Consider the following 56,254-nt stretch of genomic DNA (forward strand, 5'->3'; position numbering starts at 1 on the left):
CAAGAAGGAGGAACCGAAGAAGGACGACAAGAAGGAGGAACCGAAGAAGGAGGACAAGAAGCCCGACCCCAAGCCCAAGCCCAACCCTGAGCGTGACGACGACCCCGCGCCTGTCCCGAAGAACCCTGTCGAGCCGGACCCTTTTGACCCCGGAACCGACCCGGAGCCTGTCGACCCCGCGCCTGTCCCGAACAACCCTGACGACCCCGGAACCGACCCGGACCCTTTTGACCCCGGAACCGACCCGGAGCCTGTCGACCCCGCGCCTGTCCCGAACAACCCTGACGACAACCCTGCGCCTGTCCCGGACCCCATTCCCGCACCCAACGTCCCCGCGCCGTAGCCTGCGGCCGAGTCGCCCGCGACCAGCCCCGCCCTCGCCGCGGTAATGGGTTGACCTTCTCCTCCACATACGCGCTGACCGGAGCACGCCGGTCAGCGCGTCCATGTTCTGGGCACCACTTCGCGCATCCCACCGCGGTAGCGAACCAGTACCGCCAACTCCTCCGCCTGCGCGACTTCAAGCCTTCTTGCAGCGAGGACAGGCCGCACCCGGCCCTCGGTCGGGCCGTGCCGCCGTACGCGTCCTCCGCACGCGCTGCCCGATTCCGCCTGTACCACCGCCTCGGCTCCTCATGGGTCCACACGTGCCCGGGGGGCGGTTCCGCGAGCTTTTACCTGGCCCTCCAGCCATCTGTCAAGTCACGACTTATCAGGACATGACGCGGGCTTCTCCGATCGGGCCTACTTGAAGCACGGCCTCACCGGAAAGAGGCGGGGCCGGACGGTAAGGCGGAAATCCTCATCGAGGATTCTCACCTCTCACCGAACCGCCGGTTGTCCCGGCATTGCGGTCCGGGTCGGAAACCCGATCCGCCGACCATATCGCCCCGAACTCTCGGGGCGCATAAATCCCCTCTGTAAGGAGAAAACTCATGTCCCGTGACATTCACACCCAGAGCAACACCCGTTCCCGGCGTCGGGGACTCCGCCTGGCGACGGTCCTCGCCTCGGCCACTCTGATCACCGGGGGCATCGGCCTCTCCGCATCCGCCGCTATGGCGGCCCCGACGTCGACCGTGGGCTACGTCGCCGCAGGCGGCGCCGGCGGCGACGGCGGTGAGGGCGGCAGCAGCGTCTTCGGTCCCGCCGGAGGCGGCGGCTCCGGCGGCTCCGGCGGCGGCAGCGTCTTCGGCGACGGCGGTAAGGGCGGCACCGGCGGCAAGGGCGGCAGCAGCGTCTTCGGCGGTGGCGGCGGCGGTGGCGGCGGCGGTGGCGGCGGCGAATCCGTCTTCGGCAAGGGCGGCGGCGGCGGTGACGGCGGCGCCGGCGGCAACAGCGTCTTCAGCGACGGCGGCGGCGGCGGCAACGCCGGTGGGGGCGGCGGCAGCGTCTTCGGTCCCGGCGGCAAGGGCGGTAACGGAGGTAAGGGCGGCAACACCGTCTTCGGTGACGGCGGCAAGGGCGGTAAGGGCGGGGCCGGTGGCTCCAGCATCTTCGGCCCGGGCGGCCTCGGCGGAATCGGTGGCGCCGGAGGCATCAGCATCTTCTGACCACCACACGTCGGCGGCCCGGACGGACCGTGACGTCCGGGCCGCGAAGGCTCACGTTCTACGGGGCGGGGGTCTCCAGGACCCCCGCTCCTCCCCCCATCAGTCAGCGCGAGCGGCCTAGAGGTCGCCCAGCGCGGTGTCCGGGGCGCAACGCCCGCAGATGACACCTATGAGAAAGACGGAGAAACCCCCATGGCCGGAACTCTCTGGCAGCGTCCATTCATCGTGGCGGTGGCCGCACTGGCTCTCACCACCGGCACCGCGTGCGCCGCACAGGCGTCGCAGGGCCCCCCGGCAGGCACAAGTATTTCCGCCCTCGGCACCGCCGGCTGCGGCAAGGGCGGCGAAGGCGGCAAGGGCGGTGAGCCCGGTCAGCCGGGTGAGCCAGGCCAGCCCGGCCAGTCCGGATGCTTCCAGTTCGACGACGTGGAGGACCTGCCGGACAAGCCGGAGTCGAAGCTCTCTGACGTGGACAAGCTGCGCATCGTGATGGCGGTGATGACCGGGCACGTGACGGAGGCCGAGGTCGCCAAGAAGTACAAGGTCTCGGAAAGCGAGGTGGACGACTGGAAGCGGGATTATCTCGAAGGCGACTGGTCCGCAATGTTCGAAGACAGCTTCCCCTTCCGCCCGTGAACGACCGCGGGCGGAGGACCGGAACCTGAAGACCGAACTCGAGGAGGCACACATCCAGCGGTGGAGGAATCCGCCGTAAACCGTTCGGCCGCCTCGGCACTGCGCCGAGGCGGCCGATCCATGTTCCGCGGCGTCCCGGCTCGATTCGGGCAGGCACCGCCAATCGGCGCCGCCCCGGCCCTCCGCAGGATGAGGGCTGCTCTTATCGGTGTTCCCGTCGCTTGTCAAGTCCCGAACTGTCGGAGCATGACGACCCGGCCTCCGAACGGGCTTACTTAATACGCGCAGGGCGTCGCCCGACAGCCCTTATCGCCTCTTCCATATCGACTTCGCTCAGCGAAGCGGAAAGCGATCAGCGGAATCCATCTCACGAAATTCGCGTATCGGAAAAGGGAGAATTCAATGCGCAGTCTCTTCTCGAAGCGCCGTCTCGGTTTCGCGGTCTCGACCGCTCTGATTGCCGGGGCCGCAATGGTGCCGGCCACCGCGATGGCAGCGCCGATGCCGCAGGGCAACGTGGCGCAGGTGAATGCCGCTCAGCAGCTTCCCGCCGACCGCTCCGGCGACGCCCTCGGCGGGCTCAAGGTGGGCAAGAACGGCAGCGTCCAGGTCGGCGACCGGGTGTGTGCGGGCAACTGCAATGGGACCGCCAACGGCAGCAGCGGCTCCAACGGCGGGGTCTGCGCCGGAATCTGCAACGGCAGCGCCAACGGCGGCGCAGGCACCCAGGGCGCGCCTGGCCAGAACGGCGGCAACGGCGGCCGCGGGGGGATCTGCGCCGGGGTGTGCCACGGCAGCGTCAACGGCGGCGCCGGTGGCAACGGCGGCAACGCCCTCCCTGGCGGTGACGGTGGCAACGGCGGTAAGGGCGGCAAGGGCGGAATCTGCGTCGGCCTCGGCTGCCAGACCAGTGGTCAGGGGGGCCGCGGTGGCGACGGCGGCAACGGCTGACGTACCGAAGCGAACGCCGACCGCACTGGAGACACGATGTTCCACGTAACAGGGGGCCTGGCGACCCGCCGTCCCCGACTCGTCCTTCTCGCCGCGCTTGCGTTCCTGGTGCTGTCCGTCGTGTTCGGTGCGGAAGCGACCGGTCGGCTGAAGACGCAGGGATACGACGATCCGCGATCCGAGTCCAGCCGCGCCGCGGCCGTCGCGGTCGAGCGCCCCGGAGCATCCCCCAACCTGGTCGTCGTCGCAGAGGCCCGCAGCGGTTCCGTCGACGGCCCGGCCGCTCGGAACGCGGGCGAGGGCCTGACCGGACGCCTCGCTGCCCAGCCGCACGTGAGTGCCGTGACCTCGTACTGGACCGGCGGCGCGGCGGAGCTGCGCAGCCGGGACGGCCACGCGGCCATGCTGGTCGCGCACGTGGACGGCAAGGGGGAGGAGCTCGGAGCGCGGGTCAAGCAGCTGAGGGAGGAGCTGACCACCCCGACCGCTTCCGGGACGGCCCTGACCGTGCATGTGGGAGGGACGGCGCTCATCGACGCCGAGCTCCAGGACATCTCGGAGTCCGACCTCAAGAGGGCCGAGTCCGTCGTCCTGCCGGGAACCCTGATCCTGCTGGTCCTGGTGTTCGGCAGTGTGGTGGCCGCGGCGCTGCCCCTGCTGATCGGGATTCTGGCCATCGCCGGGACGCTGCTCGTCCTGAGCGTTCTCGGCAGTGTCACCGACGTGTCGGTGTTCGCGCTGAACCTCACCACGGCGCTCGGCCTGGGGCTGGGCATCGACTACGGGCTGCTGGTCGTCTCGCGGTTCCGTGAGGAGCTCGCCGGCGGACACAGTCCGCGCAGCGCCGCCGTGCGGACCGTGCGCACCGCGGGCCACACGATCGTCTTCAGTGCCGCGACGGTCTCTGCCGCGCTCGCGACGCTGCTGGTGTTCCCGCCGTACTTCCTTCGCTCCTTCGCCTACGCGGGCATCGTCGTGGTGGCGATCGCGGCGGTGAGCGCCGTGACCGTACTGCCGGCACTGCTCACGCTGCTCGGAAGGCGGGTGAACGCCTGGCCCGTGCCCTGGCGCCGCCGGGTCCACGCCGGCTCACGGTCCCGCCTGTGGGAGGGGCTGGCGCGGTTCGTCGTACGCCGCCCGCTGATCGCGGCGCTGCCGGTGATCGGCCTGCTGGTGGTGCTCGCCGGGCCGTTCGCGCACGCCGGTTTCGCCACCCCCGACGACCGGGCGCTACCTGTAAGCGCGTCCAGTCGTCAGACCGGGGACCTGGTGCGCGGCGGATTCGACATGAAGGGCGCCGGCGCGCTCACGGTCGTCACCACGGGTACGGCGTCCCCCGCGGCGCAGGAGGATTACGCCCGGCGGCTGTCCGCTCTCCCGCAAGTCGCCCAGGTTGTGGGGCCCGACGGCAGCTTCCGGCACGGTGAGAAGGCAACGGTCTCCGGCTCTGCGGGCCTGGCCGGGCCCGTCGGTGACGGCCCGGCTCGGCTCTCCGTGGTGCCGTTGGCCGACCCCCAGTCGCGCGCTGCGCAGCAGCTCGTGCACGACATCCGAGCGACTCCCGCACCGGCGGGCTCCGACGTCCTCGTCGGCGGACCGAGCGCGGTACTGGTGGACGCCAAGGACGCGGTGGGAGACCGCGTTCCCCTGGCGCTCGCGTTGATCACCCTCACCACGTTCGTGCTGCTGCTCGGCTTCACGCGCAGCCTGCTCCTGCCGCTGAAGGCCATCGCGCTCAACGCCCTGAGCCTCGCGGCCGTCCTCGGCGCCATGGTGTGGATCTTCCAGATGGGTCATCTGCACGACCTGCTCGACTTCACGCCCGGACCACTCAGCACGACCATGCCGGTGCTGCTGTTCTGCATCGTCTTCGGGCTCTCGGTGGACTACGAGGTGTTCGTCCTCGCGCGCATCAAGGAGGCGCACGACGCCGGGCAGGACAACGCCGGCTCCATCATCTCCGGCATCGCCCGCACGGGCGGCATCGTCACGACCGCCGGTGCCCTGCTCGCTTTCACCCTCCTGAGCTTCGGCACGTCCCAGGTCTCCCTCCTGCAGTTCTTCGGGATCGGCGCCGGGCTCGGCGTTCTCCTCGACGCCACGCTCGTGCGGGGCGTTCTCGTACCGGCGCTCATGCGCCTGGCGGGTGGCCTGAACTGGTGGGCGCCGTGGCCGCTGAGGCGCAAAGTCCCGCAGCCGGCGTCCCACCCTCCTCCGGCCACCGGCGGGAGGTGCCCCACGTCGGTACTGCTTTCCGGACCCCCGCCCACCCCCGCCCCCGCGCGCCGCTGACCACCAGGGCGCACACCCTCGATCCCCGCCGCCCCGGTCGCTGTCCGCCCAAGGGCACAACGACAAGGAAGACCCCTCATGACTGACATCGCCATCACCGGTCTCGGCTGCCGCTTTCCCGGTGCCCCGGACATCCGCGCCTACTGGAACCTCCTGATGAGCGGAGAGCGGCAGTTCTCCGCCGTTCCGGGGGAGCGCTGGAACCACGAGACCTTCCACGCACCGGGCAACCGGTCGGCCCCCCATGCCGCATATACCGACCAGGTCGCCTTCCTGGACGACGTCGACCGCTTCGCCGCCCTGCACTACGGGGTGCCGCCCGCTCGGGCCCGGGCCATGGACCCGCAGCACCGGCTGATGCTCGACGTCACCCGCGAGGCCCTCGACGACGCGGGGCTGGGCCGCGGCGACTTCGACCGGGAGAACACCGGGGTCTTCTTCGGAATATCGGTGTCCAACTACAAGGACCTCATGACGGCCCCCCTCCGGGCCATCGCCCTGGCCGACGAGGCGCGAGGGGCCGCGGCGGACCACGACGGCGTCCTCGACGCCGCCAAGGAGCAGGCCGGGCGGCTCGGCGCCGTCCACGCCTTCACCCTGCCCGGGAGCCTGCTCAACATGGCGGCCGGCACCGTCAGCCGGCAGTTCGACCTCGGCGGCCCCAGCTTCGCCGTCGACGCAGCCTGCTCCGGCTCCCTGGTCGCTCTGGACCAGGCAATGGCCCACCTGCGCCAAGGCACCTCCCGGATCGCCGTCGTCGGAGGTGTGTACCTCAACCTCACCCCCGACAGCCTGGTCGGCTTCTCCAGGCTCCGCGCGCTGTCTGCCACCGGGGTGTGCCGTCCGTTCGACGAGGGGGCCGACGGCTTCGTCCTCGGCGAGGGCGCCGGCGCCGTCGTCATACGGCCGCTTTCCGACGCGCTCGCCGACGGCGACCGTGTCTACGCAGTGATCAAGGGCATCGGCTCGGCCAACGACGGCGCGTCCCCCGGACCGCTGGTTCCCACCGCCGAGGGCCAGCTGCGCGCCATGCGCCGTGCCTATGACGACGCGGGGGTTCCCCCGTCTTCCGTGGGTTTCCTCGAAGCCCACGGCACCGGCACCGCCGCCGGCGACCGCGCCGAAGCGGAGGCGCTGCGCAGGCTGCGCACCGAGTACCCCGACGAGGACCCCGGCCTGTGCTACCTGGCCGCGGGCAAGGCCCTCATCGGGCACTCTCTGTCTGCGGCGGGCATCGCCGGGCTGATCAAGACGGCCCTGGTCGTCCACCACCGCACGATCGTGCCGCAGCCGAAGACCACCCCTCATCCGGACCTGGGCATCTCCGCCGCGGGCCTGCGCTTCGCCGACACCGCACGGCCCTGGCCGAGCGCGCGCACCCCGCTGCGGGCCGCCGTCAGTTCGTTCGGTTTCGGCGGCACCAACGTCCATGTGGTTCTGCAGGAGCAGCCCGCCCCGGATCTCAGCCGCCCCTCGGTACGCACCGGAGCCACCGGCCCTCAGCTGGTCCTGCTCTCAGCCGGCAACACTGCGCTGCTGGACCAGCACATCGGCGACGTACTCGACACGGTGGACCACGCGCCGCGCACGCCGATCACGGCACTGGCCCACACCCTGGGCGCCCGTGAACCGCTGACAGCCCGACTGGCGATCGTGGCCTCCGACACGGACGAATTCGCCCGGCGGCTGCGCCGTGCCCGCCGCCGGCTCGCCGACGGCGCCCGGGGCGACCTGGGCGACGGCGCCTACGCCGCCGACGCCCCCCTGCCGGCCGCCCAGCGCCGCATCGCCTTCCTCTTCCCCGGTCAGGGCAGTCAGCGGCCGGGCATGATGCGGGACCTCTACGAGAGGTTCGCCGGCTTCCGGGCGGCCGTCGACACCCTGGGCGCCGTGGCCCGACGGGAAACCGGCTTCGACCTCACCGGTCTGCTGTACGGCGAGGCCGCGACCACCCGTCGCGAAGCCGAGGAGCTCAGGCAGCGGCTCGCCGCCACCGATGTGTGCCAGCCGCTGCTCGGTACCGTCCAGCTGGCCGCCACCCGTCTTCTCGCCGACTGCGGCATCCAGCCCGACCTCGCCCTCGGCCACAGCCTCGGGGAGTTCGCCGCGGCCGCGGCGGCCGGCGCCCTCACCGACGAGGAAACCGTCCGGCTGCTGGTCCACCGGGGCGCGGTCCTGCGGCAGGCCGAGACCGGCCTGCGGGGCGGGATGCTCGCCGTACAGAGCGACAAGGAGACCTGCCGCCGGCTGATCGACGGCATCGACGACGTGTGGCTCGCCTGCTTCAACCAGCCGCGGCAGGTCGTGGTCAGCGGCACGCCACGAGGGCTCGTGGCCATGCGGCGGGTCTGCGCCGAGGCGGGGGTCGTCACGGTGACGCTCGAGGTGTCCAACTCGTTCCACTCCCCGCGGCTGGCCGGCACCGAGGAGACGATGCGCGCGGACCTGGCCGACCGCACCGTCAGCAGCCCCGTCCTGCCGTTCGTCTCGTCGGTGGACGCGGCGGTCTGCACCGACCCCGGGCGACTGCGCGAGCTGTGGGCCCGTCACGCGTCCGCGCCGGTCCACTTCGCCGATGCCGTCCGCACCGCCTACGACCAGGGGGCCCGCGTCTTCCTCCAGGTCGGCGGCGGCAGCTCGCTCCTCACCTCGGTCCGACGCAACCTCACCGGCCACGGCGACGTTCACGTCGTCCCCGCCACGGGGGAGGCGCCGGACAGCGGACGTGGCTTCGTCCGGGCCCTCGCCCGGCTCGCGGTCCTGGGCGTCCCCGTCGACCCACGCGCCCTGGTTCCCGAGGAGGACCGACGTCTGCTGGACCTGCCGGTGGCGAGGCTCGACACGCAGTCGTACTGGGTGCCGGGCGGGCGCCCCGCGCAGCAGGACGCCCTCTCCGCCTCCCTCCCGCCCCAGCCCGCACCTTCCCAGGAGACCTCGATGAACGACCCGATGCACGCACTGCTCCAGCTGATTCAGCAGCAGGTGACGCTGCTCACCCGCCTCACCGAGGCGCTCCCCGTGCAGAACCCCGCACCGGTCCCCGCCGCACAGGTCACCGCCCCGTCGACGGCCGGGGCCGTATCAGCGCCCGCCTCCCAGGCCATCCGCCCCGTGGCGCCGCCGGGCGTACCCGGCATCGAAGAGGTCACCGACGCCGTGCTCGCGCACGTAGCCCGGATCAGTGCGTTCCCGGTGAGTCATCTGCGCAACGACCAGCTGCTGATCGACGATCTCGGTTTCGACTCGCTCATGCTGACCGACCTGTTCACCTCCCTCAAGCGGCAGTGGCCGCGCTGGACGTTCGACGAAGGGGCTGCTGACCGGCCGACCGTCGGGAGGCTTGCCGCGATGATCGCGAGCCGCTCGCCGGACGCCGCACCGGCAGCCGTCCCCGTGCAACGCGCCGGCCACGGTGACGAAGCCCCGCCGTCGCCGGCCGCCGGCCTGCCCGCGGCCCCACCCCCCGCCGACCCGCTCGCGGACCAGTCCGCGCCGGCCGCCTCCTCCGCCGCCCAGCTGCCCGAGGAGCACACGCGGATCGAGTGCTTCCCGGAGGTCACCGCCCACAGCGAGCGCATCGCCACGCTCGCCCGGATGGGGCTGCCCAATCCGTACTTCCTGGTCCACGAAGGCGGCATGACGGACAGGACCGTCGTCGACGGCCGGGAACTCCTGTCCTTCTCCAGCTACAACTACCTGGGCATGGCAACGCACCCTCAGGTGAACGAGGCGGCCAAGGAGGCGATCGAACGCTGCGGCACATCCGTGTCCGCGAGCCGGCTGCTGTCCGGCAGCCGTCCTCTCCACCTGGAACTCGAAACGGAGCTCGCCGACCGGCTCGGTTGCGAAGCCGCGATCACTCTGGCCAACGGGCATGCCACCAACGTCACCGTGATCGGGCACCTCGTCGGGCCCGGGGACCTCGTCGTCCACGACTCCCTCGCCCACGACAGCATCCTGCAGGGATGCAAGCTCTCCGGCGCGACCCGGCGGCCGTTCCCCCACAACGACGCCTCCGCCCTCGACGCCATCCTCACCCAGGTCCGCCACCAGTACCGGCGGGTGCTCGTCGTCATCGAGGGCGTGTACAGCATGGACGGCGACATCGCCGACCTGCCGGCCCTCGTCCAGGTCAAGCGCCGGCACGGCGCGCTGCTGATGATCGACGAGGCGCACAGCATCGGGACGATCGGCGCGACGGGGCGCGGCGTCGGCGAGTACTTCGGCATCGACCGCTCAGCCGTCGAACTGTGGTCGGGCACGCTGTCCAAGGCACTGGCCGGCTGCGGTGGTTACGTCGCCGGGAGCCGCTCGATCGTCGAGTACCTGCGCTACACCGTTCCGGGCTTCGTCTACAGCGCCGGCATGACCCCGGCCGACACCGCCGCGTCCCTGGCCGCCCTGCGGCTGTTGCGTGCCGAGCCGCAGCGGGTGGCACGTCTTTCTGAGAACGCCGCACTGTTCGCCCGCCTCGCGCGTGATGCTGGCATCAACATCGGGGACAGTCACGACACGCCGATCGTCCCGTGCATCGTCGGGGACTCGCTGAAGACCCTGCGACTCTCGGAGGCCCTGTTCCAGCAGGGCATCAGTGTGAACCCCATCCTGCACCCGGCCGTACCCGAGGAGTCGGCCCGGCTGCGCTTCTTCATCACCTGCGACCACACGCCCGACCAGATCCGTCACGCCGTGTCCGCGGTGGAGCAGGAGCTGCGGCACCCGGCCACGGCTCGCGCCGCCTGACCCCCGCCGCCATGCACACCACCTTCTCGTCGATCGCGCCGGGCCGCGTCCACCGGTGGGGCGGAGCCGCCCTCGTCGTGGCCCGGCGCCCCGACCTCCACCGGGCACCGCTCCTCTCACCGGCCGAACAGTGCGTGGTCCGCGCGCTGCCGGCCTGGCGGCAGGCCGAGTGGCTGGCCGGCCGTCTGCTCGCCAAGCGCCTGGTCAGCGAAGTCCTTGCCGCGCCGACGAACAACGTGGAGATCCTCCCGCGTGACGACGGCAGCCCCTACGTCGTCGTCAGTGGCAGTCCGATGCCGGCCGTCAACGTCTCCATCAGCCACACCGCACACCACATCGCCGCAGCCCTCGCACCGGAACCGGTCGGAGTGGACCTGTGCGAGACCGTTTCGGCCGCCGCGGTGCGCCGTGTCGCGGACCACATCCTCTCGCCCGGGGAACGCTCCGTGTTCGATACGGATGTGGGTGCGGACCGGCCCGAGGCCATGGCCGCCGCCTGGGCGCTGAAGGAAGCCGCGGTCAAGGCCGACAGGAGCGGCCTCTTCGGCTCCGCGCCGCGCCGCATGGTGATCCTCGGCCTCCGGCCGCCCGTCCTCAGCGGACGGCGCCGCGCGATGGTGTGGCAGGCGGGAGACGCGGTCCTCGCCCTTGTCCTCGCGTACCCGTGTCATGCCGCCACACAGCCCCGCACCTCCCGGATGCCCTTGTGACAGCACTGCGGTGGTGCTCCTCGGTCCGCCGGATCATGCTTGTAGTGGAGTCCTTTGCCGTGCCGGTTCCCGTGGGGGACAGCGGGGAAAGGAACTAGCGACGGCGAGATGAGCGGCGATGGAACGACTTCCCATCTCTCCCGGAGAGCGGCCGGAGGAGACGGACGCCTCCCGTGAGTCGGCAGACACGGCCACGGCCACCATCAACGAGCAGGGCATCGTGACCGGGTGGAGTGAAGGTGCCCGTCGACTGCTCGGCTACGTGGCCTCCGAGGTCACAGGGCTGCCGGCCGCTCGTCTGCTCGCTGATGCCGACAGCGATGCGGCATGGAGAGCCCCGCCCGGGCTGGAGCGGTGGAGCGGCACCGTGGGGCTGCGGCACCGGGACGGCCACCGGCTGGACGTGGCACTGCTCGCGCACCGCTGGACGTCCGCCGGCGGGGCCGGCGAATGGCTCTTGGTGTCCCCCATGGTGTACAGGTCACCTACGCCCTGGGACGAACCGATGAGGGAATGGGCGTTCACGCAGTCGCCCTGCCTCATGGCGATCTTCGATGCGGAACTGCGACTGGTGCGGGCGAATGCCGGCATGGAGCGCGCGCTTTCCCTCCCAGAGGCCGTGATCCGCGGGTTGCGTCTGCCGGACATCGCGCCGGATCCCGTGAGCGACGAGACCGAACGGAGGATGCGCCTGGCGCTGGAGACCGGTGAGCCGCAGCATGTGGCGGCCTTCGTTCGCCCCACGGGTGCGACTGCTGGGCACGACTGGGCGACCTCACTGGCGCCCTTGCGGGCCCCGGACGGCAAGGTGCGAGCCGTGTGCCTGGCCGCGCACGACAGGACCGGACTTGACAGGACCCGGCAGCAGACGTCCCTGCTGAAGGACGCCGACGCCCGCATCGGCACCACCACGGACAGCACCCGCACCGCGCAGGAACTGTCCGACGTCACCGTCCCCCGGCTTGCGGACTTCGTAGCCGTCGACCTGCTCGTTCCCGCCCCACGCGGCGACGAGCCGCCTTCGGGCCCAGCGGCGGGACCGGTCACCGTGCGCCGTACCGCTGTGCGGTCGGTCCTGGAAGGAAGCCCGGAGTTCCCGTTCGGGGTCGGAGGGACGACCGTCCATCCGCTGCTGTCACCTCCCGCCGAGTGTCTGGCCGCAGGCCGTGGCGCTGTTTACGGGACGAACGACCCGGACGTCGCCCGATGGGTGGCCCAGGACCCCGGGGCCGCCTGGATCCGCCAGTACGGGACCCACTCCATGATGGTGGTGCCGCTGCGTGCAGGCGGTATCGCTATCGGCATGGCCATCTTCGGCCGTCACCAGCGCCGGGAGCCCTTCGAGCCGGAAGACCTGTGGCTGGCCGAGGAACTCGCCACCCGGGCTGCCGTCAGTATCCACAAGGCGCGCCGCCACACCCGGGAGCGCACCAACACCATGACGCTGCAGCGCAGCCTGCTCCCGCAGACGCTCCCCGATCAGGCGGCACTCGAGATCGCCTCCCGCTACCTGCCCGCCAGTACAGAGTCCGGCGTGGGCGGCGACTGGTTCGACGTGATCCCGCTGTCCGGAGCACGGGTGGCCCTCGTCGTCGGTGATGTCGTCGGCCACGGCATGCGTGCCGCCGCCACCATGGGCCGACTGCGCACCGCGGTACGCACCCTGGCCGACGTCGACCTGCCACCCGACGAGCTGCTCACCCACCTCGACGACCTCATCATCCATTTGTCCGCCGACGAGGCCGGCACGGAAGGCGCGGGGGAAGCGGCCGGGGGCATCGGCACCACCTGCCTGTACGTGGTCTACGACCCGGTCTCCTGCCGCTGCACGCTCGCCCGGGCCGGCCACCCCCCGCCCGCCGTGGTCTCGCCCGAGGGCGCCGTGTACCTCCTCGACGTCCCGGTCGGGCCGCCGCTGGGCCTGGGGGGCCTGCCCTTCGAGACCATCGAGACCGAACTTCCCGAAGGCAGCATCCTCGCCCTTTACACCGATGGTCTGCTTCAAGTGCGTGATCGCGATATCGACGACGCCCTGGACGGGCTGCTGGCAGCCCTCTCCCGCCCCGCCTCCACGCTGGATACCGTCTGCGACCGTGTACTGACGGGTCTGTTGACCCGCCGTCCGGATGACGACGTCGCCCTGCTCGTCGCCCGCACCAGGGCCCTCCATGCCGACCGGGTCGCCGTCTGGGACCTGCCGCCAGAACCATCCGTCGTGGCCGAGGCCCGTCGGCGTACCACCGACCAGCTGACCGACTGGCGGCTCGATGAGGCCGCGTTCGTCACCGAGCTCGTGGTCAGCGAACTGGTCACCAATGCCATCCGCTACGGCCGGCCCCCCATCCAGCTGCGGCTGATCCACGAGAACAGCACCCTGATCTGCGAAGTCTCCGACTCGAGCAATACCGCCCCGCATCTGAGGCGTGCCCGGACCTTCGACGAGGGAGGACGCGGCCTGCTGCTGGTCGCCCAGCTCGCCCAGCGCTGGGGCACCCGGCACGCTCGCATCGGCAAGACCATCTGGGCCGAGCAGTCCCTCGCCGGGTACTGAGGACGCCGAGCGCAGCAGCTGGTCCCCGCGCGCGTGGCGCGACATGCGGACGGTCCTCTGTGACACGCCTGTGACGGTCCGCGGACACCGCTAAGAAGTCGCGCGGGCAGGCTTTTGGACAAGAGGACAAATTGCGACATTCCGCCTTATGTCCCCCCTTGCTCCCGAGGCTGTGAGCAGGAACGACCGAGCCCGTCCCCCTCGGGAGACAAACCATGAGCCTTACCCTCACCACGCCGCACGCCGAGCCTCCCGCAACCGCGCTGGCCCCGCGCGAGCAGGAGACCCTGCGACACATCGCCGCAGGACGCACCTACCTGCAGACGGCCCGCCACATGGGGCTCTCCAAGCACACGGTCGACGCCTACCTCCGCCGCATCCGGGCCAAGCTGGGCATCAACAGCACGGCGGAACTGACCCGACTGGCCATCTCCCTGGGTCTGTGACACCTGGCCACCTGGTGCGGCAGCAACCGGCGACACCAGAGCCGGGAGCGGTCTACGGCCCGCCGCGCGGGCCGCGGAAGACCGCCCGGGCCCAGGCCGGAGGCTCTGGTGGCGGCCCGACGTCCCCCGAGACGCCGGGAGGCCGGGGATCCACCGGGGACGGTGAACGAGCGTGCTCGCCGACGCCGGTCCCGGTGGCGACGCGCAGGGCCGCCACGAATTCCAGGCAGGAGCCGTACCGGTCCTCGGGAATCTTCGCCAGGGCCTTTGCCATGACGTCGGCGGCGGCGGGCGCGATCTCGGGGCGCCTCTCGGTCAGGGGAGGCGGCTGGTCGTACTGGTGCGCCCACAGCAGCGCCACGTCCTCGTCACGCTGGAAGGGCGGTCCGCCGGTGAGGCATTCGTAGACCGCACAGGCGAGGCTGTAGAGATCGCACCTGCCGTCCACCGGCCGGCCGGAGATCTGTTCCGGCGCCATGTAGTCGAGTGTGCCGACGAACTCGCCCGCCGTGGTGAAGCCAGTGAGCGACTGCGTCTTCTTCGTCAGTCCGAAGTCCGTGAGATAGACGTGTTCGGGGTGGTCGCTGTCGGTGCCCGCGGTGACCAGGATGTTGCCGGGCTTGACATCCCGGTGCACCAGATCGTGCTTGTGGGCCGCGTCGAGTGCCGATGCCACCTGGGCGGCGATGCGCAGGGCGGTCGCGACGGGGAGCGGGCCGTCCCGGTCCAGCATGGCCCGCAGGTCCAGACCGGATACATAACGCATGGCGATGTACAGGACACCGTTGGTCTCACCGGCTTCGAAGATCGGCACGATGTGCGGGTGATCGATCGCCGCGGCCACACGTGACTCGTGGGTGAAGCGGCGCCGGAAGGTGTCGTCGCGGGCGCGCTCCGGGGCGATCAGCTTGAGCGCCACCGTACGGTCCAGGCGCAGATCCTTCGCACGGTAGACGACGGCCATGCCACCGCGGCCGATCACGCTCTCGACCTGGTAGCCCGCGATCCGCGCCCCGATCAGCTCGGAGGGCCGAACCGTGTACAGGCTCATGTCATTCGGTGCCATCCCCATCAGGCGCCCCCTCACGGGGCCGACCGGCGACGGCTCCGCACTGTTGCGGTGCGCTGCTCTTCCTGCCTCTCATTCTATTCGCCGCAAGCCAGACCCGACATGGCGCCGAGCACGTGAGGCTGTGGTCGCTCTGGAGGAGCTCGGTCGGGCCCCGCCGCGAAGCTGAGAGCCCGTATTGCCACGTAGACAGTTGTGGCCAGCAGAGCAATGAACGGTCGATATTCGCTTCGTGCCGTGTGGGGGAGGCGCCTTACTGTGGCGCGGTGACGACTCGGATGATCATTCTCAACGGTGGTTCCAGCTCGGGGAAGTCCGGGATCGTACGGTGCCTGCAGGCCGTACTGCCGGATCCCTGGCTGGCGTTCGGGTGCGACTCGTTCGTGGACGCCATGCCCGCGAAGATGCAGGCGTCGGACGGGGGCATCGTGTTCGCGGCCGATGGCGGGGTGAGCGTCGGGGAGGACTTCCGGGTGCTTGAGGCGGCCTGGAGGGAGGGCGTCGTGGCGATGGCCCGTGCAGGCGCCAGGGTCATCATCGATGACGTCTTCCTCGGCGGTGCGGAGTCCCAGCAGCGGTGGCAGAAGGCTCTGGGCGGGCTGGGCGTGCTGTGGGTGGGTGTCAGATGTGAGAGTGAGGTCGCCGCAGGGCGTGAGGTCGCACGAGGAGATCGCATCCAGGGGATGGCCGCATCTCAGGCGGATGTGGTTCATGAGGGGGTGCGCTATGACCTGGAGGTGGACACGACGCATACCGAGTCCCTGGTGTGTGCGCAAACCATCGCGGCCCTCGTCGGCTGATCGCCGGATCAGCTCCCGGGCGCCCGGGCCGCCAGCCGGTCACCCGTATGCCGTACAGCTGGGGGAGCGGCTCGGCGGGTCGTGGTACGCGTCTTCGGCCGGGCGGACCAGGCCCGTTCGGCTCGCCGGGGGGCTCGATTAGCCGGTGACCCGGCCTCGTGGGAACGTGAGGAATCAGTGCCCGGAGCCGATGGTCATGTACGCCTGCGACGAGGAGCGGCCATTATGCGAGAGCGGATCCAACGCGTCATCCAGGACATCGGGGGCCTCACGGCGCTCGACGGCATCTGCGACAAGGCTGCCGGCCGAGTGCAGTGGGTGACCCGTCCCACGGCGGTCAAGAATGCGCTGTCGGGCACCTGGCTGGGCCACCCGGTGCATCCCGCGTTGACGGACCTGCCCATCGGCGCGTGGACCACGGCTTTCTTCCTGGACCTCACCGCGGGCAGGGCCTCGGCCTCCTCGGCACGCCGCCTTGTCGGCCTGGGGCTGATCGCGGCGGTACCTACCGCGGCGTCAGGGGCGTCCGACTGGTCGGACACCTACGGCCCCACACGGCGGATCGGCCTGGTGCACGCCCTGGGCAACTCGGCGGGAACCCTGCTGCAGGCCGCGTCCTGGGTTGCCCGGCGACGGGGACGGCACCGCTTGGGGATGGCGCTGAGCGGCGTGGGGCTCGGGTTCACCGTGTGCACCGCTTATTTGGGCGGCCACTTGTCGTTCGCCCTCGGCAACGGGGTCAATCACACCGCGTTCCAGCCGACCGTCAGCGACTGGACCGATGTCGCTGACCTGTCCGAGCTGGGCGAGGGCCAACTCGTCCGGGTCACTCCGGGCGGAGTGCCGGTGGTGCTCGTCCAACACGAGGGGACGGTGTTCGCGCTCTCGGCCACCTGCGTCCATGCGGGAGGCCCGCTCGACGAGGGCAAGATCGTCGAGGACGGATGCATCCAGTGCCCGTGGCACGGCAGCACCTTCCGGCTCGCGGACGGCCGGGCAGTACGCGGACCGGCGGCAGTCGACGAGCCGAGCTGGGAGGTCAAGGTCACCGACGGCCGCGTCCACGTACGGTCCTCGACCTCCTGAGTCGGGCCGGTCGGCATACTCAACGCCGCCCCAGTGCCCCACCCATTCGGGCCACAACTGCGCGCTCAGCCGACGGCAGCGCCGAACCACCGTGGGAGTCGGCTGAGCAGATCCTGCTGATCTTCACCGACCCACGCCACGTGGCCGTCCGGCCGCAGCAGTACCGCGGGTAGCTCCAGTTCGTCGCTGACGTCGACGACGTGGTCGACCCGATCTGCACGTCGGCGGCCACCGGGTGCCGTTCGCCGTGGTAGCTGTCCAGCAGCCCCGCCGGTGCCCAGCCGCCCACCTCGGCGGCCAGTTTCCAACCGAGGTCGAACGCGTCCTGGATGCCGAGGTTGAGCCCTTGTCCGCCGGTCGGCGGATGGATGTGCGCCGCGTCGCCGGCCAGCAGCACCCGGCCGACCCGGTAACGCTCGGCCAGCCGGGTGGCGTCGCCGAAGCGGGAGAGCCAGCGCGGTGAGTGCACGCCGAAGTCGGTGCCGGCGAAGGCCCGCAGCTGCTGCTTGATCTCCTCGAGCGTCGGAGCGATCGCACGGTCCTCCGCCACCCCTTCGGCGGGCACGATGATGCGGTACATCCCGTCCCCGGTCGGGATGGCGCCGAACCGTAGGTGGGTCTTGCGGACTTCGGCCACCACGGCGGCCAGCGTCTCCGGCGGCACGCCCACCTCCATCTCGCCCAGCAGCGTCTCGACCCTGGCGGGCTCACCGGGGAAGCGGACGCCGAGCAGCTTGCGCACCGTGCTGCGGCCGCCGTCGCAGCCGACCAGATAGCGCGAGCGCAGCTGCGTTCCGTCGGCCAGGTCGACCGTCACCCCGTGCTCGTCCTGGCTGAGCCCGACCAGTTCGCAGCCGCGCCGGATCTCGGCGCGCGGAGTGGGCGCCGGCCTGCTTCTCGCTGGAAGCGTCCTGATCGGCGTGTCCCGATGTCCGTGACCGCTGAGGCGGCTCACGATCGGAGCCGGACGACGCAGGCCGCGACAATTCGTCCCGGGCCAGGGCGTAAGAGGAGCTGAGATGGCATTCGACGAGGGACTCGCAGAACGCATCCGGGACCGGCTGGGCGCGGATCCGGCCATCACGGAGAGGCGGATGTTCGGCGGCCTGGCGTTCCTGCACGAGGGCAACATGGCCGTGGGCGTCATCGGGGACGACCTGATGGTCCGGGTCGGCCCCGACGCCACCGACACCGCCCTGGCAAAGCCCGGGACGAGGGTCTTCGACTTCACCGGCCGCCCGATGCGCGGCTGGGTCGTCGTCGCCGCCTCCGCCCTCGCAGAGGACAAGGCCCTCGACGCCTGGGTCGACCAGGGCCACGCCTTCGCGGCAAGCCTGCCGCCCAAGTAGCCGACCGGCAGCACCCGGACAGCCCGGCCGGTACCGAGCACAGCGCCCAACGCGGGTGGTGGCGCATGCCCCTGGCCGTCGGCCCTGGCCGCCGTCCGCCTGGGGCGGCCGTATCAATAAGGTGACTGCATGTCTGCCACGTTGAGTTCCACGAAAACCGCCGCTGCGCTGCGAACAGCAGCACGTACCTCCGCCCACTCGCTGCTGGTCCTCCTCCTGACCGCGGTGATTCTCTGGGGCGTGGGCCGCATGTGGTCGGTCGTCTGGCCGCTCGTCGTGGGCCTGTTCCTCACCACCCTGACCTGGCCCCTGACGCGTTTCCTGCGACGGCACGGCTGGCATCCCGCCCTGGCCGCGGCTGTCGTCACCGTGTTGTTCCTTCTGGTCGTCACCGGCATCGTCGCGCTGATCGCGGTGCCGGTCGCCTCCCAGTCCGGGGAACTCGCCGACGGTGTGGTGGAAGGCATCCAGAGGCTGCGTGAGTGGGCCGCCGGACCGCCGCTGAACATCGGCGACGACCAGATCACCGGCGCCTTCGACACCGCGATCGCCCGCGTCCAGGACAGCATCGGCAGCATGGTCACCGCTGTCGCGACAGGAGTGGGCACCGTGCTCAACGGCGTGGTCACCGCCGTCCTGGCGCTCTTCCTGATGTTCTTCTTCCTCAAGGACGGCCCCCGATTCCTGCCGTGGCTCGCCCGCCAACTCCCCGGCCGGCTCGCCACCGACGTTCCGATCGTGGCCGAGCGCAGCTGGGACACCCTGGGCGCGTTCGTACGCTCCCAGGCGTTCGTCGGCCTCCTCGACGCCGTCTTCATCGGCCTCGGCCTGTGGATCCTCGACGTGCCCCTGGTGCTCCCGCTGGCCGTGCTGACGTTCGTGTCCGCGTTCGTGCCGATCGTCGGCGCCCTGTTCGCCGGCCTCGTCGCGGTCCTCATCGCGCTGGTGTCGAACGGCCTGACCGACGCACTGATCGTTCTGGCGATCATCGTCGTGGTACAGCAGCTGGAGGGCAACGTGTTCCAGCCCATGATCCAGAGCCGCGGACTCGGCCTGCACGCGGCGGTCATCCTGCTGGCGGTGACACTCGGCGGCAGCCTGGCGGGCATCGTGGGCAGCCTGCTCGCCGTCCCGCTGGCCGCGCTGATCGCAGTGTTCTGGAACTACCTGCGCGAGCAACTCAGCGACCCCCGGCAGGAAGCGGAGACCGACGAGTCGCCATCCGGTGTCGCTGTGGCGTCGTAGCGCCTCGGCCCGTCGACACGATTGCCTGCGGCGGTGGACCGGTCTCGTTATGACGGCGCGGCAGGCAAGCCCGGATCGGTCAGGAATCGAGAAGCGCGGTCACGGAGCCGCTCCTAGGGTGATCGTCATGGACATCACGATTCACGCGAGCTTCCTCCCGCACGAGGACCCGGACGCGTCCCTGGCCTTCTACCGCGACGTCCTCGGCTTCGAGGTCCGCAGCGACGTCGGGCAGGGCACGATGCGCTGGATCACCGTCGGCCCCGTCGGCCGGCCCGGCACGTCGATCCTCCTGGCGCCGCCGGCCGCCGACCCCGGCATCACCGAGGACGAACGCCGCACCATCACCGAGATGATGGCCAAGGGCACCTACGGCTGGATCCTGCTGGCCACCCACGACCTCGACGACACCTTCGAGAAGGTGCAGGCCGCCGACGCCGAGGTCGTCCAGGAGCCGACCGAGCAGCCGTACGGCATCCGCAACTGCGCCTTCCGCGACCCCGCGGGAAACCTGGTCCGCATCCAGGAGCTGCGCTGAGCCGTGCAGTCCGGAAACGGTTCGGGGACGTTCGGTACGCACACCGCCGTGTTTGCGACCATCGACGGAAGGGTTCTCGCATGTGTCTTCCCGCATGGAGGCGCGCTCGTGTCGCGGCGCAGCGCCTGAGTGACTTCGCGCGGCTGCGCCGCGTCCGTGACCGGATCGACCGGGAGTACGCGCAGCCGCTGGACGTCGAGGCGCTCGCCCGTGGCGCGAACATGTCGGCCGGGCACCTCAGCCGCCAGTTCCGGCTCGCGTACGGCGCGTCGCCGTACGCCTATCTGATGACGCGTCGCATCGAGCGCGCGACGGCGCTGCTGCGTCGTGGCGACCTCAGCGTCACCGAGGTCTGTGCCGCGGTCGGTTGCTCGTCGCCGGACGCCTTCAGCACCCGCTTCACGGAGCTGGTCGGCATGCCGCCCGGCGCCTGTCGGAGCCGGGCGGCGCAGGCGACCGCGGGGATGCCGTCGTACGTGACGGACGAGGTGACCGGACCGGTCAGGAACCGAGAAGCGTCGGCGCCCGAACCACAACTGACGTGATCCCACCGGGGCGGGACGAGCCGGCCGTGGCGTACCGGTCAGGGCCGGCCGCCGGCCCGCGCCCGATTGACGGACACCACCACGGCCTCGGCTCGCCCACGCGAGGAGCCAGTCGACAGCGGCCGGACGAACTCCCCTACCGCACCACGTCGGCGCGGGTGAGTTCCCCGTCGAGGAGTCGGACGAGGCCCAGTGTGTTGCGGTCTCGCAGCGCCGTGGGGAGCAGGCCGTCGGGGAGGTTCTGGTAGGCGACGGGGCGCTGGAAGCGCCGGAGCGCCTGCAGGCCGACAGAGGTGTACGCGGCGTTCGACGTGGCCGGGTACGGTCCGCCGTGGTGCTGCGCCGGGGAGACCGCCACGCCGTTGGGCCAGCCGTTCCACAGCAACCGGCCCGCGGTGTCGCGCAGGGCACGCAGCAGCGTGGGCGCGTGCGGGTCGTCCTCCTCGGTGTGGACCGTGGCTGTGAGGTGTCCGGGGAGAAGGGGGAGGAGCTCCAGCACCTCGGAGATGTCGCGGTAATCGACGACGACGGACGTCGGGCCGAAGCACTCGACCAGGAAGCGGTCCGGGTCCGCCTTGACGGCGTCAACCGTGGTGGTCAGGAGTTGGGAAGAGATCCAGTCGCCTTCGCCCGTGGCCTTCTGCCGGCCCGATGCCAGCACCGCCACATCAGGAAGGGAACTCACTCGTTCGCGCACGCTGCCGTGGTGGGCGCGGATCGAGTCGGTCAGCAGGCGTCCGGGCCGAGTTGCCTCCACGGCAGCGGTGAGCTGGGGGGGCGAGCCCGTGTCCCTCGGGAAGGAAGAGCCGCCCCGGCTTGGTGCAGAACTGTCCGACGCCGAGGGTGAACGACTCCACGAAGCCGCTCACCACCTGGGCGCCGCGCCGTTCGCCGGCCAGGGGCGTGACGACCACAGGGTTCAGGCTGCCCATCTCGGCGTAAAAGGGGATGGGCGTCTCGCGCTGGTTGGCGATGTCGAGGAGAGCGCGACCACCCGGGACGGAACCGGTGAAGCTCGCGGCGCGGATCCGGTGGTCCTTGAGGGCGACGACGCCGTTCTCCTTGCCTTCGATGAGCTGGAAGACACCGGCGGGCAGAGCGGCGTCGGCGACCGCCTGACGGACCAGGTCGGCCGATGCCCGGGAGGTCTCCGGGTGGCCGGGATGGGCCTTGACCACGACCGGGCAGCCGGCCGCGAGTGCGGCGGCGGTGTCTCCTCCGGCGACACTTCGCCAGCAGCGACTACGCGAACACCTGGGCCGGCTTCATCGACGGCGCCGTCGAAAGCGGCACCCGCGTGGCCCGCCAGGTCCACGCGCCCCTGCGGCAGCCCGCTGTCGACTGACCGGTACCGGTCCTCCACATGCCGCATCCGCGACCCGGCGCAGTCGCCCGTGATCCCGGGCGACCGTGCGGTCGCCCGGGATCACGGACGCTGGTGCCGCGAGTCCCTTGCACTGCATGACCCGCCTCCGCCAACTCCTCGGCGCGGCACCGCGGACGGTCATGCGTCGGATGCGGCCGGGCGCGGGCGGGCCAGTGCGAACGCTGCCCACACCAGCCATGCCGTGCCACCGAAGCGGACGACGGGCAGCAGGTAGCTGAACCCGAAGACGAGGAGCGAGAGGGTGGCGGCCAGACCGGCGGCGGCGATGACCAGGCCGGTGGTGGTGCAGGCGCGCGGCAGGAGTCCGCTGCCGCGTGCTGCCAGGCAGGTGCCTGCCGCCAGGAGCGCGAAGGACACGGCGTATCCGAGACCGCCGGCAAGGAAGGACAAGTCGGCCAGGGCACGCGCCAGGGCTGTGGGTGACTCCTCCGGAAGCCGGCCCAGGGTCCAGGAGAGTGCGGCACTGGAGGCCAGCGCGCCACTGGCCAGCACCCCGCCGGCGAGGGCTGTCGTCGCCGCGGCGCCGGACCCGCCGGCGGACTGGCCCCGCCGCACCAGCCGGGCCAGGGTGGCGGCGACGGTCACCAGGAGCACGGCGGCGACCACCAGCAGGAAGGCGCCGAGATCGATCGCCGTGCCGTGGTCGCGTACGTAAAGCAGGATGTCGCGGCCGGATGTGCCGGGCTGCGGGGTGGCGCTGTTGGCGACGACGTACGCGGCGGTGAGCGCGGCGTAGGAGAGCGAGACGGTGAGCAGTGCGACGGCGACGCGCGGGCGCCGGGCCGCGCCCTGGAGCGGGGCGGCGTGGGACTCATGTACCGATGCGGGCATGACATCTCCTGGACGAAGGACTTCGGCGTGGATCCCCGGTGGGGGAGCCCCGGGGCGGACATCCAGAATCCCGTTGCGCGGCACCACGGTCGTCCCACTGCGGCAGGCCGTGCGGCTACTCCGAGGGGAGTAGCCGGCCCGGTACGGATACGAAGTACCGCAGCAGCTGAGCCAGTTCAGCGGGGCGGGCGAAGGCGCGCACAGTGAACCGGCGGAACCGCAAAGGCGCTTCCCTGCCGAGGCCCGTCCGGCGGGAACACCTGGGCAGCGGCCGGTTCTCCAGGCGAGGCCACCGTAGGATCTGAGCGAGCGGGCCGTCCTTGCACCGGAGGTACGCCTGTCCGAGGGGCACGACGGTGGACCTGTGGAGGCATTCGCACCATGGACGAGCAACAACCGCTCACCGACGGCTCGCTGAACGAAGCGGCGGACGCGTTCCAGCGGCTGCGTCCACGGCTGTTCGGTATCGCCTACCGCATCCTGGGCAGCGTGTCCGAGGCCGAGGACGTGGTGCAGGACGTGTGGGTGCGATGGCAGGGCGCCGACCGGGGCGCGGTACTGGATCCCGGGGCGTTCCTGGCGAAGATCACCACACGTCTGGCGATCAACGTGGCCCAGTCGGCGCGGGTTCGCCGCGAAGCCTATGTGGGGCCGTGGCTGCCGGAGCCCGTGGACACCAGTGTGGATCCGCAAGTCGGCGCCGAGCGCGGCGAGGCGCTGGAGCTGGCCGTGCTGCTGGTCCTCCAGAAGCTGAATCCCGTGGAGCGGGCGGCCTACGTGCTGCGGGAGGCATTCGACTACGCGTACGGCGAGATCGCGGCCATCCTGCAGCTGAGCCAGGCCAACACGCGGCAGATCGTCAGCCGTGCCCGCAAGCGCCTGTCCGCGGAGCGCCGTGAACCCGTCGACACGGCACAGCACCGGCGCCTGCTCGAAGCCTTCGTCGCCGCGGCGCGGCACGGTGACGTCGCCGCGCTCGAGAACGTGCTGTCGGCCGACGTCGTCGCCTACGCGGACGGGAACGGCATGCGTGGCGTGGCACGGGTGGAGATCGTGGGAGCCGAGCGCGTGGCCAGGATCAGCGCCTTCGCCAGGAAGTTCTTCCCCGGCGCCGAGTACGGCGTGGTGGAGACCAACGGCCTGCCCAGCCTGCAGCTCGTCAAGGACGGCGTCACCGTTGCCCTGGTGAGCGTCACCGTGGGGCCGGACGGTATCGACGGGCTGTACTGGGTCCTGGCGACCGACAAGCTGAGGGCGTACGAGCGGTCGGCAGGCAGGCTCACCGGCCGGCCGTAGCGAACCCGCGTCCTGGGTGGAGGGGCACCGCGGCAGGCACGCATCCGCAACGTCCTCGGCCAGGTGTACCTGAACGGATGCGAGCGGTGCCCGAACGCGGTGCCCCTCAAGGGGCCGATCCGGCTACGGGGTGCCGGTCAGTTCTGCTTGAGCCAGTCCTCGTAGCGGGTGGATGCGACGTGCACGGTGTCGTCGCCCACGAGAACGCCGTCGGGCATGCCTGCGAACAGGCCGGCCGCCTCGTCGGTGACGACCGAGCGGCCGTCCGGCTTCACCGCCAGAGTGATCTCACCGAGTCGGTCGAGCGTCTGGACCTCGGGGCCGGCGATGTTGCGCACGCCGTACGACGGTTCACCCTGCGCCGCCTCGGCGACCGCGGCGGCGACATCGGCGGAGGCGATCGGACGCAGTTGCGTGGACGGCAGGCGCACCTCCATACCCTGCGTGGACATGTCCATCACCGGGGCGATGAACTCGAAGAACTGGGTGGCGCGCACGATGCTGTAGGGGACGCCGTTGCTGCGCACCGCCTCCTCCTGGGCCACCTTGGCCCGGTAGTAACCGTAGTCGGGGACCTGGTCGACGCCGACGATGGAGAGTGCCACGTGGTGGCGGACACCTGCCTCCTTCTCGGCCTCGATCAGGTTCCGCGCCGAACGAGTGAAGAAGTCCAGCGCCGCCTCGGGCTCGAAGGACGGGGAGTTCGAGACGTCCACGACCACGTCCGCGCCTTTGAGCGCCTCGGCCAGACCTTCGCCCGTGAGGATGTCGACGCCCGTGGAGGGAGAGGCCGCCACGACCTCGTGACCACCGTCGCGGACAAGCGCGACCACCTGCGAGCCGATGAGCCCCGTACCGCCGACGACCACGATCTTCATCACTGTCTCCGTTCGCTGATTCCGCTGCCAAACGGATACCGGCGCCACTTCGCCGGACCCGGTGCGTCAACGCGCACATCAACAGGACAGGGCAGCGGCCAGGTCTGTGACAGCCGATGTCGACGACTGCCCGGAGCCGGGTCATCAGGGCCCGTTTACGTCGGCGCCTCGCGAGACCCGCCCAGAGTCGGAGAGACAGGCCCTGGTCGACGCAGTCACGGCAGTGCGACCTCGCGCGCCCGGCCTATGCCGAAGCGCTGCGCCAGACGCGTCAGGGCCTGCGACATTTTCGACGGCATCGAGTCCGGTTCCGGGATGGTCACCGGTCGCTGGCGCCCGTTCTGTATCGCCGCTATCCGCCAGCCCTCCGGCGTACGAACGCAGACGATGATCTGCCGCGACAGCCGTCGCTTCGGCAGCTTGCTCCGCCAGGGCATGAGAACCGATCCGTTGCCCACCAGCACGGCCACGGAATCGGTGATGAAACGCAGCGACTCGATCCGGCCGACCATCGCCGATCCGGCGATCACTCCGCGGAACAGCTTGTCGTGGTTGTCCTGCAGTTGCGTGGCGCCGGCCGCCCAGCTGCCGTCGTAGGAGACGTAGTCGGCGTCCTTGGTGAACAGCCGCCCGAACCCGGCGGAGTCGCCTTCGGTCCAGGTCTTGCAGTACTCCGCGAAGAGCTTGCCGATCTCGGCCTCTCGGGTGTCCATGCTGTTCCCCGCTCCTTCCCGTGCTGGTATATTTAGTTCGGCCGAACGAAATATACGGAGCGAGTAATGGGACTGTCAAGAGAAGAACTCCTCAGCGGGCTCGGGGAAGCAGGGCGGGTCCACAGCAATGCGGCCGTCATGTATCACGCGGCGGTCAGCGCCCGGGTGGGCCTCAGCGCGGTCGAGGAGAAGACGCTCGACCTGCTCCAGCGGTCGGGCGCCCTCAGCGCGGGCGAGCTGGCAGATCTCACGGGTCTGGCACCAGCCTCCGTGACCGGGCTGGTCAACCGGCTGGAGCGCAAGGGATTCGCCCGCAGAGTGCGGGACTCGCAGGACGGCAGGCGGGTCAACGTCGAGGTGGATCCGGGCGCGGAGGCGCGATTCGCGCCACTCTTCGCCGCTTTCGCGGCTCAGCTGGGGGAGCTGTACGAAAACTACTCGGACGCGGAGCTCGCCGTGATTCTCGACTTCCTCCACCGCTCTGCGCGGATCCAGCGGGAGGCCACCCGCGCCCTCACGGAGGAGGAGTGACAGTCGGAGACGAGTCACGTGCGGCATTCCGTTGATCAGCTGTCGGTAATACCGCTACAGGGGGCACCGGTTGCCGTGCGCCGGTAGAAGCTCCGGCGCCGCCCACGCATGTCTCCCCTGAGCAGCCGGCGGCAACCAAGGCTGCCGGGGAGGGCTCCGGACGGACTGGCCGCGCACCGGGCGCGGGGGGGCGGGGGGGGGGGGGGGCCCCCCCGCCCGCCCGCCCCCGACGCGCCGCGGCTCAGGGCTGTTCTGTCAGGCAGCGGTGGCGTGGACGGTGACCGGGATGTTGCCGCGCGTGGCCTTGGAGTAGGGGCAGATCCGATGGGCGGCGGCGCCCAGTTCCGTGGCGGTCTCCTGGTCGACGCCGCCGAGTTCGACGTTGAGAATCGCAGCCAGACCGAACTCGCCCTCGTCATCGTGGGTGAGTGTGATCTCGGCGGTGACGGCGATGCTCGCAGGCCTGACTTTGCGCTCGGCGGCAGCGCGGCGCACAGCCCCCAGGAAACAGGCCGCCCAGCCCGCGGCGAACAGCTGCTCGGGGTTGGTGGCATTGCCCGCGCCGCCCAGCTCCTTCGGGATGGCCAGAGTGGTCTCCAGAAGTCCGTCCTCGGACCGGACACGGCCGCCGTTGCGGCCCTCTCCGTCGACGTTCACGACGGCGGTGTAGCTGACTGCCATGACTGCTCTCCCATTTCTGTATTGAAGCTCCCGGCAGGACGCATCTTGCGTCACCGGTTCAAGTGGTGACTGGATACTCGCAGCCCCGCTCGTCACCGGTCAAGGCGGTGATGACAGTGAAAGGCTTGAGCTCGCCTGGAGTTCGAACGCTTGGATCATCTCCTAGATGACCGCAGGAGCTAGGTGAGCGTCGAATGAGAGTCACCGGTTTGACTGGTGATGATTCCCTGTGCGACAGTCAGTCGTCGCACCAACCGGTGCACGTCAACGCGCGGAGGGATGCACATGATCAACAGGCGTAGCTTCGGCAAGGCCCTGGGAGTGGGCACAGGCGCGGCCGCCGTTTCGCTGGCCGGATTGCAGGGCCTGCAGACCGCGTCCGCCGTCACTCGGAGTGCATCCGCGGTGTCGACCGTTCCCACCGTCGTCCCCGGCGCGCACACCACTTTTCCGCAGCTGCAGCAGATCAGGGCCGGCCTGCTGAGCGTCGGCTATGCCGAACTGGGCCCCGCCCACGGTCCCGTGGTGATCTGCCTGCACGGCTGGCCGTACGACATCCACAGCTACGTCGACGTCGCCCCCCTGCTGGCCGAGGAGGGCTACCGGGTGATCGTCCCGTACCTGCGCGGCCACGGCACGACACGCTTCCTCTCCGACCGGACGTTCCGGAATGCCCAGCAGTCGGCCATCGCCCTCGACGTCATCGCCCTGATGGACGCCCTGAAGATCGAGAGGGCCGTTCTGGCCGGCTTCGACTGGGGCTCACGCACCGCCGACATCGTCGCCGCACTCCGGCCCGAACGCTGCAGGGCCCTGGTGTCGGTGGGCGGGTACCTCATCACGAACCTCGCGGCCAACCTGAAGCCGCTGCCACCCACAGCCGAACACGCCTGGTGGTACCAGTACTACTTCTCCACCGAGCGAGGCCGGCTCGCCATGGAGGACAAGACCCTGCGCCACGACCTGACCAGGCTCGTCTGGGACACCGTCTCCCCGACGTGGGACTTCGACGACGCCACGTTCGAGCGCACCGCGGCAGCCTTCGACAATCCCGACTACGCGGCCGTCGTCATCCACAACTACCGCTGGCGGCTGAGCCTCGCCGACGGGGAGCGCCGCTACGACGCACTCGAGAAGCGGCTTGCCACGCGGCCGGTCATCGAAGTGCCCGCCATCACCCTCGACGCCGAGCGGGACCCCTTCACCGCCCCGGGCAACGGCGCCTCGTACCGGGACAGGTTCACGGGCAAGTACGAGCACCGGACCCTGCCGGGGATCGGCCACAACCTGCCTCAGGAGGCACCCACCGCGTTCGCCCAGGCCGTCATCGACGTGGACCGTTTCTGACCAGACGTCGGCCAAACACCGTGGATCACCCTCTTGAGGGGTGACTCACCATCGACTCACTGGAGGATTGCTATGGAAAGTCAGAGCCTCGTGGACGGCGCTGCCGCGGTACGCCATGCGCGGTTCGGCGCCTTGCCCGAGCGTGTCCGCTTCGAGGACATGACCGAAGAGAAGCAGGCGACGCCGAACGACCCGGCGAGGGACACCCGCAACGCCGAAGCATCGTGGACGACCTTCTCCTGCCTCGCAACCGACCTGGGCCTCTGAGAGTCAAGAGCCAGGAGCGACCGACCGGCCGCCGTGTCGGCGGGTGACGAATCTTGCCCGGTGTAACAGTCACCTGTCAGGATGGTGATGTGAACCTAGATCATGTTTTCGTGTGCGGAAACCCGGCACTCGACTTCGCCGCAACGCTGCGAGCGCGCCGTTCGGTGCGCTTCGAGATGTTCGCGACGCCCGACAGGCTGAACGCATGGTACGTGGAGTCCGGCATCGTCGATGCGGTCTCTCCCAGTCAGGAGGCCGACGTCGAACACGCGACGACCGTCCGGGAAGCCATGTATCAGCTGATCACCGCCCGCCGGCTCGGAGAGGAGTACGACGGCGCGGCGCTGACCGTGGTGAACAACGCGGCACGCAAGCCGCCCGCGGTGCCGCAGCTCACTCCGTCGGGGCGATGGACGCAGGCAACGCCGGAGGAAGCCCTCTCCATGGTGGCGCGCCATGCCATCGAGCTCCTGAGCGGGCCGGACGTGCCCCTCCTCAAGGAGTGCGGCAACCCGGAGTGCACCCGCACCTACATCGACCGCTCGCGGGGCATGCGCCGGCAGTGGTGCGGGATGGAGTCCTGCGGCAACAAGATCAAGGCAGCCGCGTATCGCGCCCGCAAGAAGACAGCTTCCGCGGCAGCCCACTGACCTGCCTGCGCCGCCGAGCCGTGGCGACACCCCGAGGCTGTCAGGTCCGTACCGGTTCGCCTGCCGTCGCGCGGAGGTGTTCGATGCCGGTGTCGAGGGCCGCCTTGAGGTGGGTCGAGTCGCCCGTGGACATCATGATGGTCACGCCTCCCTGGATGCCCGCCAGCAGCGCGGCGGCCGTCCGGTCCACATCAAGGGCCGGTGACACCAGGCCGTTCGCCTGGAGGGCGCGCATGCCGCGGGCGAGCTGCTGCTTCCATTGGCGCATCAGCTCCGTCACGATCGCCTGTGCGCCGGGGCGGGACCGCCCGACCTGTAGGAACAGTGACCCCAAGGGGCAGTGGTCGCCCTGGAGTTCATAGCGTTCCACCACCACGTCCCGCCACTGGCGCCAGGACTCCCACGAGTCCAGACGCCCCAGGTGCGGCTGCTGGTCCTCCAGGACGCGGTCCGCTTCGAACCGGGCCACCGCCAGCAGCAGTTCGTCCTTGCCGTCGGGGAAGTAGTGGAACAGCTGGCTCTTGCTCGTGCCGGTGCGGCTGCGGATGTCGTCGAGCGTCGTGAAAGCGACACCTTGCTCGCGCAGCACCTCGGCCGCCCCCTCGACGATGCGGGCCCGGGTGGCGCGGCCCTTCGCGGTCGGCGCGTCCGGCATCCTGCCTCCTCTCCGCCTCAATGGACCAACGGGTCCACTTTACCGGCATGAGGCCCCGGCGACGGTGGGAGAAGCCCCCTCAGTCTGGACTTGCCGGTCCATTTCCTGCGACGCACAGTTGTCCGCACACAGCCAGACAAGGGAGATCGCGGCATGAGTGAACGACTGCGGAACAAGACGGCGCTGGTCACGGGGTCGACCAGCAATATCGGGCAGGCGATCGCCGAAGCGTTCGCAGCCGAGGGCGCCCACGTCATCGTGTCCGGACGCAACCGGGAACGGGGGGCACACGTCGTCGAAGGAATTCGTGCATCGGGTGGCCGGGCCGACTTCCTGGTGGCGGACCTGGACGGCAGTGCGGAGGCTTCCCAGGACCTGGCCGACCGGGCCCGTGAGACGGTGGGCGGGCGGATCGACATCCTGGTGAACAACGCCGGCGTCTATCCGGCCCCCGGCACCACCGCCACCGACGAGAAGACGTTCGACAAGGTCTACGGAGTGAACGTGAAGGCGCCGTTTTTCCTCACCGCTGCCGTCGTCCCGGGCATGACGGAGTCCGGTGGCGGGGTGATCATCAACCTCGGCTCGTGGATCGCGCGCCTGGGCGTTCCTCTCGGCGCGCTCTACAGCTCCACCAAGGGAGCCATGGAGACGCTCACGCGAGCATGGGCCGCGGAGTTCGGCCCGATGGGCGTGCGGGTGAACGCCGTCTCGCCGGGCGTCATCCTCCCGCCTGCCCCGGAAGGCAGCGAGCCCCATCCGGGCCAGATCATGATGAAGGGCACCCCCGCCGGTGACGTCGGCACGCCGGACGCCATCGCGCATGCCGTGGTGTGGCTGGCCAGTGACGAAGCGGCCTTCGTGCACGGAACCGTGGTGGACGTCGACGGGGGCAGGACAGGAGTCGCCGTCATCGCCGCGTAGTGCGCGGATACGGAACCTTCCACACGGCGCCCTGATCACCGGGCCGTCGAGGACGCGCCCTGACGGTGCGCCGGCATCCTGTCGGCGGGGGACCCGCCGGAGGGCAGGGCCATCTGAGGATGTACGCGCAGACGACCTGCCCAACTGTTCCCGGAAGGACGGGTCGATGCAGACGAGGTCGAGTTCGTTGGCGGCCGTGAGCTCGGCGATGTCGTGACGCCGTTGAGGTTCGGGGAGGCCGGCGTGACCGGTGAACCGGTTGCTCCGATCACCGCCGCGAGTTCGGCACGGCGGTCCAGGGACAGCAGCGCGGTGGAGAAGCCGTCGGTGCCGTAGTACGCGTGGCACAGGCCCGCGAGCTGGAGCCCGGACCGCGCGAAGACGCCGGACGGGTTGCCGTTGCCTCGATGTGCGCCCGTGGCCTCGCGCTTTCGCACCCCGCCTCGGTCTGGACGGCAGCCGTCGAGCTCGGTGACGAGATCCGCGACTGCGCTTTTCGAGTGCCGGAAACGACATGGCAAGGGCCAGTGGCGGGCGGACACCGCCACTGGCCCTTCCGGTGAATCGCTGTTGGTCAGCGCAGGCGGTCCTTGGCCTTGTAGTAGGCGCCGCCGAACGGCAGGAACCAGGCGGTGCCGTTGTAGAAGGGGACGGGAACCTTGGGGAAGCCAAGGTCACGCAGGGGGTTGGCCTCCGGCCTGCCGTCCATCATCTCGGCGACCGCCCGGCCCATGTAGGTGGCCATCTGGACTCCATGGCCGCAGTACCCCATGGAGTAGTACAGGCCCTTGGCCCCCTGTGCCTCACCCGCGTGCGGGAGGCGGTCCCAGGAGAAGCCGACCATGCCGCCCCAGACGTAGTCGACCCGGACGCCCGCCAGTTGCGGGAAGATCTCCGTCATCTCCCGCTTCAGGACGTCCCCGCTCTTCACGTCGGAGGCCGGGTTGGAGGGCGCGAAGCGGGCCCGGCCACCGAAGGCGAGGCGGTTGTCGGGGGTGAGGCGGATGTAGTGGCCGACGTTCTTGGAGTCGACCACCAGGCGCCCGTTGGGAATGATGTCGCGAGCGCGCGCCTCGCCGAGCGGTTCGGTGACGATGATGAAGCTGCCGACGTTGATCAACCGCTTCCGGAACCAGGGCAGCGCCTTGTCTGTGTAGGCGTCGGTGGCCGCCATGACCTGCTTGGCGCGGATGGTGCCGTGCATGGTCTCGACGAGGAAGCCGCCGCCGGGGGTCCTCGTCAGGCCCGTGGCGGCGTTCCGTTCGTGGATCTCCGCACCGGCGTGTTCCGCGGCCTCGGCCAGGCCGTGGACGAACTTGCCCACATGCAGGGCCGCGCCGAGCGGGTCGAGCAGCGCGCCGTGGTAGTAGTCGGAGCCGAGTTCGGCGCGCAGTTCACTCTTGGTCAGCAATACCGTGTCGTGGCCGAAGTTCTCGGCCAGATCGCGCTGCTTGGCCCGCATGGCGTCGAAGTGCTGGGGTTTGAAGGCGACGCCGAGGCGCCCGGCACGGTGGAAGTCGCAGTCGATCTTCTCCCTGACCGCGAGCTCCTCGACGAGGTCCACCGCATCGCGGAACGCATCGTAGATCTCGCGGGCGCGCTCCATCCCGTAGCGCTTGCGGGCCTCGGCCGGGCTGATGGTGATGCCGGGGTTGCAGTGGCTGCCGTTGCGTCCGGAGGCTCCCGAGCCGACCTTGTCCTTCTCGACGAGGACGACCCGGGCGCCCTTGCGGGCGGCGTGGTAAGCGGTGGACAGTCCGGTGAGGCCGCCGCCGATGACCACCACGTCGGCCTCGTCCGGCAGGTCCTTGCCGGACCGGTCGGGCAGTGCGGGAGCGGTGTCGAGCCAGTAGGGGATCTGCTTCATGGCGTGCGTCCTTTGCGTTCTCTGTCCTGTATCGCCGTGTCGCCGTGGGGTCAGCAGCCGAGCAGGGCCGGCAGGCCGGAGAGGTCGGGCAGCTCGTCGAAGGGCTGGTAGTCGGCGCTGCCGCGGGCGCCGATGGAGCCGTTGTGGCCGTAGCGGTTGATCCACACGCGGCGAGCGAGGCCGAGGTCGCGGGTGGGGATGAGGTCGTACTCCCAGCCCTGGGCGACGTGGATGACCTGGGCTGGGTCGATGTCCATGGTCTGGAAGGCGTACTCGAAGCTCTGCCGGGACGGCTTGTACGCCTTGGCCTGCTGGGCGGTGATGACATGGTCGAACTCGACGCCCATGTTGGCCAGGTTCTGGGCGATGAGGTCGTCGTCCGTGTTGGAGATGATGGCGATCTCGTACCGGGACTTCAGCGCCCGCAGGGCGGCCGGGACCTCGGGGTGGGGGCCGAAGGTGGGCACGGCCGCGACCAGGGCCTCGCCGTCGGACTGCCGGTACTCCAGGCCGTGCAGACGCATCGCTATCTCCAGGCTGGCGGGCAGCAGCTCGCGGAAGGGGCGGTATGCCTCCAGGACGGCGTGGAACCGCATGATGCGGAAGTCGTCGAGGAACTCGTCGACGTTCAGACGGTCCAGGTCCAGCCGGTCGGCCAGGACCTTCAGGGTGGTGGGGCCGAGCTGGAAGTCGACCAGGGTGCCGTAGGCATCGAAGGTGACGATCTGACGCATGGTGTTCAACCTCTTTCCGAGCGTATCGGACACCCCGTTCACCGGGAGTCACGATCTCGTCGAGTGCGGCGAGGTTCGCCGCATCGGGGGTCCAGGAGGCTGCCGCGGCGTTGGCGGCGACCTTGGGCATGGGGTGAGGGGGTTCCCGAGGGGCCGCCGCTGGAGGGCGAGCCCCCGGACAGGGCCGGGACGGTGAATGCTGATCAGGTAGTCGGCGGCAGCACCATTGCTGCTCCGAGTGCGATGAGCCTTTCTGCAACCCGAGGTGATGCGTCAGTGAAGCACCGTGGACAATCCGGCAACAAGGGACGTGAGGCCGCGAGATCGACCGCGTATTTTGTGCCTGTGCACAATTTCCTGTCAGGAACCTGGTGCGGTTCCCGCCCGAACCGGCTGAGTCTCTGAGAGGCACCGCGAGCGGCTCCGGCACGAACTGCCGCCGCTTCGCCCTGCCGCCCGGCGGCGTGACCGGGCTGTCGGCCGCCAAGGCCGCCGTCCTCATGAAGGGCCTTTGGCCTCTGACCGCCGCGCTTTGGCTCCGGCTCTCTCGGTCGCGGTCCCCGGCCGGTTGCCGCAACCCGTCCAGCAATCGGTGGATCAGGACACCGTCGCCCGGAAGCGGGCGCCCGCGTCCGTATCCAGCCAAGCCAGGGCGAGGACCAGCCGGGCGGCGTCGTTCGGTCTGGACAGCTTCAGCCCGGTCGCCTCTTCCGCGGCCTGCAGGCGGTTGCCCACCGTGTTCCGGTGACGGTAGGTGCGTGCGGCCACCTCAGCAACCGAGCCCAGGTCGAGGTACCAGCGCAGGGTCTCGACGATGCTGTCGCTGTCGCGCAGCCCGAGGAGTGGGCGCAGCACGCCGGTGGCCATCGCACCGGTGAGCTCCTCCTGCGCCGACATGATCGCCCCGACCCAGTGGCCCTCCACGTGCCGCACTCCGGGCTGCGCGGAGCTGCGGATCGCGGCCCGTGCGAACCGGATGCCCCGTGCCGTCAGCGCCAGCCCGGGGACTTCCGCGACGCCGCAGCGCCACGGAGCGAACGGCCGGAGCATGGCAAGCGTGGTCTCTTGATCGCACCGTCCGTGACGGATGATTCCGAGGAGCTCGTCGCCCATCCATCCGAAGTGACGCAGCAGGCCGCCCCGGCGCAGCGCATCGTCGACCTGGGACAGAGCCGGGTCCCCGGTAGGAACGGATTCGACCACGACCACGGTCAAGGCGACGTGCTCGGAGAAGCCCAGCAACGTCGAGGCCTCGGCGACCGTGGAGGGATCCTGCTCCCCTTCCAGGACGAGGCGGCTGAAGGCGCGGTTGCGCACCTCCGTACGACGGCTCGCCAGGTCGCGCTCGGTGCGGCGGTAGGCGTCGACGACCTCGACGCTGTTGGCGTCCGTCGCCTCCCAGACGCGGATCAACCCGTCGAGGAAGTCGGGATCGGCGCTGATGCCACGCGCTCGCCCCTCCGCGAGCACGGCCTCCCACAGGGTCCTGAGGTCCAGCTGGAAGGAGTGCATCAGAGCGGTCAGGGGAAACGCCTGTTCCGCTCGCTCGCGTCCCACGTCCTCGGTGGCGCGCGAGACCGTCCGGGGCACGGGACCGCCGGCCAGCCGGGTCAGGGCGAGTTCGAGGGTTCGTCGCATCCCCTCCCGTTTCTGGACCGGGTCCCAGTCCGCCGACGCGTAGGCGGCCTCCTCGGCTTCCAGCTGTTTGAGAGCACGAGAGGTCAGTTCGTCGAGTCGTTCCTCGAGGAGCTGGCGCGCGATCGCCTGCACGGCGTCGTGGCGGGCCCCACCCTGGCGGCGTGCCGGGCCGCTCACGAGGACCGCCCCTCGCGACGACAGCCGTCACCGGACGGATACGGGGCCGTCTCCGGGAAATGCCGCTGACATGCCGGTGGGGCTTCCTGCCAGAAAATGTGCACAGGCACAAAATACAGGGCCGATGTCGCGGCCTCGCGTCCCTTGTTGCCGGATTCTCCGCGGTGTTTCACTGACGCATCACCTCGGGCTGGAGAGAGCTCGTGACATGACCACGCACTTGGAGCAGCCATGGCGCATCCGTAAGCACCTGATCCTCGGTCCGTCACCTTGAGTAGGCGCTGCTGAGAGGCACCGCGTCCCTCGGGGCAGTCTCAGCCTTCCGCTACGGGGCCCACCAGGAGGCGATGACCAAGGCGGCCGAGCCAGCCGGTTCGCCAGGCAGAGCGGGATCGAGATCACCAAGGGCTCCCCCAGAGACTACGCCGAGCTCAAGGCGAGGGTCGAGGACCAGCACGTCACCTGGGACGTCATGACGGGCGCCGCGTGAGCTGATGACCGGTCTCGATGAACGCTCCGCCTTTGACGGACGGCCCACCTCGGACCTGATCGCCGACCAGGTGTTGGAGCGCGTCCTGGTTCGGGCCCGGCAGCCGTGGGAGTGGGGCATCGAAGTACCGAACGGGGGAGTTCGCCTGGACCTGCCGGTCGCCGACGTGGTCGAGATCTCTGCAGCCCGTAAAGCGATTGAGACCACAGCCGCGGCCGCCCTGCCCGCCTCCTCCCGGGAACCGCATCGATCGGACCGTCCGGGAGCCGACTGACAGCGTCGGGCGAAGGTCCGACCCAAGTGGCGGCGGGGGACCGGCCACGACCCGAGCGTCGTGACGCAGGCCCACGGTGAGTGATGAGCGACCTGACGACGAGAGAGAGAACGCACCGATGACCTCAGCGACCACCACCGGCCAGGACGGAACGACCATCCCCGGTCACACCGGCCAACTGCCGGGCTCGCTTCTCGATCACGTGCTGCGGCAGTCCTTCGGACTCGAGGGATATGTCCAGCACCCACTGGGAGGGGAGATCGACCAGAACGTCCGGATCACCGGCGATGACGGCATGCGCTACTTCGTACGGGTCACCCGCGCGGAGCCGGACTCGGCCGACGTCCTCTGGCAGAACTCACTCCTCCAGCATCTGGCCTCCACCGTTCCCGACCTTCCGGTGCCACGACTGGTCCCGACACGCGAGGGGAAGTACCTTGCCGGCGTCGTCCACGAGGGCCGAACGCACGTGGTCCGCGTGATGAGCTGGCTTGAGGGCCGGGTCCTGGCGGATCTCGACGACCACCCCGCGGCGCTTCTGCGTCAGCTGGGAGAAGCCGCTGGGCGGCTGAGCCTCGGACTCTCCAGCATGGAGCCACCGGTGGGCTTGCAACCGCACGACTGGGACATGCGCCGGGCCGCTGAGATCGTCGAGGCGTCGCTGCACGCTGTACAGGACGCGGACCGACGGGAGTCGGTGCGCACGATCATGGGCTGGTACGACGCTCTCCTGCCGGCATGGGACCGACTGCCTGGGAGCGTCGTACACCAGGATCTCAATGACGCCAACGTCCTGGCCGACGCTGACGAGGACGGGGTGCTGCGGATCTCGGGCATCGTCGACCTGGGCGACTCGCTCTACAGTGTGCGCGCGGCGGAGGTGGCGATCGCGGCGGGCTACGCCATGGTCCGCAAGGCCGACCCGATCGCTGCGGCGGCCGAAGTCGTGGCCGGCTTCCACTCGGTGCTCCCCCTCACGGCGGAGGAACTGGCGGCTGTCTATCCGTTGGCGGCAGCCCGGCTGTGCATGAACGCCGTGACGTGGACGCGCCGGGTCGCCGAGAGCGGCACGCCGTACGGGCGGACCCGCGTGCAACACACCTGGCCGGCGATCGCGCAGGTGGCCGAGGTTTGCCCCGACGTCGCCGAGGCGACGTTCCGGGTCGCGTGTGGGCTCCCCCCGACGCGGGAGCAGCGGGGTTTGGAAGAGGTCCTGGCAGAGGCGGCCCGAGAGGGTGCCCCGTACGCACCGGCCCCGCAGCTGATCGACCTGCGACCGGCAAGTGATCTCTACGACGAAGTCGACTGGCACGACGCGAGGGCGGTGCGCGCGAGCATCGACGACGTCCTCGACGGACGGCGGCGGCGGGGCTACGTGCCCCACCTCAGCGCATCGCTGCTCCTGGGTGGCCGGCGCCGCCCAGGAGCCGACGAGCCCGCGACGGTTCAGGTCGGCGGCATGCTGATTGTGGCAGACGCCGAGGAGGTTGCCAGCCCGCTGTCCGGCGTCGTCGAGGCCCACGGTGGCCCCGGTATGCCGTTGGTGCTGCGACACGCGGTCGAGGGGCTGGAGTTCTGGACCTGCTGGTGGGGACTCGACGACTCGCCGCGTGTCGGGGCGAAAGTCCCGGCCGGGGCGCCGTTGGGACGCGCCGGCGCGAGCGATGAGACGGACCCGCTCGGGCCCTGCGTCCAGGTACAGGTCCACCGCACCGCACGGATGGCCACGTGGCCGCCGCCTCGTGCCGTGCCACCCTCCGCACGGCAGGTGTGGAGCCACCTGTCACCTGACCCCGCCCGGCTCTTCGGGTTCACCGAGTCCCCCGCCGCGGTCCCCACCGTCGACGACGTCGTCTCAGTGCGCCGTCGCCACATCGCTCGCTCCCAGCGCAACTACTACCGCAACCCGATGAACCTTGTGCGTGGGCGGGGCGTGTGGTTCCACGACGAGGACGGCCTGGCCTATCTGGACTCGCTGAACAACGTCACCCACGTCGGCCATGCCGAGCCACGGGTGACGGCCGCCGCCACCCGGCAGCTGCGCAAGCTCAACACCAACAGCCGTTTCGTCTACCCGCAGATCGCCAGTTACGTGCAGAAGCTGGTAGCGACGCTGCCCGACCCGCTCGAGGTCGTCTTCCTCGTGTGCACGGGCAGCGAGGCAAACGACCTGGCGCTGCGGATCGCCCGCCAGGTGACAGGTCGTCAGCACATCGTCAACATCGACGGCGCGTACCACGGAAACACCGGAGTGGTGACCGGGATCAGCCCGAACCGTTACAAGGGCCCCGGCGGCGCCGGTGCACCCGCCACCACCCACGAGGTCGTCATCCCGGACCGCTACCGCGGCACCTACGGGTACGACGACGCGGACGCCGGAGTCAAGTACGCGCGCGACGCCGCGGCTGTCATCGAGCGGATCTCGGCCGACGGCCGACCCCCGGCCGCCTTCATCGCCGAGTCCCTGATGGGATCGGGCGGGAACATCGTGTTCCCCGACGGCTACCTCGATGGCGTGTTCACTGCTGCCAGGCGGGCGGGCGCCCTGTGCATCTCCGACGAGGTCCAGGTCGGCGTCGGACGACTCGGGCCCTGGTGGGGTTTCGAGCTCCAGGGGGTGGTCCCGGACATCGTCACGATGGGCAAGCCGCTCGGGAACGGGCATCCCCTCGCGGCGGTGGCCACGACTCGGGAGATCGCCGACGCGTTCGACACGGGCATGAAGTACTTCAACACCTTCGGCGGCAACCCGGTCTCCTGCGCGATCGGCGAGGCCGTGCTCGACATCGTCGAGCAGGACGGGCTGAGGGAGAACGCCGTGAGCGTGGGCGGGTACTTCGCCCAGTCGCTGCGCGAGCTCCAGCAGCGCCAACCGCTCATCGGCGACGTGCGGGCAGAAGGGCTCTACCTCGGCGTCGAACTGGTCCGCAACCGCACCACCAAGATGCCGGCCACGGAGCAGGCCTTCATGGTCACCGAGCTCATGAAGGAGCGAGGCGTCATCGTCTTCCCCAATGGCGTGCACGACAACGTACTGAAGATCAAACCGCCCATGACCTTCCGTCGTGAGCATGTGGATGTCTACGTCGACGCGCTGGACGAGGTCCTGTCCCTGCCCGAGCTGCGTTCGGCCGTTCAGTCCTGAGACGGGCAACCGTCCACTGAGGCAATGAACGAGAGTGGCCCGCGAAACGCGGGAAGTGCCCTGCCGGCCGGCTTCTCCGGCCAGGGCTTCAAGCTCTCGCCCGCCATGGGCGGCATCGCCGCCGACCTCGCGCTGGAGGGCCGCACCTCCCAGCCGATCGACTTCATCACCACAAACGGCCGCACCGCGGCCTGAGTCCGAACGAGGTAAGCCATGACCCTGACCATCGGCCCGCTGCGGGCCGAGCCCGGCCAGAAGACCCGCGGGAGCCTGCCCGCCGACCTCGGCCCCACGACGGCGGAGGTGCCCCTGATCCTCGTCAACGGCTCCCGGCCCGGCCCCCGGGTCGTGATCACCGGTGGTGTCCACGGCGGCGAGTTCATCGGTGTCGACGCTGCCACCCGCCTGGCCGGGCTGCTGGAACCGGACGATGTCGCCGGCCAGCTGGTGATCTGCCCGGTGGCCAACCCGCCGGCCGTGTACGGGGGCAGGCTCAACATCTCCCCGCTGGACGGCGTCAACATCAACCGCGTCTTCCCCGGCGACAAGGACGGCGGCCCCACCGACCGGATGGCGGCCTGGCTGTTCGAGAACCTGATCGACGGCGCCGACGCCTACGTGGACCTGCACAGCGGCGGCATCGACCAGTACCTGCTCGACTTCGTCGGCTACCGCCTGACCGGCGACGACGAACTGGACGCGAAGAACAGGGCGATGGCCCACGCGGTCGGATACGAGCGGGCCATCTTCGGCACCAGCCCGGACGGCGGCAACAGCCACGCCGCGGCGAACCGGCAGGGGATCCCCGCGATCCTCGTCGAGACCGGCCAACTCGGCGACCGCGACCCCGCCACCGTGCGCAGGCTCCTCGACGCCCTGTACCGGATCCTGCACCACCTCGGTGCCATCGAGGCGTCGGAGCGCGTCAAGCAGCCGACCGTGCAGCCACGGGACTGGATCTGGACGGGCGACGTCGAGTCTCCGGCCGCAGGCCTCTGGTACCCGGACGCGGTTACCGGTGACGAGGTGACCGAGGGGCAGACCATCGGCCGCATCATCGACCCGGTCGACGGCGCCGAGCGCAAGATCACCGCCATCGCCACCGGAAAGATCATCTACAACATGAACGGACTCTCCGTCCGCCCCGGCACGCATCTCGCCGCCATCGCCACCCCGCACCACTGACGGGCCGCATGCCCGCCCACTGATTCCACCCCCTACCCCACCGCTCTGGCCCCCATTGCGCTACTTCTAGGAGATTTGTCATGAGTGATCCGCGGATCGGCCGGAGAGCGCTTCTGCGCTGAGCAGGCGGCCTGGCTGCCCTCGCCGCTCTTCCCTCCCTCGCCGCCTGCGGCACCGGCACGAGCAGTGTGTCGTCCGGCGGCGGTAAGGGCGGCGGCAAGACGGTGATCGTCCGCGACAGCGGCGGTTCCTGCGGCGAGGCCCTGCAGAGCCGGAAGATCGCTGCCCGTTCTCGCCTACGGAACCAGCCGAGCGAGCGAGCCCCTGCCACCCACTGCTGAACGGATCGAATGTCATGGCCGACACCCCCGTACGCTCTGCGCCGCCGCCCGTCGCATCCGCGGCCGCCGGGCCCCTTGGGGGTCCGGCGAGGGATCGGCTGACCGGGGTCGGCCTCGTCGTCTGCGGCATGTTCTCCCTACAGTTCGGGGCGGCCGTGGCGGCGCTGCTCTTTCCGCGGGCAGGCGTCCTGGGCGTGGTGTCGCTGCGGCTGGGCATCTCGGCCCTGGTTCTGCTGGCCGTGTGCCGACCGGCCGTGCGCGGTCACGGGCGCGAGGGCTGGGCGGTCATAGTCGGCTTCGGGGTGGCACTGGCCGGCATGAACGTCCTGATCTACCAGGCCATCGCACGGATCTCGCTGGGAACCGCGGTCACCCTGGAGGTGCTGGGCCCCCTGGTCCTGTCGGTGGTCGCCGGCCGCCGGGCGAGCAGGTGGCTGTGGGCCGGAATGGCGCTGGGGGGTGTGGCGCTGCTGGGCCGGGGCGGATTCGACGACCTGAACCTCGCGGGTATCGCGTTTGCTCTGGGCGCGGCTGCGTCGTGGGCGGCGTACATCCTGCTGTCCGTCCGCGCGGGCAGCCTGTTCCCCCGGGTCGACGGGCTGGCCTTGGCCATGGCGGTGGGCGCCCTGTTCATCCTGCCGCTGGGCGTCGCGGAGACGGGCGGTGCCCTGCTGGAACCGGTGACGCTGGCGTTGGGGGCGGCGGTCGCCCTGCTGTCCTCCGTGCTGCCCTACAGCCTGGAGCTGCTGTCCCTGCGCCGACTGCCGCCGACGGCGTTCGCGGTGCTGATGAGTCTGGCGCCGGCGGTCGCCGCCCTCGCCGGGTACCTGGTCCTGGGCCAGCGTCTGGGGGTCGCGGAGGTGGTGGCCGTCGCGCTTGTCGTGATCGCCGGCGCGGGAGCGGTGCGTGCGTCGGCGGACCCGTCCCGCCGCTCTGGGCAGCGCGGTACCGGCCGGGAGCGGTGATGCGTACGCACGCGGCCACCAGGAGCCAGGATGCCCTGTGGACCTCGGGCCCGGCGAACGCCCTGCCCAGGCGGGGCAGTGCTACCGGCAAACATGGAGCTTCGCAAGCCCGAGGTCACGTACTGGTCGGTCATGGACGGTGACGCCGTGGTGGGCTGCGGTGCGATCAAGAGGCTGGACGCGGGGCACCCGGAGTTGAAGTCGATGCGCACCACGCCGACGCACAAGCGAAGCGGGATCGCATCCCTGCTGCTGGAGCACATCATCACCGAGGCCAAGGGCATGGGATTCACGCGGCTGCGTCTGGAGACCGGCGCAGCCGAGTTCTTTCTGCCCGCCAGGAAGCTGTATTGGAGGCCGCCTACGGCTGGTACTGGGCGGCCGATGTCCTGCAGCTGGCGGGGCGCGTGTCCACCTGGCCCACCCGCTGGGCGTGAAGGGGTTCGCCTACCGACGGGTGAAGAACGACCTCCGCGACGCCGCAGACCTGGCGGACCGCTGCGGATGGGGCGGCTGCCGGAAGCCTGGATCGCCCCACCGCAGGTCCGTGAGCTGCGGGAACTGGTGCGCTACCGGGCCAAGCTCGTCGCGTTGCGCTCCGGGCTGAAGGCCCAGGTGCACGCCGTGCTCGCCAAAGCCGGGGTGCTGACCGGCGTCCGACCTGTTCGGTATCGACGGCCGGGCCTGGCTGGAGCAGACCCGGCCGGCCGGCCCTATGCCCAGCGCGTCGGGTCGTTACTGAAGCTGATCGATGAACTGAACGCCGGGGAACCCCTGTTCAACGACCGTATCGCGGAACGGCTTCGCGGCCACGCCGGCTATCGCGCCCTCCAGCAGCTGCCCGGCATCGGTACCACCCTGGCGGCGGTGCTGGTCGCGGAGATCGGCGATGTGCACCGGTTCGCTTCCGCCGGGTCGGCTTGCTCCTGGGCCGGCCTGACCCCGCGGCACTACGAATCCGACACCGTCCTCCGCCGTGGCCACGTCACCAAACAGGGCAGCAAGCTGGTGCGCTGGGCCGTGGTGGAGGCGATCCAGCGCAAGACCACCTCCAAGATCACCGAGGACCGGGCCCGGATCGAGGCCCGCCGCGGCAGAAACATCGCCGAGATTCGCCGCGGCCCGCAAGCTGCTCACGCTGGTCTACTACGGGCTCCGTGACGGAGAGATCTGCGCCCTGGCCCGCCAGCCCGCGTGAGCACCTCGGACGCGGCAGGCGCGCGGTCGGGCAATAGTCTGACCCCCACACGGCGCGGTCGCGGTTTTGATTGACCCCGCCTGCCGCACGTCGCACCGCTCCATGCGGCCCCACGCCGTGCTGCTCCTCGACGAGCCGACGAACAACCTCGACCTCGTCAGCACGGGACAGCTGACTCCTGCCAGGGAGCCTTCGTCGTCATCAGCCACGACGAGCGGTTCCTCCAGGAGAGCGGTGTGAACCGGTGGCTGGGATGGCCGCCGGCGAACTGACTGAGACCGGGGCACCGCAGCAGTGAGCCGCAGGCCGAGAGGCTGTTTTCCGAACTCCTGGCAGGTCTAAGCTCGGCGGATGACCTTGGAATGGGAGCAGGTAATCATTGACTCGGTAGATCCGGTGGCCTTGGGGCAGTGGTGGGCCGAGGCTCTTGGTTGGGTTGTGGTGGACTCCTCCGCTGAAGAGTTCGAGATTCGCCCGGAGCCGGAGCGCCTGCCCGGGCTGCTCTTCGGCCGAGTTGAGGAGAACAAGACGGTGAAGAACCGACTGCACCTCGACTTGAGGCCTGATGACCAGCAGGCCGAGGTGGCGCGCCTTGTGGCTCTTGGCGCACGGCGTGTCGACATCGGTCAGGGTGACCAGTCGTGGGTTGTCCTGGCAGACCCCGAAGGCAACGAGTTCTGCGTCCTTGCCCGGCGGCGTCAGTAACTGATCGTTTCAGAATGCCGTCCTGCGGAAACGCTGGCGGCCCCATGGAACAATCCCTTCAGCCACGGGCTCAGGGGGGATGACGCCATATGGAACGGATTGGGGCTGCACGGGACCTCGTGCTCGGTTACGTCCACGCTCTGAACGCGATTGACGAGGCCATGAGGGTGGCGATCCCCTTGCTTGAGCGACTGGCAGATGTCCTCGGCCTGGCCCGTTCGCGCCGGATCAACCGGAGTGGGCAGGTCGGCACCTACTCCTATGCGGTTCATGGGGCAGGGTGCCGCTTCGTGTGCGACAACGGCTCTGAGGTCGATGTGGACTTCGCAGCCGACGGGAGCGAAGTCTTCGACCTCTGGCGGCTGCGCTGGTATGGTAGCCAACTGATCGCTTCAGGATGAGGTTCGCAGGCGGCGCAGGCATATGAGGCTGCAGGCCAGTTCCAGCAGGCCCTGGTGGAGATCGGCGCGTCGTTCGTAGCGGGTGCGGAGCCGTTTGAACTGGTGCAGCCAGGCGACGGCACGCTCGACGACCCAACGCACCTTGCCCAGTCCAGAACCGTGGGCGACGCCGCGTCGCGCGATCAACGGCTTGATGCCCCGCTTCCCCAGCAGGTGGCGGTACTTGTCAAAGTCGTAGCCCCGGTCGGCATACAGGCGCCCGGGCTTGCGGCGGGGACGTCCCCGCCGGCCCCGGATCGACGGGACGGCGTCGAGTAGCGGCAGGAGCTGGGTGACGTCGTGCCGGTTGCCGCCGGTGAGGGTGACGGCGAGCGGAGTTCCGTGACGGTCGACAATCAGGTGGTGCTTGGAGCCGGGGCGGGCGCGGTCGACGGGTGAGGGGCCGACGTGATCCCCCCTTTGAGGGCCCGGACGTGCGACCCATCCACGGACCAGTCGTCCAGATCCAACAAACCGGCGCGGCGCAGCTCGGTCAGCAGGGCTGCATGCAGGCGCGGCCACACGCCGGCCTCGGTCCAGTCTCGCAGCCGACGCCAGGCCGTCACACCGGAGCAGCCCACCGTCTCCGCGGGAACATCACGCCACGCGGCACCCGTCCGCAGCACATACATGACGCCGGCGTGTGCCGCTCGGTCAGGAACGCGCAGCCGCCCGGGATAGCGGCGGCGCCGCTCAGGAGCGGGCGGCAGCAGCGGGGCCACCCGCTCCCACAGGTCGTCAGGAACAAGATCAGCGCGCACCCCGGACACCCTGCCGACCAAGATCGTCGAGCACAAGAACCGCAGCCCAACTCATTCTGAAACGATCAGTAAGTGGGCTGTTTTGAGCGCGAACAAGCGTGAGCGGTCCGATGAACGCCCGCCACCTCCATACCGCTCCGCAGCAGCCCGCCGCCGACTGACAGGTCCGCCATCTGTCGCATGCGCGACCCGGCGCAGTTCTCCGTGGTCCCGGGTGCCCACCTCAAGCCCGTGGGGAGCACACAATGAGCCGGGGCCGCGGGCGAGTTGCACGACTCGCCCACGGCCCCGGATACATGCGTCCGGCTTCAGGGACTGCCCTGGCGTCCGCCGCCCGGGCCGAGCCGCTCCCTTTCCTCTCCGATCGTGGTGTCGTCGCCGTGGCCGGTGTGCACGACCGTGTCGTCCGGCAGCGCGAACAGCCGCGCACGGATCGACTGCTTGATGAGGTCCTCGTCGCTGTACGACCGTCCCGTCGCCCCTGGACCGCCCTGGAAGAGCGTGTCGCCGGTGAAGACGCATCCGAGGTCCGGCGCGTGGAAGCAGACCGCGCCGGGCGCATGGCCCGGCGTATGGAGCACCCGCAGCGTTGTGTCGCCCACGCGGATCTCCGCTCCGTCGGACAGGTCGACGTCCCAGGTCCGGTGGGGGTGCGTCAGCGCCCACAGCGGCTTGTCGTCCGGGTGCAGCATGATCGGTGCGCCGACCCGCTCGCGCAGTGCGGGCGCGACCCGGACGTGGTCGTCGTGCGCGTGGGTGCACAGGATGGCCCTGACCTCGCGGTCGCCCACGACGGCCATGATGTCCGCGACGCTGTGCGGGGCGTCGATGACGACGCACTCGGTGTCGTCGCCGACGACCCAGATGTTGTTGTCCACGTCGAAGGTCTGGCCGTCGAGGCTGAAGGTGCCGCGGGAGACGGCGTGGCCGATCCGTGTCACGGGAACAGCACCACCGATCGCAGGACGTCGCCGTGGTGCATCCGTTCGAACGCCGCCTCGACGTCCCGCATCCCGATCTCCTCGGTGACGAAGGCGTCGAGGTCGAGGCGGCCCTGCTGGTAGAGGTCGACGAGCATCGGGAAGTCGCGCTCCGGCAGGCAGTCGCCGTACCAGCTCGACTTGAGCGAGCCGCCGCGGCCGAAGATGTCGATGAGCGGGATGTCGGGCACCTTCATGTCCGGTGTCGGCACGCCGACCAGCACCACGGTGCCCGCGAGGTCGCGGGCGTAGAACGCCTGCTTCCAGGTCTCCGGGCGGCCGACGGCGTCGATGACGACGTCGGCGCCGAAGCCGCCGGTGAGCTCCTGGATCGCCGCGACGGGGTCGGTGCCGGACGCGTCGACGGTGTGGGTCGCGCCCAGCCTCTTCGCGGCTTCGAGCTTCTTGGGGTCGATGTCGACCGCGATGATCCGGCCGGCACCTGCCAGCGCGGAGCCCGTGACGGCCGCCGTACCGACTCCGCCGCAGCCGATGACCGCGACGGACTTGCCGCGGGTGACCCCGCCGGTGTTGATGGCGGCCCCGAGGCCGGCCATCACGCCGCAGCCGAGCAGTCCGACCGCGGCGGGCCGGGCCGACGGGTCGACCTTCGTGCACTGCCCGGCCGCGACCAGGGTCTTCTCGGCGAACGCCCCGATGCCGAGCGCCGGCGTCAGCTCGGTCCCGTCCTCCAGCGTCATCTTCTGCGTGGCGTTCTTGGTAGCGAAGCAGTACTGCGCCTCGCCCCGGCGGCACGCCCGGCAGTCGCCGCAGACCGCGCGCCAGTTGAGGATCACGAAGTCCCCCGGTGCGACACCGGTGACGTCGTCGCCGACGGCCTCGACGACGCCGGCCGCCTCGTGTCCCAGCAGGAAGGGGAACTCGTCGTTGATGCCACCCTCGCGATAGTGCAGGTCGGTGTGGCAGACGCCGCACGCCTGCACCTTCACGAGTGCTTCGCCCGGGCCCGGGTCGGGCACGTTGATCGTCTCCACGGAGACCGGCTGCCCTTTGCCTCCGGCGACCACGGCCTTCACTTGCTGCATGGGGATGATTCCTTACTGCAGTTCGGAGTTACGGAGTCTAGTTCGCGCAACGTGAAGCGCGGGTGCGCCGTGCCGCCCTGCACCAGGGCCACGAGGAGCGACCCGATGGGGTGAGCGAACATTCCTCCGTGCCCGGGGCACGGTGAGGCGACGACCACGGAGTCCAGGCGGACGATGACGAAGTCCTCGTCGGCCGTCAATGGTGGAGAGGCAGCTCTGCTCGGCGACCGGCTCGGGTCCAGGCCGCTCAGCCGGCGGCTCACCCAGGACGTGACTCGTGCCGGGCGCCCTTCTTCGCGGGAGCGGGGCCTCCGGCCGCCCCCGACGGCAGGCACGCCGCGCCCAGGGACGCGGCGACGTCGACACCGCCCGGACCGTACGGTCCGCGTCGAGGTGGCCGGCGTCCGGGTGGAACATGGCAGGGCCGGTGAACAGCGTTCCTGGCGACACGGCCGCCGAGCCCAGCGGGCCGGGCAGGCCGACACCGCCGCGTAGGCTCCCACCGCCAGGCGCTGCCAACGTAGTTGCATCGGCGGCGGCGCCGTACGCCGCGGCACCAGCCCGGGCCCACCGAGGCTCCGGCGTGACGCTGCGCGCCGAGCCGTGGGCCACCCGGCACCCACTTCCCACATCGTCCACCTACGGACGCGGCGCCGATCGGCGAGCGTGCCCGGCCTCGGGCGGTGGGGGAGAGGCCCCTACGGTGGTGAGCGGCGTGCGAGGGGAGGAGAAAACCGAGGTCGACTCGCCCGCCGCCGCAGTCCGCACCGACCAGGCCGGGACCTCCGACAACACCGACGCCGCCGACCGGATTGCCATCCACCACGGCTGCGACGAGATCTACCGGGACGTACCACACCCGGCCGGGTCACCGACGTACCCAGCCAACTCACCTGCCGCAACGTGCCGCGCTCCTCGTCGAACTGCCCGACACGCCTGACCCGCCCCGAGGAGGCCCGCGCCTCCGAGGCCGGGCGTGGCTCCCGGCCGGGCGCGGGAACCGATGGTCCATCGGTCCCGCGTCCCGGTGTGGTCGGCGGAGGCTTCCCGCGCCGGCGGGCTCAGGCCGTGCCGAGCCCCGCGGAGGACGCCGCCCGTACCGCTTGACGGGCGTCCGCCGCCTCCGTTGCCGCGAGGGCGATCGCTGCGAGGCGGCGGCAGTCGTCGAGGCTGTGGGCCGCCAGGGCGGCCCGGATGTCGCCCAGGCAGCCGGGGGCGGCCGACAGGCTGGTGACGCCCAGACCGACCAGGACCAGCGCCAGCAACGGATCCGATGCCGCCTCCCCGCACACCCCAACGGGACGGCCGTGCTCGGCACCCGCCTGGGCGGTGGCGCGCACCAGGTCGAGCAGCGCGGGCTGCCACGGGTCGAGGAGATCGGCCAGGTCACCGAGCATGCGGTCGGCGGCGAACGCGTACTGGGCCAGGTCGTTGGTGCCGATGCTGAAGAAGTCGCAGCTGCGCGCGAGGGTCCCGGCCCGTAGCGCTGCCGCCGGGACCTCCACCATTGCGCCGGCCGTGCGCAGCCCGTGGGACCTCACCAGTTCGGTGAATTCAGCCGCTTCGGTCGGCAGCGACACCATGGGCGCCATCACCCACACCTCGGCCGTGCTGCCCTCGGCCGCGGCGGCGATGGCAGCCAGCTGCGTCCTCAGCAGCTGCGGATCGCGGCGTGCGGTGCGCAGTCCGCGTACGCCCAGCGCCGGGTTGGGCTCGTCCGGTGCGGTGGCGAACGGCAGTGGCTTGTCGGCTCCGGCGTCCAGCGTGCGTACGACGACACGTCGTCCGGCGAACGCCTCGAAGACCTTGCGGTAGGCGGTGGTCTGTTCGTCGACGGTGGGTGCCTGGGCGCGGTCGAGGTAGAGGAACTCGGTACGGAAGAGCCCCACCCCCTCGCTGTCGGCTGCCGCGGCCGCCGGAAGTTCGTGCAGCGCACCCAGGTTCACCAGCAGCTTCACCGCATGGCCGTCGGCCGTACGGCCCGGGCCGCTGACGAGTGCCGCGTCGCTCCGCCGGCGTTCCTCGCGTGCGGCGGCCTCAGCGACGGCGACCGGCTCCGGATCGGCCACGACCGTACCGGCGTCTCCGTCCACCAGCACCTGCCGTCCGTCCGTGAGCGCGGCGGCATCGGCGCAGCCGACGACGGCGGGCAGCCCCAGGATCTTCGCCAGGATGGCCGTGTGGCTGGTCGGCCCGCCGCGCTCGGTCACCAGGGCGAGAACCTGCGCCGGGTCCAGGAGAGCGGTGTCTGCGGGCGCGAGGTCGTCGGCGACCAGGACGTGGGGACGGCCGGGGTCGGGCAGGCCGGGCATCGGCAGGCCCAGGACCCGTGCCACGGATCGGTCGCGGAGGTCGTCGAGGTCGGCGACGCGTTCGGCGAAGTAGCCGCCGGCCGCCAGCAGCGAGGAGCGGAACGCGCCGAACGCGGCGTCCAGCGCGTGCGCCGCGTCTCTGCCGTCGTGCGCGAGCGACTCCGCCCGGTCGGCGAGGGCAGGATCGGCGGCCATCATCGCCTGTGCCGACAGGACCTCGGCCGCCTCACCGCCGACGGCTGCCGCGCGCTGCTCGAGGTCGGCCGCGACGTCGGCCAGCGCTGCGCGGGCCGCGGCGGCCTCCGCAGGGGCGTCTGCCGCGTCGACGAGGCGCGGCGTGGGCAGGGCGGGCGGGGGCGCCATGCGGGCGACCGGGCCGGCGGCGCTGCCGCCGCCGACACGGATGCCGCGCATCAGCACGGGCGCCACGGCGGTCCTTCGGGTCACGCCTGCTCCTTGGCGTCGAGGTCGGCGGCGACGAGCGCGGCCAGTTCCTCGATCGCGGCGTCGGCGCCGTCACCTTCGGCGGCCAGTACGAGCGGCTCACCGTGCTGGGCTCCGAGGGCGAGCACGGACAGCAGGCTGCGCGCGTCGACCGGGGGCTGTCCGTCACGGGCCACGGTCACCTTGACCGGCTGACGGGCCGCGGCCTGGACGAACAGGGAGGCCGGCCGGGCGTGCAGTCCGGAGCGCGAACCGATGACGACTGTGCGCTGAGGCATGGGGAGGCCCTCCTACAAGGGGTGCGGGGACGAGGTGTACGTCGGGTCAGCGGGAGGGCACGGCGCTGTGCCCCGGCGGACGGGTCCGAGCAGGAGACGGCGTCGAGCGGTACTCCGCCCGGAGCGTGCCCGCATCGCGAGGGGCATGTGGTTTTGCATCCGTTTCCATGACCGAACCTGTGGTTTTCACGGATGTTACGCCTGCCCTGGAGGGAAGTAAACAGATTCGGGCATGAAGCGGGAGGGAAACCGGTACGGAGCGCTGTCCCGGCGGACACCATCGGGCATTCAGGTGGACGACAAGCGGGCCCGCCCGGACCAGGCCGCACGACTGCCATCCGCATGACCGCGGTCAGGATGAGCCGGGCAGAACGCGCGCGACGGCCTCGGTCGCGCTCCCGCGCCCAGCCATCGGCCGGATGATCTCGGACTGGAAGTCGTCGTCGTGCGGGCCGGCGGACATCGTCCGGACGGCGAGGAAGACGAACGAAGCCGCCGACAGCATGCGGATTCCCGACGAATCCGGGTCCGCACGGCCAGTAGCGGGCGGCGACGGCGGAACCCGCCGCGGGCTCCGGGCGTTGCGTCGTGCGTCGTATGCCGAAGGAAATGGAAGGTGATCGGCGATCAAGAGGGGCTCTGACGAGTGGTCAATTTCCTTCCCAGCCCTTGCTATAGTTGCCCATATGAGCAGGAAGTATCGCATCTCCGAGTTTGCCCAGCGCATCGGACGGTCCGCGTCGACCGTCCGGCGCTGGGAGTCCGAGGGGCGTATCACGCCGAAGCGGACTCCGACCGGTCAGCGGTACTTCACCGAGGGCGACGTACGTGCTGCTCTCGGGATCGCCGCTCATGCGCACCGTGTCACGGTGGTGTACTGCCGTGTGTCTTCGCCTGGGCAGAAAGACGACCTTGCCTCGCAGGTTGCGGCGATGGAGACGTTCTGTCTGGGTGCGGGTATCGCGGTGGACGAATGGGTGCAGGAGATCGGCGGCGGGATGAACCTGCGCCGGAAGAAGTTCCTCGCTCTGATGGACCGCATCGAGGCCGGTGAGATCACCCGGCTGGTGATCGCGCACAAGGACCGGCTCGCCCGGTTCGGGTTCGACTTCATCGAGCATGTAGCCGAGCGCCATGGGTGCGAGATCGTCATCGCGAACGCCGAGTCGCTGTCTCCTCAGCAGGAGCTCGTGGACGACCTGTTGGCGATCGTGCACACCTTCTCCTGCCGCCTGTACGGCCTGCGCCGCTACGAGAAGACGCTGAAGGACGAGCTCGGTGGTGGCCGGTGAAGGTCACCCGCATCGCCTACAGCCGTGGCCTCAACGCCGGGAAGTACGCCCAGCTCGACGAGCAGGCGCGTCGTCTCGGCCGGGTGCGGGCCATGGTGTGGGCGCGGTACGGCTCCCCTGTCCGTGATGGCGTCAAGGACCGCACGATCCGCGATCAGTGGATGCAGGATGGCACCGCCGAGACCTTCGGCGTGCTCGCCAACGCGTGGAAGGAGACCGTCCGCGACGCGGTGGCCGACATCGCCGCCCACCGCGAAGCCGGGAAGGTGAAGGTCCGCAAGGCCGTCCACCGCCGCTACAAGGACGAGTCGAAACGCAAGAAGGCGTACGCCGACCTGAAGTACGGCCGGTGGCAGGACGACAGCTTCCTCGCCCGGCAGATGCGCCGGCACGTGCGTCACGGCGTCAGCCGGACGGCGAATCAGATCGTGGTCCGCTCCGACCAGTACAACGTCTGGCGGATGGCCGACGGCAATGTGTGGATCGACATCCCCGGCCTGGGGCGCAGGCAGAAGATCGCGATCCCGCTGAACACCACCGTCGCACCCACGGGAACGCTGCGACTGATCCTGCGCGGTGGCCGGCTCGAGGTGCATTACGCCATCGACGCCCCCGATCTGCGTGAAACCCGGCCCTGCGGCGCCGCGAAGGTCGGCGTGGACAAGGGCTACACCGAGGTTCTGGCCGACTCCGACGGCGACCACCACGGCACCGAACTGGGCGTCCTGCTGCGGGAAGAGTCCGACTCCCTCAAGACCAAGAACGCCCGCCGTGCCAAGATCCGCTCCGTTGCCGAGAAGGCCCGCAAGGCCGGTGACCACGCGAAAGCCGACCGCATCCAGGCCAGCAACCTCGGCACGATCAAGCGCAACCGCCGTCGCAGCCGTTTCGAGTCCCGCGTGCGCACGGTCACCTTCACCGCCGTCCACGCGGTCATCGACAAAGCCGCCCACCTGGTGGCCGAAGACCTCACCCGCAGCTTCGTCTCCCGGAAGAAGCTGGGCAAGAACACCAACCGCCGCCTCGCCGCCTGGACCAAGGGCGTCACAGCCGAGGCACTTAACAGCGTGTCAGAGCGCAGAGGTTCTACGCTGACGCTGGTCAACGCGGCTTACACCTCACAAGTCGTCCCCTGCTGCCGAATCCTCGGCAAGCGCCACGGGGACCGGCTTCACTGCACCCGGTCAGGGTGCGGGGTGGTGTGGCAGGCAGACCACGCGGGAGCGATCAACGTCCTGGAACGAGACGGAGACCCTGACATCTCCCTGCACACCCCGCACACGCGAGTGAAGCAGATCATCCAGGGACGAGCCGATCGCCACCGGACCAGACTGCCGGTCCAGGACTCCAGCACCCCGTGCGGAGAGCGAACCATCCGATCCGAGCAGCAATGCTCAACGAATAGGAAGCAGGCTGACAGATCATCATCGGGGTGGTTACGATGCCGGCGATGAAGAACTTCTCCTCGTACGGATTGGGGGAATCGTTCGTGCAAGGTGAGTGCTGATGGCACATCACCTCGCGAACAGGATTCCGACCCGCCTGTTGATGTGGCAGCGCGTGCGCGAGTACGCCGTGCCACCGTCCATGATCGAGACCGCGACCGCACGGCGTGCGGTCGGTGACTGGGCGGGGGCTTGCGCCGCCGCCCGGATCGACGTCGACTTCGATCTGCGCGCCGTGCGCGACCGCCACGGCACCGATCTCGTCACCCGCCTCCGTGCAGATCTGCGTCGGCTGGCGCCGGATCTTCTCCGCTGGCACATGCCCCGGATCGCCCCCGACGGGCGGCTCCGGCCCGGCCTCACCATCTCTCTGGCGCATTACCGGAGTTCGGGTGCTGCGCCGCTGCAGCTGGTGGTGCGGACGCCGCCGGCCTGGGCGGACGCCGGGCAGCGGATGTCCCTGGCATTGTGGGAGGGGCCCGGAAACGGCGCCCCCTCGCACCATCCGCATCCGCATCCGCATCCACACCCGCATCCCGACCGGCGTTTCCGGCTCGACCTGCACCGGCATCTCTGGGACTCCGGGCGGATCGGCGAACTGGCGCGGCGGTGCGGTGCGGGCGAGGCACCGTCCACGGCGCCCCCCGAGCGGTCCCACGCACCCGGCCGGCCAGTACTGCCGGACCCGCCAGGTCTGCCGGATCGACCCGGACGACCCGCCGACCACGATTCCCCGTGGGCGGTGGCATGTTGGGCCGCCGAGGCGGAATTGCTGTTGCGGGCAGAGGCGCGCCCTCACGGGGCCTTCACCGTGCGGCTCGGCGCGCGGAGCCGCGCCGTGCTCGAACTCGTCGCTCCCGACGACAGTCATGCCCCGACGTTCCGGCCGCTGCAGGAGGCGTCGCTGCCGCCCCAGGTTGTCGCGGCGCTTCCGGTGCTGCCGGAGGCGGCGGCCCGGGTCCTTCCGGATCTGGAGCTGCTGCGGGCCGGACTGGTCGCGGCCGAGCGGCTGCATCCGCTCGTCGCCGCAGCACTGGCGGCGTACGGCTCGGCACCCGTGGCCGGCCCCGCCTCCGAGCCCGGCGATCCGCACCGGGTGGAGTGCCGGGGCGAGGTCCACCGGATCGCGCTGCGGGACGGGGTGCTGACGGCGATCGATCACGACCCGGCCCAACTGCGCCGGGAAGAACTGCTGGTAGCGCTCGGCGGTCCGGCGCTGCCCTGCCTGCGGGCGATCGACGCGGTGCACCGAAACCCGGAGGCACTGCCCGCGGTACGTGAGCGGCTCGGCCACGGTGACGTCGCCGGGGCGCTGGCCGTGGTCGAGGCGCTGCTCGGTCCCGGTGCGGTCCTGCGCGACGGTCCGCTCCGGGAGGAACTGGAGTCGGCCACGACTCGCCGGATCGAGCACGGGCTGTTCCGCTCGGGGCTGGTCGCCGTGCACCCCGCTGCCGGTGCGCGAGGGGCCGGAAACGCCTCGGACGTGGGGCATGCGGAGGCGGGCCACCGTCCCCGGCTCGACCGCCGTATGCCTCCCGTCATGCGCCGCAAGCGGATCAGCCGGACCCGGCCCCGCACCGGCCTGGCCTGCTGACCTGCTGCCCCACCGAAGCCCGTTTCCGCACTGCGCATCCGACGCCGCACCCCACGACATCCGGGACGGGTCGTTCCGTTCCCCTACCCCACCCCAGGTGATGCCCATGACTTCCAGCACGCTCCTGCCCGCCCCCGTCACCCCGACCGCCGGCACGCACGCACCCACCCCCGCCGACGCATCCGTCACCGGCACCCACATCGCCCTCGCCGACGACCTCCTCACCCTCCTGCGGACGACCACCACCGAGCCGCGCCCCGACGAGCAGCTCGAAGCGCTCACCCTGGCCGTCGCGGCCGACCTGCCCGTACTGCTCTGGGGCGAGCCCGGCATCGGCAAGACCGCTGCCCTGACGCAGCTCGCCACCTCCCTCGACCTGCCACTGACGACCGTGATCGCCAGCGTCCACGAGCCGTCCGACTTCTCCGGGCTGCCCATCGTGGGCGACGACCCGGCGGTGCAGGGGGTGCCGATGGCGCCGCCGCAGTGGGCCGTGGAGCTCGTGCGGGCCGGGCGGGGGCTGCTCTTCCTGGACGAACTCTCCACCGCCACCCCGGCCGTCCAGGCCGCACTGCTCCGGGTCGTCCTGGAGCGGAAGGTCGGTGCGCTCCAACTGCCCCCAGGTGTACGGATCGTGGCCGCCGCCAATCCGCGCGCGTCGGCGGCGGACGGGTGGGAGCTGAGCCCGCCGCTGGCCAACCGGTTCGTGCATCTGTACTGGGTGCACGATCGGGAGGTGGTGGTGCGCGGGCTGGGCGGGGTCTGGCCCCGGGCGGAGCTGCCCCGGCTGGTGCCGGAGCGGCTCCCGGAGGCGGTGGCTTTCGCCCGGCGCGCCGTCTGCGGCTTCCTGCGAGCCCGGCCGACGCTGATCCACCGGCTGCCGAGCACCGAGACGCGGCGCGGCGGTGCCTGGCCCTCGCCCCGGAGCTGGGACGCCGCGCTGACCCTGCTGGCCTTCGGCACGGCGGCCTCCGTCTCACGGGAGGTGCTCGCGCTGCTGGTGCGGGGCGCGGTGGGGGACGGGCCGGGGCTCGAACTCCTCGCCCACCTGGACCGGATGGAGCTGCCGGACCCGGAGTCACTGCTGGCCGATCCGGCCTCCGCCGTGCTGCCCGAGCGGGGCGATCTGCGTCAGGCGGCGCTGGAGGCGGTGGTCGCCGCCGTCGGGGCTCGGCCGAAGCGGGAGCGGTGGGAGGCCGGGTGGGCCGTACTGGTCCGGGCGCTGGAGACGGGAGCCCCCGACCTGCTGGTCGCCCCGGCGACGGCGCTGGCCGCGCTGCGGCGCGACGACTGGGAGGTGCCGGAGGCGGTGGAGCGGCTGGCCGGGGTGATCGGTCTCGCCCGGCGGGCGGACCGCTCGGTGGGGCGCGTCGCGGCGGCGGCGGACGCCCGGCGGGCGACGGGGGCGCGCCGATGACGGGGGCCGCGAAGCGTCCGGGGCCGCGCCCGCTTCCGCGCCCGATGTCCCCGCCCGCGCCGCCGCGCCCCGTGCGGGCCACCGTGCCGAAGTCGCCGGCCGGCTCCGACGGGCGGGCCGACCGGCCCGGACTCCCGCTGGACATGGAGAAGTTGATGGCCGCCCGGCTGCACGCGGTGAAGGTCCGGCCCTACCTGGCCGGCGCGCTCTTCGCGCTGCACGTCGTGGAGGACCGGTCGGTGCCGACGATGGCGGTGGACGCACACTGGCGCTGCTACGTCTCGCCCGGCTTCGTGGCGCGCACCCCGGTGGAGGAGCTGGCGGGCGTCTGGGTGCACGAGGTCTCCCATCTGATCCGGGACCACCATGGGCGGGGCGAGCGGTATGCGCGGGAGCACGAGGAGTACGGGCCGGGCGAGAGGCTGCGGCGGAACATCGCCGCCGACTTCGAGATCAACGACGACATCTACGGGGACGGTCTGCCCCTGCCCACCGGGGCTGTGCGGCCGTCGCTGCTGCGGCTGCCCGACGGGCTGCTGATGGAGGAGTACCTGCGTACGGCGTCGATGTCCGGGATCGCCGCGGACCTGGCCTGGCTGGACTGTGGCAGTGGCGCCGACGGGCAGGACCGGCCGTGGGAGCTGGGGCCCGACGGGGCACACGGGCTGACCAGGCAGCAGCAGGACGCGGTCCGCTTCCGGGTCGCGGAGGGAATCAAGGGCCAACCGGGCGACGCGCCGGAAGGGTGGCGCCGATGGGCGGACGAGGCATTCCATCCACCCCAGCCATGGCGGCAGTTGCTGGGCGCGGCGGTCCGCTCGGCGGCGGGCGCGCCGGGGGTGGGCGAGGACC

General features: G+C 70.6%; 50 protein-coding genes and 5 pseudogenes (1 of these 55 cut by a window edge). 36 read left to right on the plus strand and 19 right to left on the minus strand.

What is annotated here, in order from left to right; all coding sequences use genetic code 11:
- From ACF08N_RS16520 to ACF08N_RS16560, 9 genes and pseudogenes are all read left to right on the plus strand, one after another.
- Positions 1-343: pseudogene (locus tag ACF08N_RS16520) on the plus strand (RNA polymerase subunit sigma-24); the annotation flags it as partial.
- A gap of 592 nt (positions 344-935) precedes the next feature.
- Positions 936-1,553 (plus strand): hypothetical protein, encoded by a 618-nt coding sequence (locus ACF08N_RS16525; protein WP_392325309.1) that lies wholly within the window; start codon positions 936-938, stop codon positions 1,551-1,553.
- 192 nt (positions 1,554-1,745) lie between these two features.
- On the plus strand, positions 1,746-2,189 hold the full coding sequence (locus tag ACF08N_RS16530) for a transposase (RefSeq protein ID WP_392325310.1): 444 nt from the start codon (positions 1,746-1,748) through the stop codon (positions 2,187-2,189).
- A gap of 402 nt (positions 2,190-2,591) precedes the next feature.
- Complete coding sequence (locus tag ACF08N_RS16535; protein ID WP_392325311.1) at positions 2,592-3,140, plus strand: hypothetical protein; 549 nt, start codon at positions 2,592-2,594, stop codon at positions 3,138-3,140.
- 36 nt (positions 3,141-3,176) lie between these two features.
- The gene (locus tag ACF08N_RS16540; RefSeq protein ID WP_392325312.1) at positions 3,177-5,432 is read left to right on the plus strand and encodes an MMPL family transporter; all 2,256 of its coding nucleotides are present in this window, start codon (positions 3,177-3,179) and stop codon (positions 5,430-5,432) included.
- Positions 5,433-5,510: 78 nt separating this feature from the next.
- Positions 5,511-10,175 (plus strand): type I polyketide synthase, encoded by a 4,665-nt coding sequence (locus ACF08N_RS16545; protein WP_392325313.1) that lies wholly within the window; start codon positions 5,511-5,513, stop codon positions 10,173-10,175.
- A gap of 11 nt (positions 10,176-10,186) precedes the next feature.
- Positions 10,187-10,885 (plus strand): 4'-phosphopantetheinyl transferase family protein, encoded by a 699-nt coding sequence (locus ACF08N_RS16550; protein WP_392325314.1) that lies wholly within the window; start codon positions 10,187-10,189, stop codon positions 10,883-10,885.
- 118 nt (positions 10,886-11,003) lie between these two features.
- Positions 11,004-13,436: a SpoIIE family protein phosphatase gene (locus tag ACF08N_RS16555; protein ID WP_392325315.1), complete on the plus strand. Its 2,433-nt coding sequence runs from the start codon at positions 11,004-11,006 to the stop codon at positions 13,434-13,436.
- Between the two features lie 215 nt (positions 13,437-13,651).
- Positions 13,652-13,882, plus strand: a complete 231-nt coding sequence (locus ACF08N_RS16560) for a response regulator transcription factor (RefSeq protein WP_392325316.1) — start codon at positions 13,652-13,654, stop codon at positions 13,880-13,882.
- A 52-nt stretch (positions 13,883-13,934) separates the two neighbouring features.
- Here the strand turns inward: ACF08N_RS16560 and ACF08N_RS16565 are convergent, their stop codons facing one another.
- Complete coding sequence (locus ACF08N_RS16565; RefSeq protein ID WP_392325317.1) at positions 13,935-14,933, minus strand: serine/threonine-protein kinase; 999 nt, start codon at positions 14,931-14,933, stop codon at positions 13,935-13,937.
- Positions 14,934-15,229: 296 nt separating this feature from the next.
- Here ACF08N_RS16565 and cpt point away from each other — a divergent pair, with 296 nt between their 5' ends.
- Together cpt and ACF08N_RS16575 are read left to right on the plus strand one after the other, a co-directional pair.
- Positions 15,230-15,751, plus strand: coding sequence for a chloramphenicol phosphotransferase CPT (gene cpt / locus ACF08N_RS16570; protein ID WP_392325318.1), 522 nt, complete (start codon positions 15,230-15,232; stop codon positions 15,749-15,751).
- A gap of 225 nt (positions 15,752-15,976) precedes the next feature.
- Entirely contained in the window at positions 15,977-16,837 is an 861-nt protein-coding gene (locus tag ACF08N_RS16575) for a Rieske 2Fe-2S domain-containing protein (protein ID WP_392325319.1), read from the plus strand.
- A gap of 65 nt (positions 16,838-16,902) precedes the next feature.
- Here the strand turns inward: ACF08N_RS16575 and ACF08N_RS16580 are convergent.
- Positions 16,903-17,708 (minus strand): annotated as a pseudogene (locus ACF08N_RS16580) (FAD-dependent monooxygenase); the annotation flags it as partial.
- 148 nt (positions 17,709-17,856) lie between these two features.
- Here ACF08N_RS16580 and ACF08N_RS16585 point away from each other — a divergent pair.
- The 4 genes from ACF08N_RS16585 (at position 17,857) to ACF08N_RS16600 (ending at position 20,514) form a co-directional block, all read left to right on the plus strand.
- A complete protein-coding gene (locus ACF08N_RS16585) occupies positions 17,857-18,186 on the plus strand; it encodes a TfoX/Sxy family protein (protein WP_392325320.1) in 330 nt (109 codons plus the stop codon).
- A gap of 129 nt (positions 18,187-18,315) precedes the next feature.
- Positions 18,316-19,431: an AI-2E family transporter gene (locus ACF08N_RS16590; RefSeq protein WP_392325321.1), complete on the plus strand. Its 1,116-nt coding sequence runs from the start codon at positions 18,316-18,318 to the stop codon at positions 19,429-19,431.
- Positions 19,432-19,558: 127 nt separating this feature from the next.
- Entirely contained in the window at positions 19,559-19,969 is a 411-nt protein-coding gene (locus ACF08N_RS16595) for a VOC family protein (protein ID WP_392325322.1), read from the plus strand.
- 80 nt (positions 19,970-20,049) lie between these two features.
- Complete coding sequence (locus tag ACF08N_RS16600; RefSeq protein ID WP_392325323.1) at positions 20,050-20,514, plus strand: helix-turn-helix transcriptional regulator; 465 nt, start codon at positions 20,050-20,052, stop codon at positions 20,512-20,514.
- Between the two features lie 136 nt (positions 20,515-20,650).
- On the opposite strand, the gene ACF08N_RS16605 is transcribed toward ACF08N_RS16600, so the two are convergent.
- The 3 genes and pseudogenes from ACF08N_RS16605 to ACF08N_RS16615 form a co-directional block, all read right to left on the minus strand.
- Complete coding sequence (locus ACF08N_RS16605) at positions 20,651-21,199, minus strand: hypothetical protein (protein WP_392325324.1); 549 nt, start codon at positions 21,197-21,199, stop codon at positions 20,651-20,653.
- Positions 21,183-21,722, minus strand: a pseudogene (locus tag ACF08N_RS16610) (aldehyde dehydrogenase family protein); the annotation flags it as partial. The gene ACF08N_RS16605 and the pseudogene ACF08N_RS16610, both read right to left, overlap by 17 nt.
- Positions 21,723-22,018: 296 nt before the next feature.
- A complete protein-coding gene (locus ACF08N_RS16615; RefSeq protein ID WP_392325325.1) occupies positions 22,019-22,732 on the minus strand; it encodes a DUF4386 domain-containing protein in 714 nt (237 codons plus the stop codon).
- Between the two features lie 381 nt (positions 22,733-23,113).
- Here ACF08N_RS16615 and ACF08N_RS16620 point away from each other — a divergent pair, with 381 nt between their 5' ends.
- A complete protein-coding gene (locus ACF08N_RS16620) occupies positions 23,114-24,028 on the plus strand; it encodes a sigma-70 family RNA polymerase sigma factor (protein ID WP_392325326.1) in 915 nt (304 codons plus the stop codon).
- 137 nt (positions 24,029-24,165) lie between these two features.
- On the opposite strand, the gene ACF08N_RS16625 is transcribed toward ACF08N_RS16620, so the two are convergent.
- Positions 24,166-24,906, minus strand: a complete 741-nt coding sequence (locus ACF08N_RS16625; RefSeq protein ID WP_392325327.1) for an SDR family oxidoreductase — start codon at positions 24,904-24,906, stop codon at positions 24,166-24,168.
- A 215-nt stretch (positions 24,907-25,121) separates the two neighbouring features.
- Positions 25,122-25,619 carry an SgcJ/EcaC family oxidoreductase gene (locus ACF08N_RS16630; RefSeq protein WP_392325328.1) on the minus strand — a complete coding sequence of 166 codons (498 nt, stop codon included), beginning with the start codon at positions 25,617-25,619 and terminating at the stop codon, positions 25,122-25,124.
- A gap of 66 nt (positions 25,620-25,685) precedes the next feature.
- Here ACF08N_RS16630 and ACF08N_RS16635 point away from each other — a divergent pair, with 66 nt between their 5' ends.
- Entirely contained in the window at positions 25,686-26,150 is a 465-nt protein-coding gene (locus ACF08N_RS16635; protein WP_392325329.1) for a MarR family winged helix-turn-helix transcriptional regulator, read from the plus strand.
- 255 nt (positions 26,151-26,405) lie between these two features.
- Here the strand turns inward: ACF08N_RS16635 and ACF08N_RS16640 are convergent, their stop codons facing one another.
- Complete coding sequence (locus ACF08N_RS16640; RefSeq protein WP_392325330.1) at positions 26,406-26,831, minus strand: organic hydroperoxide resistance protein; 426 nt, start codon at positions 26,829-26,831, stop codon at positions 26,406-26,408.
- 285 nt (positions 26,832-27,116) lie between these two features.
- On the opposite strand from ACF08N_RS16640, the gene ACF08N_RS16645 reads away from it, so the two are divergent.
- From ACF08N_RS16645 to ACF08N_RS16655, 3 genes are all read left to right on the plus strand, one after another.
- Positions 27,117-28,178: an alpha/beta fold hydrolase gene (locus ACF08N_RS16645; RefSeq protein WP_392325331.1), complete on the plus strand. Its 1,062-nt coding sequence runs from the start codon at positions 27,117-27,119 to the stop codon at positions 28,176-28,178.
- Between the two features lie 72 nt (positions 28,179-28,250).
- Complete coding sequence (locus ACF08N_RS16650; protein WP_392325332.1) at positions 28,251-28,445, plus strand: hypothetical protein; 195 nt, start codon at positions 28,251-28,253, stop codon at positions 28,443-28,445.
- 89 nt (positions 28,446-28,534) lie between these two features.
- The gene (locus ACF08N_RS16655; RefSeq protein WP_392325394.1) at positions 28,535-29,095 is read left to right on the plus strand and encodes a CGNR zinc finger domain-containing protein; all 561 of its coding nucleotides are present in this window, start codon (positions 28,535-28,537) and stop codon (positions 29,093-29,095) included.
- 40 nt (positions 29,096-29,135) lie between these two features.
- Here ACF08N_RS16655 and ACF08N_RS16660 read toward each other — a convergent pair whose 3' ends face one another.
- Positions 29,136-29,750 carry a TetR/AcrR family transcriptional regulator gene (locus ACF08N_RS16660; protein WP_392325333.1) on the minus strand — a complete coding sequence of 205 codons (615 nt, stop codon included), beginning with the start codon at positions 29,748-29,750 and terminating at the stop codon, positions 29,136-29,138.
- Positions 29,751-29,903: 153 nt separating this feature from the next.
- On the opposite strand from ACF08N_RS16660, the gene ACF08N_RS16665 reads away from it, so the two are divergent.
- Entirely contained in the window at positions 29,904-30,674 is a 771-nt protein-coding gene (locus tag ACF08N_RS16665; RefSeq protein ID WP_392325334.1) for an SDR family NAD(P)-dependent oxidoreductase, read from the plus strand.
- A gap of 35 nt (positions 30,675-30,709) precedes the next feature.
- On the opposite strand, the gene ACF08N_RS16670 is transcribed toward ACF08N_RS16665, so the two are convergent.
- The 4 genes from ACF08N_RS16670 to ACF08N_RS16685 form a co-directional block, all read right to left on the minus strand.
- Entirely contained in the window at positions 30,710-31,111 is a 402-nt protein-coding gene (locus ACF08N_RS16670) for a DUF6817 domain-containing protein (protein ID WP_392325335.1), read from the minus strand.
- Between the two features lie 137 nt (positions 31,112-31,248).
- On the minus strand, positions 31,249-32,541 hold the full coding sequence (locus tag ACF08N_RS16675) for an NAD(P)/FAD-dependent oxidoreductase (protein ID WP_392325336.1): 1,293 nt from the start codon (positions 32,539-32,541) through the stop codon (positions 31,249-31,251).
- Between the two features lie 50 nt (positions 32,542-32,591).
- Positions 32,592-33,275 (minus strand): haloacid dehalogenase type II, encoded by a 684-nt coding sequence (locus ACF08N_RS16680; RefSeq protein WP_392325337.1) that lies wholly within the window; start codon positions 33,273-33,275, stop codon positions 32,592-32,594.
- A 597-nt stretch (positions 33,276-33,872) separates the two neighbouring features.
- Positions 33,873-35,090 carry a helix-turn-helix domain-containing protein gene (locus tag ACF08N_RS16685; RefSeq protein WP_392325338.1) on the minus strand — a complete coding sequence of 406 codons (1,218 nt, stop codon included), beginning with the start codon at positions 35,088-35,090 and terminating at the stop codon, positions 33,873-33,875.
- Between the two features lie 494 nt (positions 35,091-35,584).
- Here ACF08N_RS16685 and ACF08N_RS16690 point away from each other — a divergent pair, with 494 nt between their 5' ends.
- The 10 genes and pseudogenes from ACF08N_RS16690 to ACF08N_RS16735 all read left to right on the plus strand — a co-directional run bounded on the left by ACF08N_RS16690 (position 35,585) and on the right by ACF08N_RS16735 (position 43,794).
- Complete coding sequence (locus ACF08N_RS16690) at positions 35,585-35,854, plus strand: hypothetical protein (RefSeq protein WP_392325339.1); 270 nt, start codon at positions 35,585-35,587, stop codon at positions 35,852-35,854.
- Positions 35,855-35,972: 118 nt separating this feature from the next.
- Entirely contained in the window at positions 35,973-38,999 is a 3,027-nt protein-coding gene (locus ACF08N_RS16695) for an aminotransferase class III-fold pyridoxal phosphate-dependent enzyme (protein ID WP_392325340.1), read from the plus strand.
- Positions 39,000-39,023: 24 nt separating this feature from the next.
- Complete coding sequence (locus tag ACF08N_RS16700) at positions 39,024-39,194, plus strand: hypothetical protein (RefSeq protein WP_392325341.1); 171 nt, start codon at positions 39,024-39,026, stop codon at positions 39,192-39,194.
- 18 nt (positions 39,195-39,212) lie between these two features.
- A complete protein-coding gene (locus tag ACF08N_RS16705; protein WP_392325342.1) occupies positions 39,213-40,184 on the plus strand; it encodes a succinylglutamate desuccinylase/aspartoacylase family protein in 972 nt (323 codons plus the stop codon).
- Between the two features lie 355 nt (positions 40,185-40,539).
- Positions 40,540-41,490 carry a DMT family transporter gene (locus ACF08N_RS16710; protein ID WP_392325343.1) on the plus strand — a complete coding sequence of 317 codons (951 nt, stop codon included), beginning with the start codon at positions 40,540-40,542 and terminating at the stop codon, positions 41,488-41,490.
- A gap of 96 nt (positions 41,491-41,586) precedes the next feature.
- Positions 41,587-41,841: pseudogene (locus ACF08N_RS16715) on the plus strand (GNAT family N-acetyltransferase); the annotation flags it as partial.
- Between the two features lie 153 nt (positions 41,842-41,994).
- Positions 41,995-42,651, plus strand: coding sequence for a transposase (locus ACF08N_RS16720; RefSeq protein WP_392325395.1), 657 nt, complete (start codon positions 41,995-41,997; stop codon positions 42,649-42,651).
- A 154-nt stretch (positions 42,652-42,805) separates the two neighbouring features.
- Positions 42,806-42,986 (plus strand): annotated as a pseudogene (locus ACF08N_RS16725) (ABC transporter ATP-binding protein); the annotation flags it as partial.
- Between the two features lie 53 nt (positions 42,987-43,039).
- On the plus strand, positions 43,040-43,393 hold the full coding sequence (locus ACF08N_RS16730; protein ID WP_392325344.1) for a VOC family protein: 354 nt from the start codon (positions 43,040-43,042) through the stop codon (positions 43,391-43,393).
- Positions 43,394-43,482: 89 nt separating this feature from the next.
- On the plus strand, positions 43,483-43,794 hold the full coding sequence (locus ACF08N_RS16735) for a DUF6896 domain-containing protein (RefSeq protein ID WP_392325345.1): 312 nt from the start codon (positions 43,483-43,485) through the stop codon (positions 43,792-43,794).
- Here the strand turns inward: ACF08N_RS16735 and ACF08N_RS16740 are convergent.
- The 6 genes from ACF08N_RS16740 to ACF08N_RS16765 form a co-directional block, all read right to left on the minus strand.
- A protein-coding gene (locus ACF08N_RS16740; RefSeq protein ID WP_392325396.1) for an IS5 family transposase occupies positions 43,786-44,594 on the minus strand; the annotation gives its coding sequence in 2 pieces (ribosomal slippage) (positions 43,786-44,255 and positions 44,255-44,594; 810 coding nt in all). The genes ACF08N_RS16735 and ACF08N_RS16740 overlap by 9 nt on opposite strands.
- A gap of 308 nt (positions 44,595-44,902) precedes the next feature.
- Complete coding sequence (locus tag ACF08N_RS16745; RefSeq protein ID WP_392325346.1) at positions 44,903-45,535, minus strand: MBL fold metallo-hydrolase; 633 nt, start codon at positions 45,533-45,535, stop codon at positions 44,903-44,905.
- Positions 45,532-46,620 carry an S-(hydroxymethyl)mycothiol dehydrogenase gene (locus ACF08N_RS16750; protein ID WP_392325347.1) on the minus strand — a complete coding sequence of 363 codons (1,089 nt, stop codon included), beginning with the start codon at positions 46,618-46,620 and terminating at the stop codon, positions 45,532-45,534. Before ACF08N_RS16750 ends, ACF08N_RS16745 begins: the two co-directional genes overlap by 4 nt.
- 1,061 nt (positions 46,621-47,681) lie before the next feature.
- The gene (gene ptsP / locus ACF08N_RS16755; protein ID WP_392325397.1) at positions 47,682-49,346 is read right to left on the minus strand and encodes a phosphoenolpyruvate--protein phosphotransferase; all 1,665 of its coding nucleotides are present in this window, start codon (positions 49,344-49,346) and stop codon (positions 47,682-47,684) included.
- 29 nt (positions 49,347-49,375) lie between these two features.
- Positions 49,376-49,654: an HPr family phosphocarrier protein gene (locus tag ACF08N_RS16760; RefSeq protein WP_392325348.1), complete on the minus strand. Its 279-nt coding sequence runs from the start codon at positions 49,652-49,654 to the stop codon at positions 49,376-49,378.
- 352 nt (positions 49,655-50,006) lie between these two features.
- The gene (locus ACF08N_RS16765) at positions 50,007-50,159 is read right to left on the minus strand and encodes a hypothetical protein (RefSeq protein WP_392325349.1); all 153 of its coding nucleotides are present in this window, start codon (positions 50,157-50,159) and stop codon (positions 50,007-50,009) included.
- A 181-nt stretch (positions 50,160-50,340) separates the two neighbouring features.
- Here ACF08N_RS16765 and ACF08N_RS16770 point away from each other — a divergent pair, with 181 nt between their 5' ends.
- The 5 genes from ACF08N_RS16770 to ACF08N_RS16790 all read left to right on the plus strand — a co-directional run.
- Complete coding sequence (locus ACF08N_RS16770) at positions 50,341-50,946, plus strand: IS607 family transposase (RefSeq protein ID WP_392325350.1); 606 nt, start codon at positions 50,341-50,343, stop codon at positions 50,944-50,946.
- On the plus strand, positions 50,943-52,400 hold the full coding sequence (locus ACF08N_RS16775) for a zinc ribbon domain-containing protein (RefSeq protein WP_392325351.1): 1,458 nt from the start codon (positions 50,943-50,945) through the stop codon (positions 52,398-52,400). The genes ACF08N_RS16770 and ACF08N_RS16775 overlap by 4 nt, the downstream gene beginning before the upstream one ends.
- Before the next feature lie 52 nt (positions 52,401-52,452).
- Entirely contained in the window at positions 52,453-53,985 is a 1,533-nt protein-coding gene (locus ACF08N_RS16780; protein ID WP_392325352.1) for a hypothetical protein, read from the plus strand.
- 106 nt (positions 53,986-54,091) lie between these two features.
- Positions 54,092-55,402: an AAA family ATPase gene (locus ACF08N_RS16785; protein WP_392325353.1), complete on the plus strand. Its 1,311-nt coding sequence runs from the start codon at positions 54,092-54,094 to the stop codon at positions 55,400-55,402.
- Between the two features lie 143 nt (positions 55,403-55,545).
- Positions 55,546-56,254, plus strand: the 5' portion of a protein-coding gene (locus ACF08N_RS16790; protein WP_392325398.1) for a VWA-like domain-containing protein. 500 nt of this gene lie beyond the right edge of the window; only the first 709 of its 1,209 coding nucleotides appear in the window; it begins with the start codon at positions 55,546-55,548; the stop codon falls past the right edge of the window.

The organism is Streptomyces sp. NPDC015127 (assembly GCF_043080095.1).
Lineage (GTDB): Bacteria > Actinomycetota > Actinomycetes > Streptomycetales > Streptomycetaceae > Streptomyces.

Bases quoted from the DNA above. Each gene is read 5' to 3' on its own strand.
- ACF08N_RS16525 (WP_392325309.1), top strand. From the start codon at position 936: ATGTCCCGTGACATTCACACCCAGAGCAACACCCGTTCCCGGCGTCGG.
- ACF08N_RS16530 (WP_392325310.1), top strand. From the start codon at position 1,746: ATGGCCGGAACTCTCTGGCAGCGTCCATTCATCGTGGCGGTGGCCGCA.
- ACF08N_RS16535 (WP_392325311.1), top strand. From the start codon at position 2,592: ATGCGCAGTCTCTTCTCGAAGCGCCGTCTCGGTTTCGCGGTCTCGACC.
- ACF08N_RS16540 (WP_392325312.1), top strand. From the start codon at position 3,177: ATGTTCCACGTAACAGGGGGCCTGGCGACCCGCCGTCCCCGACTCGTC.
- ACF08N_RS16545 (WP_392325313.1), top strand. From the start codon at position 5,511: ATGACTGACATCGCCATCACCGGTCTCGGCTGCCGCTTTCCCGGTGCC.
- ACF08N_RS16550 (WP_392325314.1), top strand. From the start codon at position 10,187: ATGCACACCACCTTCTCGTCGATCGCGCCGGGCCGCGTCCACCGGTGG.
- ACF08N_RS16555 (WP_392325315.1), top strand. From the start codon at position 11,004: ATGGAACGACTTCCCATCTCTCCCGGAGAGCGGCCGGAGGAGACGGAC.
- ACF08N_RS16560 (WP_392325316.1), top strand. From the start codon at position 13,652: ATGAGCCTTACCCTCACCACGCCGCACGCCGAGCCTCCCGCAACCGCG.
- ACF08N_RS16565 (WP_392325317.1), bottom strand. From the start codon at position 14,933: ATGAGCCTGTACACGGTTCGGCCCTCCGAGCTGATCGGGGCGCGGATC.
- cpt (WP_392325318.1), top strand. From the start codon at position 15,230: ATGATCATTCTCAACGGTGGTTCCAGCTCGGGGAAGTCCGGGATCGTA.
- ACF08N_RS16575 (WP_392325319.1), top strand. From the start codon at position 15,977: ATGCGAGAGCGGATCCAACGCGTCATCCAGGACATCGGGGGCCTCACG.
- ACF08N_RS16585 (WP_392325320.1), top strand. From the start codon at position 17,857: ATGGCATTCGACGAGGGACTCGCAGAACGCATCCGGGACCGGCTGGGC.
- ACF08N_RS16590 (WP_392325321.1), top strand. From the start codon at position 18,316: ATGTCTGCCACGTTGAGTTCCACGAAAACCGCCGCTGCGCTGCGAACA.
- ACF08N_RS16595 (WP_392325322.1), top strand. From the start codon at position 19,559: ATGGACATCACGATTCACGCGAGCTTCCTCCCGCACGAGGACCCGGAC.
- ACF08N_RS16600 (WP_392325323.1), top strand. From the start codon at position 20,050: ATGTGTCTTCCCGCATGGAGGCGCGCTCGTGTCGCGGCGCAGCGCCTG.
- ACF08N_RS16615 (WP_392325325.1), bottom strand. From the start codon at position 22,732: ATGCCCGCATCGGTACATGAGTCCCACGCCGCCCCGCTCCAGGGCGCG.
- ACF08N_RS16620 (WP_392325326.1), top strand. From the start codon at position 23,114: ATGGACGAGCAACAACCGCTCACCGACGGCTCGCTGAACGAAGCGGCG.
- ACF08N_RS16625 (WP_392325327.1), bottom strand. From the start codon at position 24,906: ATGAAGATCGTGGTCGTCGGCGGTACGGGGCTCATCGGCTCGCAGGTG.
- ACF08N_RS16630 (WP_392325328.1), bottom strand. From the start codon at position 25,619: ATGGACACCCGAGAGGCCGAGATCGGCAAGCTCTTCGCGGAGTACTGC.
- ACF08N_RS16635 (WP_392325329.1), top strand. From the start codon at position 25,686: ATGGGACTGTCAAGAGAAGAACTCCTCAGCGGGCTCGGGGAAGCAGGG.
- ACF08N_RS16640 (WP_392325330.1), bottom strand. From the start codon at position 26,831: ATGGCAGTCAGCTACACCGCCGTCGTGAACGTCGACGGAGAGGGCCGC.
- ACF08N_RS16645 (WP_392325331.1), top strand. From the start codon at position 27,117: ATGATCAACAGGCGTAGCTTCGGCAAGGCCCTGGGAGTGGGCACAGGC.
- ACF08N_RS16650 (WP_392325332.1), top strand. From the start codon at position 28,251: ATGGAAAGTCAGAGCCTCGTGGACGGCGCTGCCGCGGTACGCCATGCG.
- ACF08N_RS16660 (WP_392325333.1), bottom strand. From the start codon at position 29,750: ATGCCGGACGCGCCGACCGCGAAGGGCCGCGCCACCCGGGCCCGCATC.
- ACF08N_RS16665 (WP_392325334.1), top strand. From the start codon at position 29,904: ATGAGTGAACGACTGCGGAACAAGACGGCGCTGGTCACGGGGTCGACC.
- ACF08N_RS16675 (WP_392325336.1), bottom strand. From the start codon at position 32,541: ATGAAGCAGATCCCCTACTGGCTCGACACCGCTCCCGCACTGCCCGAC.
- ACF08N_RS16680 (WP_392325337.1), bottom strand. From the start codon at position 33,275: ATGCGTCAGATCGTCACCTTCGATGCCTACGGCACCCTGGTCGACTTC.
- ACF08N_RS16690 (WP_392325339.1), top strand. From the start codon at position 35,585: ATGACCGGTCTCGATGAACGCTCCGCCTTTGACGGACGGCCCACCTCG.
- ACF08N_RS16695 (WP_392325340.1), top strand. From the start codon at position 35,973: ATGACCTCAGCGACCACCACCGGCCAGGACGGAACGACCATCCCCGGT.
- ACF08N_RS16700 (WP_392325341.1), top strand. From the start codon at position 39,024: ATGAACGAGAGTGGCCCGCGAAACGCGGGAAGTGCCCTGCCGGCCGGC.
- ACF08N_RS16705 (WP_392325342.1), top strand. From the start codon at position 39,213: ATGACCCTGACCATCGGCCCGCTGCGGGCCGAGCCCGGCCAGAAGACC.
- ACF08N_RS16710 (WP_392325343.1), top strand. From the start codon at position 40,540: ATGGCCGACACCCCCGTACGCTCTGCGCCGCCGCCCGTCGCATCCGCG.
- ACF08N_RS16720 (WP_392325395.1), top strand. From the start codon at position 41,995: ATGGGGCGGCTGCCGGAAGCCTGGATCGCCCCACCGCAGGTCCGTGAG.
- ACF08N_RS16730 (WP_392325344.1), top strand. From the start codon at position 43,040: ATGACCTTGGAATGGGAGCAGGTAATCATTGACTCGGTAGATCCGGTG.
- ACF08N_RS16735 (WP_392325345.1), top strand. From the start codon at position 43,483: ATGGAACGGATTGGGGCTGCACGGGACCTCGTGCTCGGTTACGTCCAC.
- ACF08N_RS16750 (WP_392325347.1), bottom strand. From the start codon at position 46,620: ATGCAGCAAGTGAAGGCCGTGGTCGCCGGAGGCAAAGGGCAGCCGGTC.
- ptsP (WP_392325397.1), bottom strand. From the start codon at position 49,346: ATGCGCGGCATCCGTGTCGGCGGCGGCAGCGCCGCCGGCCCGGTCGCC.
- ACF08N_RS16760 (WP_392325348.1), bottom strand. From the start codon at position 49,654: ATGCCTCAGCGCACAGTCGTCATCGGTTCGCGCTCCGGACTGCACGCC.
- ACF08N_RS16765 (WP_392325349.1), bottom strand. From the start codon at position 50,159: ATGCTGTCGGCGGCTTCGTTCGTCTTCCTCGCCGTCCGGACGATGTCC.
- ACF08N_RS16770 (WP_392325350.1), top strand. From the start codon at position 50,341: ATGAGCAGGAAGTATCGCATCTCCGAGTTTGCCCAGCGCATCGGACGG.
- ACF08N_RS16780 (WP_392325352.1), top strand. From the start codon at position 52,453: ATGGCACATCACCTCGCGAACAGGATTCCGACCCGCCTGTTGATGTGG.
- ACF08N_RS16785 (WP_392325353.1), top strand. From the start codon at position 54,092: ATGACTTCCAGCACGCTCCTGCCCGCCCCCGTCACCCCGACCGCCGGC.